At 69.0% G+C, this 57075-nt stretch carries 50 protein-coding genes, 1 other RNA gene and 1 riboswitch (2 of these 52 cut by a window edge); of the genes, 25 read left to right on the forward strand and 26 right to left on the reverse strand.

The window, feature by feature from the left end; all coding sequences use genetic code 11:
• Both KVT39_RS19980 and lgt read left to right on the forward strand, forming a co-directional pair.
• On the forward strand, positions 1-585 hold the 3' portion of the coding sequence (locus KVT39_RS19980; RefSeq protein ID WP_131948593.1) for a LysR substrate-binding domain-containing protein. The gene continues 330 nt to the left of window position 1, outside the view; the window shows 585 of its 915 coding nt (coding positions 331-915); the start codon falls outside the window, past its left edge; the stop codon is at positions 583-585.
• Positions 586-674: 89 nt separating this feature from the next.
• On the forward strand, positions 675-1565 hold the full coding sequence (gene lgt / locus KVT39_RS19985; RefSeq protein ID WP_105393084.1) for a prolipoprotein diacylglyceryl transferase: 891 nt from the start codon (positions 675-677) through the stop codon (positions 1563-1565).
• A 107-nt stretch (positions 1566-1672) separates the two neighbouring features.
• Here lgt and KVT39_RS19990 read toward each other — a convergent pair whose 3' ends face one another.
• From KVT39_RS19990 to KVT39_RS20010, 5 genes are all read right to left on the reverse strand, one after another.
• Positions 1673-2413, reverse strand: a complete 741-nt coding sequence (locus KVT39_RS19990) for an SIMPL domain-containing protein (protein WP_034178771.1) — start codon at positions 2411-2413, stop codon at positions 1673-1675.
• Between the two features lie 192 nt (positions 2414-2605).
• Positions 2606-3067 carry an EVE domain-containing protein gene (locus KVT39_RS19995; protein WP_034178770.1) on the reverse strand — a complete coding sequence of 154 codons (462 nt, stop codon included), beginning with the start codon at positions 3065-3067 and terminating at the stop codon, positions 2606-2608.
• A gap of 111 nt (positions 3068-3178) precedes the next feature.
• Positions 3179-3360, reverse strand: a non-coding RNA gene (ssrS, locus tag KVT39_RS20000) — 6S RNA.
• 81 nt (positions 3361-3441) lie between these two features.
• Positions 3442-3756 (reverse strand): cell division protein ZapA, encoded by a 315-nt coding sequence (locus tag KVT39_RS20005; RefSeq protein WP_011352906.1) that lies wholly within the window; start codon positions 3754-3756, stop codon positions 3442-3444.
• The gene (locus KVT39_RS20010; RefSeq protein WP_006478092.1) at positions 3753-4103 is read right to left on the reverse strand and encodes an ATPase; all 351 of its coding nucleotides are present in this window, start codon (positions 4101-4103) and stop codon (positions 3753-3755) included. Before KVT39_RS20010 ends, KVT39_RS20005 begins: the two co-directional genes overlap by 4 nt.
• 154 nt (positions 4104-4257) lie before the next feature.
• Positions 4258-4512, forward strand: a riboswitch (cobalamin riboswitch).
• Positions 4513-4575: 63 nt separating this feature from the next.
• On the opposite strand from KVT39_RS20010, the gene KVT39_RS20015 reads away from it, so the two are divergent.
• The 6 genes from KVT39_RS20015 to cobC are packed head-to-tail and all read left to right on the forward strand — an operon-like array spanning position 4576 to position 10791.
• Positions 4576-6492 (forward strand): TonB-dependent receptor, encoded by a 1917-nt coding sequence (locus tag KVT39_RS20015; protein WP_217590039.1) that lies wholly within the window; start codon positions 4576-4578, stop codon positions 6490-6492.
• Positions 6493-6531: 39 nt separating this feature from the next.
• On the forward strand, positions 6532-7530 hold the full coding sequence (locus KVT39_RS20020; protein ID WP_131948590.1) for an iron ABC transporter permease: 999 nt from the start codon (positions 6532-6534) through the stop codon (positions 7528-7530).
• Positions 7527-8348: an ABC transporter ATP-binding protein gene (locus KVT39_RS20025; RefSeq protein WP_217590040.1), complete on the forward strand. Its 822-nt coding sequence runs from the start codon at positions 7527-7529 to the stop codon at positions 8346-8348. The genes KVT39_RS20020 and KVT39_RS20025 overlap by 4 nt, the downstream gene beginning before the upstream one ends.
• 52 nt (positions 8349-8400) lie before the next feature.
• Positions 8401-9456, forward strand: coding sequence for a nicotinate-nucleotide--dimethylbenzimidazole phosphoribosyltransferase (gene cobT / locus KVT39_RS20030; protein ID WP_105393088.1), 1056 nt, complete (start codon positions 8401-8403; stop codon positions 9454-9456).
• Positions 9446-10222: an adenosylcobinamide-GDP ribazoletransferase gene (locus KVT39_RS20035; protein WP_217590041.1), complete on the forward strand. Its 777-nt coding sequence runs from the start codon at positions 9446-9448 to the stop codon at positions 10220-10222. The genes cobT and KVT39_RS20035 overlap by 11 nt, the downstream gene beginning before the upstream one ends.
• Positions 10207-10791 carry an alpha-ribazole phosphatase gene (cobC, locus tag KVT39_RS20040; protein WP_217590042.1) on the forward strand — a complete coding sequence of 195 codons (585 nt, stop codon included), beginning with the start codon at positions 10207-10209 and terminating at the stop codon, positions 10789-10791. Before KVT39_RS20035 ends, cobC begins: the two co-directional genes overlap by 16 nt.
• Positions 10792-10895: 104 nt before the next feature.
• Here the strand turns inward: cobC and KVT39_RS20045 are convergent, their stop codons facing one another.
• The 4 genes from KVT39_RS20045 to cobU are packed head-to-tail and all read right to left on the reverse strand — an operon-like array spanning position 10896 to position 14314.
• On the reverse strand, positions 10896-11813 hold the full coding sequence (locus KVT39_RS20045; protein ID WP_217590043.1) for a cobalamin-binding protein: 918 nt from the start codon (positions 11811-11813) through the stop codon (positions 10896-10898).
• A complete protein-coding gene (gene cobD, locus KVT39_RS20050) occupies positions 11810-12829 on the reverse strand; it encodes a threonine-phosphate decarboxylase CobD (protein WP_217590044.1) in 1020 nt (339 codons plus the stop codon). The genes KVT39_RS20045 and cobD overlap by 4 nt, the downstream gene beginning before the upstream one ends.
• Positions 12822-13766, reverse strand: coding sequence for an adenosylcobinamide-phosphate synthase CbiB (gene cbiB / locus KVT39_RS20055; protein WP_217590045.1), 945 nt, complete (start codon positions 13764-13766; stop codon positions 12822-12824). Before cbiB ends, cobD begins: the two co-directional genes overlap by 8 nt.
• Positions 13760-14314 (reverse strand): bifunctional adenosylcobinamide kinase/adenosylcobinamide-phosphate guanylyltransferase, encoded by a 555-nt coding sequence (cobU, locus tag KVT39_RS20060; protein WP_034179404.1) that lies wholly within the window; start codon positions 14312-14314, stop codon positions 13760-13762. The genes cbiB and cobU overlap by 7 nt, the downstream gene beginning before the upstream one ends.
• A gap of 75 nt (positions 14315-14389) precedes the next feature.
• On the opposite strand from cobU, the gene KVT39_RS20065 reads away from it, so the two are divergent.
• The 4 genes from KVT39_RS20065 to KVT39_RS20080 all read left to right on the forward strand — a co-directional run bounded on the left by KVT39_RS20065 (position 14390) and on the right by KVT39_RS20080 (position 17476).
• On the forward strand, positions 14390-15892 hold the full coding sequence (locus tag KVT39_RS20065; RefSeq protein WP_034178762.1) for a cobyric acid synthase: 1503 nt from the start codon (positions 14390-14392) through the stop codon (positions 15890-15892).
• Positions 15893-15975: 83 nt separating this feature from the next.
• Positions 15976-16116, forward strand: a complete 141-nt coding sequence (locus tag KVT39_RS20070) for a hypothetical protein (RefSeq protein ID WP_217590046.1) — start codon at positions 15976-15978, stop codon at positions 16114-16116.
• A 150-nt stretch (positions 16117-16266) separates the two neighbouring features.
• Positions 16267-16680: a DoxX family protein gene (locus tag KVT39_RS20075; protein ID WP_034178761.1), complete on the forward strand. Its 414-nt coding sequence runs from the start codon at positions 16267-16269 to the stop codon at positions 16678-16680.
• 136 nt (positions 16681-16816) lie between these two features.
• Positions 16817-17476: a ParA family protein gene (locus tag KVT39_RS20080; protein WP_034178760.1), complete on the forward strand. Its 660-nt coding sequence runs from the start codon at positions 16817-16819 to the stop codon at positions 17474-17476.
• Between the two features lie 140 nt (positions 17477-17616).
• Here the strand turns inward: KVT39_RS20080 and panD are convergent, their stop codons facing one another.
• From panD to KVT39_RS20100, 4 genes are all read right to left on the reverse strand, one after another.
• Entirely contained in the window at positions 17617-18003 is a 387-nt protein-coding gene (gene panD / locus KVT39_RS20085) for an aspartate 1-decarboxylase (protein ID WP_031398432.1), read from the reverse strand.
• A 44-nt stretch (positions 18004-18047) separates the two neighbouring features.
• Positions 18048-18887: a pantoate--beta-alanine ligase gene (panC, locus tag KVT39_RS20090; protein WP_034178759.1), complete on the reverse strand. Its 840-nt coding sequence runs from the start codon at positions 18885-18887 to the stop codon at positions 18048-18050.
• 270 nt (positions 18888-19157) lie between these two features.
• Entirely contained in the window at positions 19158-20030 is an 873-nt protein-coding gene (locus KVT39_RS20095) for a ScpA family protein (RefSeq protein WP_034178758.1), read from the reverse strand.
• Between the two features lie 4 nt (positions 20031-20034).
• A complete protein-coding gene (locus tag KVT39_RS20100) occupies positions 20035-20223 on the reverse strand; it encodes a DUF3460 family protein (RefSeq protein ID WP_034178757.1) in 189 nt (62 codons plus the stop codon).
• A 252-nt stretch (positions 20224-20475) separates the two neighbouring features.
• On the opposite strand from KVT39_RS20100, the gene KVT39_RS20105 reads away from it, so the two are divergent.
• Entirely contained in the window at positions 20476-22290 is a 1815-nt protein-coding gene (locus KVT39_RS20105) for an autotransporter assembly complex family protein (RefSeq protein WP_217590047.1), read from the forward strand.
• A gap of 28 nt (positions 22291-22318) precedes the next feature.
• Positions 22319-26365 (forward strand): translocation/assembly module TamB domain-containing protein, encoded by a 4047-nt coding sequence (locus tag KVT39_RS20110; RefSeq protein ID WP_217590048.1) that lies wholly within the window; start codon positions 22319-22321, stop codon positions 26363-26365.
• Positions 26366-26460: 95 nt separating this feature from the next.
• Here the strand turns inward: KVT39_RS20110 and metG are convergent, their stop codons facing one another.
• Both metG and KVT39_RS20120 read right to left on the reverse strand, forming a co-directional pair.
• Entirely contained in the window at positions 26461-28614 is a 2154-nt protein-coding gene (gene metG, locus KVT39_RS20115) for a methionine--tRNA ligase (protein WP_034178754.1), read from the reverse strand.
• 372 nt (positions 28615-28986) lie between these two features.
• Positions 28987-29631, reverse strand: coding sequence for an OmpA family protein (locus tag KVT39_RS20120; protein WP_034178753.1), 645 nt, complete (start codon positions 29629-29631; stop codon positions 28987-28989).
• Positions 29632-29980: 349 nt separating this feature from the next.
• Between KVT39_RS20120 and apbC the strand changes: the two genes are divergently transcribed.
• The 5 genes from apbC to KVT39_RS20145 all read left to right on the forward strand — a co-directional run bounded on the left by apbC (position 29981) and on the right by KVT39_RS20145 (position 35686).
• The gene (gene apbC / locus KVT39_RS20125) at positions 29981-31072 is read left to right on the forward strand and encodes an iron-sulfur cluster carrier protein ApbC (protein ID WP_034178752.1); all 1092 of its coding nucleotides are present in this window, start codon (positions 29981-29983) and stop codon (positions 31070-31072) included.
• A gap of 133 nt (positions 31073-31205) precedes the next feature.
• Entirely contained in the window at positions 31206-31742 is a 537-nt protein-coding gene (gene sodC, locus KVT39_RS20130) for a superoxide dismutase [Cu-Zn] (protein ID WP_034178751.1), read from the forward strand.
• Positions 31743-31937: 195 nt separating this feature from the next.
• Positions 31938-32507: a dCTP deaminase gene (gene dcd / locus KVT39_RS20135; RefSeq protein WP_006398615.1), complete on the forward strand. Its 570-nt coding sequence runs from the start codon at positions 31938-31940 to the stop codon at positions 32505-32507.
• Positions 32508-32588: 81 nt separating this feature from the next.
• The gene (locus KVT39_RS20140; RefSeq protein WP_034178750.1) at positions 32589-34868 is read left to right on the forward strand and encodes an arginine/lysine/ornithine decarboxylase; all 2280 of its coding nucleotides are present in this window, start codon (positions 32589-32591) and stop codon (positions 34866-34868) included.
• Positions 34868-35686 (forward strand): lysozyme inhibitor LprI family protein, encoded by an 819-nt coding sequence (locus tag KVT39_RS20145; RefSeq protein WP_175749809.1) that lies wholly within the window; start codon positions 34868-34870, stop codon positions 35684-35686. The genes KVT39_RS20140 and KVT39_RS20145 overlap by 1 nt, the downstream gene beginning before the upstream one ends.
• Positions 35687-35792: 106 nt before the next feature.
• Here KVT39_RS20145 and KVT39_RS20150 read toward each other — a convergent pair whose 3' ends face one another.
• The 5 genes from KVT39_RS20150 to KVT39_RS20170 all read right to left on the reverse strand — a co-directional run bounded on the left by KVT39_RS20150 (position 35793) and on the right by KVT39_RS20170 (position 41698).
• Entirely contained in the window at positions 35793-36476 is a 684-nt protein-coding gene (locus KVT39_RS20150; protein ID WP_217590049.1) for an HAD family phosphatase, read from the reverse strand.
• 94 nt (positions 36477-36570) lie between these two features.
• Positions 36571-37980: an argininosuccinate lyase gene (gene argH, locus KVT39_RS20155; RefSeq protein WP_034178748.1), complete on the reverse strand. Its 1410-nt coding sequence runs from the start codon at positions 37978-37980 to the stop codon at positions 36571-36573.
• Between the two features lie 88 nt (positions 37981-38068).
• Positions 38069-40420: a fimbria/pilus outer membrane usher protein gene (locus tag KVT39_RS20160; protein ID WP_217590050.1), complete on the reverse strand. Its 2352-nt coding sequence runs from the start codon at positions 40418-40420 to the stop codon at positions 38069-38071.
• A 27-nt stretch (positions 40421-40447) separates the two neighbouring features.
• Positions 40448-41158 (reverse strand): fimbria/pilus periplasmic chaperone, encoded by a 711-nt coding sequence (locus KVT39_RS20165; protein ID WP_217590051.1) that lies wholly within the window; start codon positions 41156-41158, stop codon positions 40448-40450.
• A gap of 6 nt (positions 41159-41164) precedes the next feature.
• On the reverse strand, positions 41165-41698 hold the full coding sequence (locus KVT39_RS20170) for a spore coat U domain-containing protein (RefSeq protein WP_034179402.1): 534 nt from the start codon (positions 41696-41698) through the stop codon (positions 41165-41167).
• A 252-nt stretch (positions 41699-41950) separates the two neighbouring features.
• Here KVT39_RS20170 and KVT39_RS20175 point away from each other — a divergent pair, with 252 nt between their 5' ends.
• Positions 41951-42949, forward strand: coding sequence for a spore coat U domain-containing protein (locus tag KVT39_RS20175; RefSeq protein ID WP_217590076.1), 999 nt, complete (start codon positions 41951-41953; stop codon positions 42947-42949).
• 6 nt (positions 42950-42955) lie between these two features.
• Here the strand turns inward: KVT39_RS20175 and KVT39_RS20180 are convergent, their stop codons facing one another.
• Complete coding sequence (locus tag KVT39_RS20180; RefSeq protein WP_105392939.1) at positions 42956-43765, reverse strand: helix-turn-helix transcriptional regulator; 810 nt, start codon at positions 43763-43765, stop codon at positions 42956-42958.
• Positions 43766-44025: 260 nt separating this feature from the next.
• On the opposite strand from KVT39_RS20180, the gene KVT39_RS20185 reads away from it, so the two are divergent.
• On the forward strand, positions 44026-44778 hold the full coding sequence (locus KVT39_RS20185; RefSeq protein ID WP_105392938.1) for a class I SAM-dependent methyltransferase: 753 nt from the start codon (positions 44026-44028) through the stop codon (positions 44776-44778).
• A 135-nt stretch (positions 44779-44913) separates the two neighbouring features.
• On the opposite strand, the gene ppc is transcribed toward KVT39_RS20185, so the two are convergent.
• Positions 44914-47928: a phosphoenolpyruvate carboxylase gene (gene ppc / locus KVT39_RS20190; protein WP_217590052.1), complete on the reverse strand. Its 3015-nt coding sequence runs from the start codon at positions 47926-47928 to the stop codon at positions 44914-44916.
• Between the two features lie 207 nt (positions 47929-48135).
• On the opposite strand from ppc, the gene hemC reads away from it, so the two are divergent.
• The 3 genes from hemC to KVT39_RS20205 are packed head-to-tail and all read left to right on the forward strand — an operon-like array spanning position 48136 to position 52297.
• Positions 48136-49137, forward strand: coding sequence for a hydroxymethylbilane synthase (gene hemC, locus KVT39_RS20195; RefSeq protein ID WP_034178741.1), 1002 nt, complete (start codon positions 48136-48138; stop codon positions 49135-49137).
• Positions 49137-51107 carry a fused uroporphyrinogen-III synthase HemD/membrane protein HemX gene (gene hemDX, locus KVT39_RS20200; protein ID WP_217590053.1) on the forward strand — a complete coding sequence of 657 codons (1971 nt, stop codon included), beginning with the start codon at positions 49137-49139 and terminating at the stop codon, positions 51105-51107. Before hemC ends, hemDX begins: the two co-directional genes overlap by 1 nt.
• A 2-nt stretch (positions 51108-51109) precedes the next feature.
• Positions 51110-52297, forward strand: a complete 1188-nt coding sequence (locus KVT39_RS20205; RefSeq protein WP_034178739.1) for a heme biosynthesis protein HemY — start codon at positions 51110-51112, stop codon at positions 52295-52297.
• A 124-nt stretch (positions 52298-52421) separates the two neighbouring features.
• Here KVT39_RS20205 and KVT39_RS20210 read toward each other — a convergent pair whose 3' ends face one another.
• The 4 genes from KVT39_RS20210 to KVT39_RS20225 all read right to left on the reverse strand — a co-directional run bounded on the left by KVT39_RS20210 (position 52422) and on the right by KVT39_RS20225 (position 56642).
• Complete coding sequence (locus KVT39_RS20210; protein ID WP_175749804.1) at positions 52422-52787, reverse strand: DUF4180 domain-containing protein; 366 nt, start codon at positions 52785-52787, stop codon at positions 52422-52424.
• Positions 52788-52827: 40 nt separating this feature from the next.
• Positions 52828-54132 carry an MFS transporter gene (locus tag KVT39_RS20215; protein WP_105392935.1) on the reverse strand — a complete coding sequence of 435 codons (1305 nt, stop codon included), beginning with the start codon at positions 54130-54132 and terminating at the stop codon, positions 52828-52830.
• Between the two features lie 226 nt (positions 54133-54358).
• Positions 54359-55117, reverse strand: a complete 759-nt coding sequence (locus KVT39_RS20220) for an SDR family oxidoreductase (RefSeq protein WP_131946340.1) — start codon at positions 55115-55117, stop codon at positions 54359-54361.
• An 85-nt stretch (positions 55118-55202) separates the two neighbouring features.
• A complete protein-coding gene (locus KVT39_RS20225) occupies positions 55203-56642 on the reverse strand; it encodes an aldehyde dehydrogenase family protein (protein WP_034178735.1) in 1440 nt (479 codons plus the stop codon).
• A gap of 274 nt (positions 56643-56916) precedes the next feature.
• Between KVT39_RS20225 and ppa the strand changes: the two genes are divergently transcribed.
• Positions 56917-57075: the beginning of an inorganic diphosphatase gene (gene ppa, locus KVT39_RS20230; RefSeq protein WP_034178734.1), read on the forward strand. 369 nt of this gene lie beyond the right edge of the window; 159 of the gene's 528 nt are visible here — the first part of the coding sequence; the start codon lies at positions 56917-56919; its stop codon lies off the right edge, out of view.

The following is a 57075-nucleotide window of genomic DNA, read 5'->3' on the forward strand; positions in this document are numbered from 1 at the left end:
CTGCCGTCGCTGCTGCGCGCGTTCGGCGCGCGCTATCCGCAGGTGCGCCTGCAGCTCGCGGAGGCGACGAGCGACGTGCAGATCGACGAACTCGTCGCCGGCCGCATCGACGCGGGGCTCGTCATTCCGCCCGTGCCGCCGCGTCACGCGGCCGGGCTGTCGTACCTGCCCGTCGTGCGCGAGCCGCTGGTGGTCGCGATGCCGACCGCAACGTCCGACGCACCAGAGGACGAACCCGTGCATCTCGCCGAGGTCGCCGCATTGCCGCTCGTGATCTTTCCGCGTCGTTTGGCGCCCGGCTTTTATGACATCATTACGGGCTGCTACGGCGCGGCGGGGGAAACTCCGCGCATCGGCCAGGAGGCGATCCAGATGCAGACGATCGTCAGCCTCGTGTCGGCCGGCATGGGCGTCGCACTGGTGCCGCAATCGATGCGTAACCTGCGGCGCACCGGCGTGGTCTACCGGCCGCTCGCCGGTCACGCACCGGTCGTCGAGACAGGCCTCGTGTGGCGCACGGGCGACGTGAGTCCCGTGCTCGCCGGCTTCATCGACGTCGTGCGTGCGCAGGGCCTCGCGGCATGACGTGAACGATGGAGCGCCGGTGCCGTCCAATGCGCGGTGCTGCGCGTTCGCGATGGCCGTACCGCATTCGAAAACTTCTTCGCTAACCCATGATCATTCACCCGAATTTCGACCCCGTTGCGATCCATCTCGGGCCGCTGGCCGTGCGCTGGTACGGCCTCATGTATCTCGTCGGCTTCATCGCGGCGATCGTCGTCGGCCGGGTCCGCCTGAAGCTGCCGCACGTCGCGGCGCAAGGCTGGACCGCGAAGGACATCGACGACATGATGTTCTACGGCGTGCTCGGCACCGTGCTCGGCGGCCGGCTCGGCTACGTGCTGTTCTACAAGGCCGATTTCTACTTTTCGCATCCGCTCGACGTGTTCAAGGTGTGGGAGGGCGGCATGTCGTTTCACGGCGGCTTCCTCGGCGTGACGCTCGCGATGGTGCTGTTCGCGTGGCAGCGCAAGCGCCACTGGCTGCAGGTCACCGATTTCGTCGCGCCGATGGTGCCGACGGGGCTCGCGGCCGGGCGGCTCGGCAACTTCATCAACGGCGAGCTGTGGGGCCGCGTGACCGACCCGACGGCGCCGTGGGCGATGCTGTTCCCGGGCGCGATGCGCGACGATGCGGCCTGGCTGCCGAAACATCCGGCGCTCGTCGAGAAGTGGCATCTCGCCGACGTGTTCATGCAGTATCAGATGCTGCCGCGCCATCCTTCGCAGCTCTATGAAATCGCGCTCGAAGGCATCGCGCTGTTTTTCGCGCTGTTCTTCTTCTCGCGCAAGTCGCGGCCGATGGGCGCCGTGTCCGCGCTGTTCCTGATCGGCTACGGCCTCGCGCGCTTCACGGTCGAGTTCGCGCGCGAGCCCGACGACTTCCTCGGCCTGCTTGCGCTCGGCCTGTCGATGGGGCAGTGGCTGTCGCTGCCGATGATCCTCGCGGGCATCGCGCTGATGGTCTGGGCGTATCGTCGCCGCGCGGCGAATGCGGCTGCGTGATGCGATATCGATGCGCGCGCAACTGGCGCGTGCATCGGCAACTCGCATGAAAAAAACGCCGGCCCTCGGGCCGGCGTTTTTCGTTTCTGACAGCTGCGCGTTGCGCGTTACTTCATCTGCACCGAGCCGTTGACGGTGACCGACACGGTGGCCTTGCCGCCTTCGACCGCGATCGGTGCGCTCATCTTCGCGCTGTCCATCGGCGCCGCGGCCATCGCCATCATGCGCGGGTACGGCTGCACGTTGCGGCCGCTGCCGACGTTGACGTCGCGGATCGTGTAGCTGCCGTAGCCGAACGCCTTCGCGGCTTCGTCCGCGCGGGCGCGGAACGACTTGATCGCTTCGGTCGTGAGCTTCTGCTCGGCCGTGCGCTGCGCTTCAGGCGACAGCGAGAACTCGACGTTCGCGACCTGCATCAGGTTCGACAACTGGCCTGCAAGCTTCGACGCCGCGGCGAAATCGCGCGATTCGAGCGCGACCTCGGTGCGGCCGCGCCATGCGGAGATCTTCCCGTCGCGATCGGTGCTCGGATACACGGAGAACGCGCCCGTGTGCGCGGTGACGCCCGATACACCCTTCGCCTGCGACAGCGCTGCATCGGCGCGCTGGTTCAGCGCGGACGTGAGGCTGCCCGGATCCTTGGCCTGCTGTTCGTAGAACAGCGTGATGTGGATGATGTCCTGCGGCACGTCGGCGCTGGCCTGCGACGAAAGCGACAGCACGCCCGCCGGTTCCGGGAAGTGCGGGTTCGCGGCCTGCGCGTGCGCGGCGGGCGACGCGAGCGTCAGCGCGACGGGAACGGCGGCGGCGAGGGCGAGCGACAGCGCGAGTGCGGATTTCTTGGTCATTGTTGGACTCCTTGTGCGAGGGCGCGCACGCGGATCACGCGTGCACGACGCGGGCGTACCGCGCAACGAAAAAACAGCCGGCCAGATTGACCGACAGCGGTTGCTTAGGCTGCGCGAAAGACCCGCGAGTTCCGTGGCGGCGGCGCGTGCTGACCAGATTTGACGTTTGGCGCGCGCGCCTACTGCGTGCGCCTACTTCATCAGCTTTTCGGTGATGAACCGCCATTCGGCGCGCGTGACCGGCGTGATCGACAGCCGGTTGCCGCGTGCGAGCACGCGCATGTCGGCGAGTTCGTCGTGTTCGCGCAGCGCGGCGAGCGGCACGAGCGGCGACTTTTTCACATAGCGCACGTCGACGAGCAGCCAGCGCGGCGCTTCCTGCGTCGACTTCGGGTCGTAATAGGGGCTTTTCGGATCGAACTGCGTGGGATCGGGGTAGGGCGTCGACGATACTTCGGCGAGGCCCGCGATGCCCGGCTCGGGGCAGCTCGAGTGATAGAACAGCACGCCGTCGCCGATCTTCATCGTGTCGCGCATGAAATTGCGCGCCTGATAGTTACGCACGCCGGTCCACGGCAGCGAGCGCTGCGGTGCGTTGGCGAGATCGTCGATGCTTGCTTCGTCCGGTTCGGACTTCATCAGCCAGTATTGCATGGATCGTAATCGACGCAGCTGAAGGCATGATGGTCTGTTTGCATGCGCATTCCGCGTGCAAACAGACCCTGAAAAAGAAAACGGCACCGGGACTCGCCCGATGCCGTTGGATAGGCCCCCGCCTTGGCCGCTAGGCCGGCATCCTGAACCTGAGGTTCAGAATTGGTCGCAGTTAGCAGCACTTCGGGTACATCAGACAGAGTGACGCGCGCGCCCGTGCTACAAATTTCCGCAACCGTGCACATGGCATTGGTTCAAGGAATATATGACCTTGGCGAACCAGGCAGGGAAGCTGACTGAACTGTGTTTCGATGCGCCAATTTGACCACCGTTGATCGCCGAGATCAAGGGGAATCGACGCATCGATTAAAACGTTACTGCGTCTCGTGCTGTGCGAGCACCGCGCCGAGCTGTTCGTTCATCTGGTGCATTGTACGACGGATTTCTTCCGCCGGAAATGCTTCACCGTGCCGCACGCTCGTTTGCAGCCGCAGCAATTCCGATGCGAGCGACAGTGCCGCCATCACCGCGATCCGATCGGTGCCGCGTACCGAGCTGTTCGAGCGGATTTTCGACATTTCGGCGTCGACACGCGCGACCGCCTCGAGCAGCGCCGCTTCGGTCTCGGCCGAACAGGCGAGACGATAGGCCTGACCGAGAATCGAGACTTCGATCTGCTTGGTGCTCATGCATGTTCTCCGTGGCTGGCCGCGTCATCGCCATCCGTACGCGCCTGCGCATCCAGCAGGTCGAGCTGGTTGTCGGCTTGCTCCGCGCTTTTCGAGCGCGGCAGCTTTTCGAGAATCGCGTTCAGTTTCACCTGTGCGTCGTCGATCTTTGCCGACAGCGTGTCGCGCTCGGCCGCGAGCGCATTGCGTTCATCGCGCAGCTGCGCGAGTTCCGCGCGGACCGTGTCCGCTTCCGCGCGCAATTGCGCGACCTGCTCCTCGAGCGCGAGCCGTTCCGAGTGATAGCGCTTGTTCAGCGAAATCAGACGGCCAATATTTTGAGATAGGGTTTCGAGTTCGTTGAGCATTTGCTGCGTCCTCTAAAGACCCAGCATTTTAGCGCGGAATAACGCGCAATCCGACATCTGTAACGTTTCCAGTCGTAACACCCCCGCTTCTTGCCGCGAATAGGCGCGTCCCGCGCGTGTCTGAACGCTTCCTTGACGCTCGCGCGAGCGGCTCCTAAACTGGCGCCGCCTCGGTGCTCGCGCGTGGAACGCGCGGTTAAACGGGAAGCAGGGAGCGGGCTCCGCCAGGAGGCCGCCAACCTGCGCTGCCCCCGCAACGGTAAGCGGCCGCGTCCGGTGACGCAGGCCGGCTCGGGCGCGTTCCGCGTGCAGGTTTCGCACGCGGGCGCGGGCCACTGCGCGTCATCGCGCGGGAAGGCGAGCCGGTACGCCGCCAGCCCGGATACCGGCCGAGGCGGGGAGCCCGTACGGGCTTCGTGACGCGCGGCCTGCGGGGAGGCGGGGCGCGCAGTGCTTCACGGGATTTATCTTCATGCTGACCCCAATCGTCCGCACGGCGCTCGGCGCGCTCTGCGGATTGCCGCTTGCCGCCGCCGCGCAGACCGCGGCGAATGCCGATGCCGCGGCACCCGCCGTACCCGCGGCAACGTCCGCCGTGCCCGCGGCCCGGCCTGCCGCTGCGACCATGCTCGAACCGGTCGTCGTCACCGCGCAGCGCGCGCCGCAGGCGCTGGCCGACACGATTCCGCAAACCACCGTATTCGACGCGCAAGATATCGCCGCGCATCCGGGCGCCGACCTGCCGACGCTGCTCGCGCTCGCGCCCGGCGCGCAGATCGTGCGCAACGGCGGCCCGGGCGCGAGCACGACGATGTTCCTGCGCGGCGCGGAGTCGACGCAGTCGCTCGTGCTGATCGACGGCGTGCGGGTCGATTCCGCGAGTCTCGGTGCCGCGCAACTGAGCCAGTTGCCGCTCGACCAGATCGAGCGCGTCGAGATCGTGAACGGCAATGTGTCGTCGCTGTACGGCTCGGGCGCGATCGGCGGCGTCGTGCAGGTGTTCACGAAGGACGGCGGCAATCATCCGCCGCGCTTCAACTTCGCGGTCGGCGTCGGCAGCTACGGTACGCAGACGCAGCAGGCGGGCGTATCGGGCCGGCTCGACGGCGACGGGAAGACGACGTTCAGCGTGTCGATCGCACGCGACAAGGACAATGGTTTTTCCGCGCTCGACCCGGCGAAGAAACCGAACGCGAACCCGAATGCGAACGGCTACCTGAACGAGAGCATCACCGCGGCGCTGCGCCACCGCTTCAACGATCGATGGGATGCGGGCGTCAGCTACTTCCAGTCGAACGGCAACAACAGCTACGACAACGCGTGGGGCGTGCCGACCGACCTGAACAACCTCTATTCGCGCGTGCAGCAGGTGCGTGCGTTCGCGAACGGCAAGCTGACCGACTGGTGGACCGCTCGCCTGAGCGTGTCGACCGGCAACGATCGCAGCCAGTCGGCGCTGAACGGCGTCTATACCGATCACTTCAATACCGACAACCGCCAGTACACGTGGCAGAACGATTTCCGCATCGCGCCGGATCACCTGATCCAGGCCGGCTACGAGCGGCTCGACCAGCAGTTCATGTCGAATGCGTATGCCGCGCCGCAGCGTCACGTGAATTCCGGCTGGATCGGTTATTCGGGGCGCTTCGGCCGCCAGCAGTTCCAGGCGAACCTGCGCCGCGACCAGTACTCGGACTTCGGCGGCGCCAACTCCTACTATCTCGGCTACGGCCTCGAACTGACCGATCGCTGGAAGGTGACCGCGAGCTATTCGGACGCGTTCCGCGCGCCGAGCTTCAACGACCTCTATTACCCGATGGCCGGCAATCCGTCGATCCAGCCGGAGCGCAGCCATTCGATCGAAGCCGCGCTGCAGTATGCGTCCGATGCAGTGGGCGTGATGCGGCTCACCGCGTTCCAGACGCGCTACGCGAACCTGATCAACTATCGGCCCGACGGGAGCGGTTTCTACTATATTGCGCAGAACGTCGGCCGCGCGAAGGTGCAGGGGCTCGAAGGGTCGTGGCAGGGGCATGTCGGCGCGACCGACGTACGGGTTGCCGCCACGTTGCAGAACCCGGTCGACGAAACGCAGAATCAGGATCTCGACCGCCGCGCGCGGCGTTTCGCGTCGATGGCCGTGAACCGCGCATTCGGCGCATGGCGCGTCGGCGGCGAATGGCTCGTGAGCGGCGCGCGCAACGATTCGGGCGGCGGGCGGCTCGGCGGCTACGGGATCGTCAACCTTTCCGCGCGCTACAACATCACGAAGTCGTGGTACGTCAGCGCGCGCATCGACAACCTGCTCGACAAGGACTACGAGCTTGCTTATGCCTACAACACGCCGAAGCGAGGCGCCTATGTCACGCTCGGCTGGCAGCAGCAGTAAGCGGATGCGCTGCGCGTCGTGCGCAGGGCCGTGCGCGGCATGAGCGCCGCGCGCGCCGCCGCGATCTGGGCCGCGCTGGCCGCCGTGGTCGCGTTGCTGTTCGTCGCATCGCTGTCGATCGGCAGCGTGCCGATGTCGCCGTGGCAGGCGCTCGCGTCGCTCGTGCCGCATGGCGGCGACGCGCTGTTCGCCGACATCGTCCGCACGCTGCGCCTGCCGCGCGCGCTCGCGGGTTTCGCGTGCGGTGCGCTGCTCGCGCTTGCCGGTGCGCTGCTGCAGGTGCTGCTGCGCAACCCGCTCGCGGAACCGTACGTGCTCGGCGTGTCCGGCGGCGCGGCCGGGTTCGCGCTCGTCGCGATGATCGCGGGCGGTGCGTGGTGGCTCGTCGATGCGTCGGCGTTCGCCGGCGCGCTCGTGTCGGTCGCGCTCGTGCTCGGCCTCGCGCGCCGCGAGCTGTGGCGCGGCGATTCGCGCGATGCGTCGCCGCGGCTGCTGCTCACCGGTGTCGTGATCGCGGCAGGGTGGGGCGCGCTCGTCACGCTGCTGCTGTCGCTCGCGCCCGATGCGCGATTGCGCGGGATCATCTTCTGGCTGACGGGCGACCTGAACGGCGTGACTGCGCCATGGTTCGCGTGGGGCGCACTGCTATTGGCCGCGTGCGTCGCGCTGCCGGCCGCGCCGCAATTGAACGTGCTGCTGCGCGGCGACGCGACCGCGCTCGCGCTCGGTGTCCCCGTCGCACGCCTGCGCGTGCGAATCTATCTCGTCGCGTCGCTGGCCGCGGCAGCGGCGGTAACGACGGCCGGCACGATCGGCTTCGTCGGCCTCGTCGTGCCGCATGCGCTGCGGCTCGCGTTCGGCAACGACCAGCGCATGCTGCTGCCGGCCGCGATGCTCGCGGGCGGCGGCGGCGTGATGGCGGCGGACCTGCTCGCGCGCACCGCGATCGCGCCCGCGCAACTGCCGGTCGGCGTGATGACCGCGTTGATCGGCGTGCCGGTGTTCCTGTGGATGTTGCTGAGGAGGCCGATGCGATGACAGGCACTGCGCAGCACGCTGCCGCCTCCGGCAACGACATGGCCTGCACGTGCATGGACCTGACGCTGAGGGCCGGCGCGCGCACGCTGCTCGACGGCTTCACGCAGGCCTTCCGTCCCGGCGAAATCTGGTGCGTCGCGGGGCCGAACGGCGCGGGCAAGACGACGCTGCTCGCGACGCTCGCGGGGCTGCACCCGCCGGCCGGCGGCCGGGTCGAGATCGACGGCCGGCCGCTCGCCGCATGGCCGCCCACGCAGCTCGCGCAGCGCCGCGCGCTGATGCCGCAGCAACTGCACGATGCATTCAGCGCGACCGTGTTCGACACGGTGCTGCTCAACCGTTTTCCGTATCTCGGCGGCTGGGGCTGGGAGCGCGACGGCGACCGCGCGGCCGCGCACGATGCGCTCGCGACCTTCGACCTGACCGCACTGGCGTCGCGCGACGTGCTGTCGCTGTCGGGCGGCGAGCGGCAGCGGGTCGCGCTGGCCGCGACGCTGTGCCAGGACGCGCCGCTGATGCTGCTCGACGAGCCGCTCGCGCATCTCGACCTGCATCACCAGATCGACTGCCTGACCGCGCTGGCCGCATGGCTCGACGCGGGCCCGCGCACGGTGCTGTTCTCGTGCCACGACCTGAATCTCGCGCGGCGTTTCGCGACGCATGCGCTGTTGCTCGACGGCCGCGGCCATGCATGGGCCGGCCCCGTGCACGACGTGCTGACGCCCGAGCGTGCGAGTGATGCGTTCGGCTATCCGCTCGTGCTGATCCGCGAGCATGGCCGCGACGCGCTGCTGCCTGCGTGGCCCGAGCGACAATGACCTTTTCCTTTCCGATGCGCGGCGCAGGCCGCGCCAACGACACGGCTTCCCGATGACGACTCCGACCCACTTCCCGCCCGCGATCGCGCCGCTCGACGACGCGCTGCGCAAGCGCCTGCAGCATGTGATCGACCACAAGACCAAGCCGCCCGGCAGCCTCGGCCAGCTCGAAGCGCTCGCGCTGCAGATCGGCCTGATCCAGCGCACCGAGCGTCCGACCGTGCAGCGCCCCGTGATGATCGTGTTCGCAGGCGATCACGGGATCGCGGCCGAGGGCGTGAGTCCTTACCCGCAAGCGGTGACCGCGCAGATGGTTGCGAACTTCCTGGCCGGCGGCGCGGCGATCAACGCGTTCTCGGGCGTCGCGCAGAGCACGCTCGAGATCGTCGATGCGGGCGTTGCGTCGCCGCTACCGCTGTCCGACCGGCTGGTGTCGCTGCCGGTCGCGCGCGGCACGCGCAACTTCGCGGCGGAGCCGGCGATGACGCGCGACGAGGCGATGACGGCGCTCGCGGCCGGCGCGGCGCGCGTGCGCCTGCACGCGTCGCTCGGCACGAACGTGATCGGCTTCGGCGAGATGGGAATCGCGAACACGTCGTCGGCCGCGTGCCTGATGAGCCGCCTGCTCGACGTGCCGATCGACGCGTGCGTCGGGCGCGGCACGGGCCTCGACGATCAGGGCCTCGCGCACAAGCGCGCGGTGCTCGGCCGCGCGCTCGTCAAGCACTCGCACGCGATCGCGCCGCTCGACGTGCTCGCGACGTTCGGCGGCTTCGAGATCGCGATGATGACGGGCGCGTATCTCGCGGCCGCGAGCGAGCGGATGACGATCCTCGTCGACGGCTTCATCGCGACGGCCGCGCTGCTCGTCGCCGAGCGCATCGCGCCCGGCGTGCGCGACTACTGCGTGTTCTCGCATACGTCGCACGAGGCCGGGCACCGGCGCATGCTCGAGCATTTCGGTGCGAAGCCGCTGCTCGCGCTCGACCTGCGGCTCGGCGAAGGCACGGGCGCGGCGCTCGCGCTGCCGCTCGTGCGTGCGGCGGCCGCGTTCCTCAGCGAGATGGCGAGCTTCGAGTCTGCCGGCGTCGACGATCGTGACGCCTGATCGCGGGCCCGGCGTGCGTGCCGAACTGCGCTACTTCTTCGTCGCGCTCGGCTACTTCACGCGCGTGCCCGTGCCGCGCGCGATCGGCTATGCGGCCGGCGATCTCGACCAGGCCGCGCGCTATTTCCCGCTCGTCGGCGCATGCGTCGGCGCGTGGGGTGCGCTCGTCTATCTCGCCGCGCTGCGCGTGCTGCCCGCGTCGATCGCGGTCGGGCTGTCGATGGCTGCGACGCTGCTCGCGACCGGCGCATTCCACGAGGACGGCCTCGCCGACAGTTGCGATGCGTTCGGCGGCGGCTATACGCGCGACGACGTGCTGCGCATCATGCACGACTCGCGGATCGGCACGTTCGGCGCGGTCGCGCTCGTGATCGCGCTCGGCCTGAAATGGCAGGCGCTCGCGGCGATGCCGCCGCTGCGCGCCGCGTGGACGATGATCGCCGCGCATGCGGCGAGCCGCGCGGCGGCCGTCAGCCTGCTGATGTCGCTCGACTATGTGCGGCCCGAAGGCAAGGCGAAGCCGGTCGCGCAACGGATGGGTGCACGCGCGGCGTGCGTCGCGGCGGTATTCGGGTTGCCGTGGCTGTTCTGGCCGGACTGGCGCATGGGTGTCGCCGCGAGCGCCGCGCTCGTGCTCGTGCGCGCGTGGGCGGCCCGCTACTTCGTGAAACGGATCGGCGGTTATACGGGCGACTGTCTCGGCTTCGCGCAGCAACTGAGCGAACTGGCGATCTATCTCGTGGTGCTCGGATGGACGTCGTCCTGATCCGTCATCCGGCCGTCGCCGTCGAGCCGGGCATGTGTTACGGACGCAGCGACGTGCCGCTCGCCGCGCCGGCCGACGCCGGCGCGCATGCCGTGCGTGCGCATCTGTCGGCTCTCGGCGCGCCGCCGCCCGAACAGCTCTGGACGAGCCCGCTGACGCGATGCGCGTCGATCGCCGAACGGCTCGCGCACGCATTCGAAGTGCCGCTGCAGCGCGATGCCGGCTGGCAGGAAATGGATTTCGGCGCGTGGGAAATGCGGCGCTGGGACGATATCGACCGTGCGGCGCTCGATGCGTGGGCGGCCGACCTGATGCATGCGTGCGCGCATGGCGGCGAAAGCGTCGCGCGGTTCGCCGCGCGGGTTGCACGGCGGGCCGATGCGGTGATGCAGGCCGATCGGCCGCAATGGGCGGTCACGCATGCGGGCGTGATCCGCGCGTTCGCATCGCATGTGTTGCGTGTGCCGCTCGATACGCTGCTGTCGCGGCCGGTGCCGACAGGCGGTGTCGTCTGGTTGCGTGCGGATGATGCGGCGCGAACATGGGAAGTCGTGCACTGGGATGAATAGGCTCGCTCGCGTCTGCATGTGAACGACACGACGCGCGGTCGAACCATCTCAAGCACCGGACGCAGCAGAGGCAGGTGCGCGGCCAACGCGCAAGTCAGTGGAAATCAGCGCGCCGGCCGGCGCGCACGCGCAGCATCGAGATCCTCGCACAGCGCGGCCGCACCCTGCGCGATCCGCGGCGACGGCCGCGTCAACAGATCGCCGTCGATCGCGAACAGGTTGTTGCGCGCCACGGCCGTCAGCGCGGGCCACGCGCGCCAGCGTGCAAGGCTCGGCAGCGGTTCGTTCGAGCGCGTCGCGCCGGCGCTCGTCGTCACGATCGCTTCCGGATTCGCGGCGAGCACGGCCTCGTCGGTGACGCTCGGCGCGAGCGGCTTGAGCGACGCGAACACGTTGCGGCCGCCGCATAGTGCGATCACGTCGTTGACCAGGTGCGCGCCGTTGAGCGTCGTCAGCGGGCGGTCCCAGACCTGGAAGAACATCGTGACGGGCGGCCGCGCGGCGTAGCGTGCACGCAGCGTCGCGATGTCGTGCGCAAAGGACGCCGCGGCCGCATCGGCTGCCGGCTGCGTGCCGAGCAGCGTGCCGAGCCGGCGCAGCGACGACGACACATCGTCGAGATGTTTAGGTTCACTGAAGAACAGCGGGATATGCAGCGCGCGCAGCGCGTCGGTCTGCCGTTCGGCGTTGCCGTGACGCCAGACGACGATCAGGTCCGGCTTCAGCGCTGCGATCCGCTCGAGGTCGAGCGCCTTGTTGTCGCCGACGCGCGGCACCGCTTGCGCGGCGGGCGGATAGTCGCTGTACGTGACGGTGCCGACGAGCTTCGCGCCGCCGCCGGCCGCGTAGACGAGCTCGGTCGCGTGCGGTGCGAGGCTGATCACGCGCTGCGCGGGCGCGGGCAGCGTAACCGTATTGCCGGCGTCGTCGCGTGTCGTGACATCGGCATGGACGAGCGGTGCATGAGCGAGCGCGGCCAGTGTCGCGACCGGCGTCAGCCGGCGGAACCTGCGTGGGCTCATGCGGATTCCTGTTGCAGCGTCGGCACGCAGTGCGCGAGCGCATCATCGAGGCGCTGCCACTCGGCTTCGCTGCCCGGCAGGCCGATGCGCACGCTCGACGGCTTCGCGAAGTATCGCGTCCAGATCCCGCGTGCCGCGAGCGCCGCATGCAGCGCCGCGGCGCGCGTGTCGTCGGTCCAGCTGAACAGCGGTGTCGCGCGAACCGCGAAGCCGTGCGCGCGCAGCAGTGCGGCCAGCCGCTCGCCGTCAGCCGCGAGCCGTTCGCGGGCGGCAGCCTGCCATGCGCGATCGGCGAACGCCGCCGCGACCGCGTGACGCGCGGGGCCGCCGACCGTCCATGCGCCGAGCATGTCGCGCAGCGCGACGATCCGTTCGGGGCATGCGAGCACGAAGCCCGCGCGGATACCGGCGAGACCGAAGAACTTGCCGACCGAGCGCAGCACGACGAGCCCGGGCCGATTAACCTGCGGCGCGAGCGATTGCGTCGCGCCCGTATCGGCGAACGCCTCGTCGACGGTCAGCGTGCCGCCGCGCGCCGCCAACTGCGCATGCCAGCCGAGCAGGCGCTCGGCCGGCACGAATTCGGCGGTCGGGTTGTTCGGATTCCCGACGATGACGTGGCGCAGCGTCACCGGCAGCGTATCCGTGCCGATGTCGAGCGGAACGACGCGATGGCCGTGACGCGCGAACGCGGGCGCGTATTCGCCGTACGCGAGCGACGCGACGCCGGCGTCGCCGGCCGGCAGCAACGCGGGCAATGCGCGGATCGCGGCCTGGCTGCCGGCGACCGGCAGCACGTGCGCGGAATCGGGTGCGTGGTAGTACTGCGCGGCGCACGCCGCGAGGCCGTCGCCGTCGTCGGGCAGCCGCCGCCACGCGTCGGCCGGGACGGGCGGCACCGGAAAGCCGACTGGATTGATGCCGGTCGACAGATCGAGCCACGCGTCGTACGGAATGTCGTGGCGGCGTGCGGCTTCATGCAGGTTGCCGCCGTGCGCGATGCGTGTATCAGACATGATGGGTAGCCATGACGAGAGCGCCGCTCGCGACCAGCAGCGCGAGCCACAGTGCGAGCGTGCGTGTGACGAGCGACAGCGCGGCGACGACGTGGACGGCGGTCGCCGGTGCGCCGGTGCCGAGCGCCGGACGATCCTCGATTTCACCGTGATAGACGGCCGGGCCGCCGAGCTGCACGTTCAGGCTGCCCGCGCCCGCGGCCATCACCGGGCCCGCGTTCGGGCTGTCCCAGTGGCGCGCCTGCGTGCGCCAGCAGCGCCATGCGGCGGCCGTGTCGCCGAGCAGCGCGTAGCTCGCGGCCGTGAGGCGCGCGGGAATCCAGTTCATCGCGTCGTCGAGGCGCGCGGCGGCCCAGCCGAAGGTCAGGAAGCGCGGCGTGCGGTAGCCCCACATCGCGTCGAGCGTGTTCGCGAGCCGGAACAGCAGCGCGCCGGGGCCGCCCGCGACGACGAACCAGAAGAGTGCGCCGAAGATCGCGTCGTTGCCGTTCTCGAGCGCCGATTCGACGGCCGCGCGCGACAATGCGCCTTCGTCGGCGTCGCTCGTGTCGCGCGACACGATGCGCGCGGTCAACTTACGCGCGGCGTCGAGGTCGCGCCGCAGCAGCGCCGCTGCGATCGGCGCGACGTGGTCGGCGAGGCTTTTCGCGCCGAGCGCGAACCACAGCAGCGTGACGTGCAGCGCGGCCGCGAGCGGCCACGGCAGCACGGCCACGAGCCATGCGGCGACGGCCACCGGCGGCACGACGGCCGCGGCCCACGCGGCGACACCGACCACGCGGCCGCGTCGGCCCCTATTCAGAGCGCCTTCGATGCGCGCGGCAAGCCGGCCGAACGCGACGAGCGGATGCCAGCCGGCGGGTTCGCCGATCGCGCGGTCGACGATCGCGGCCGCGACCGCAAGCATCGCGACGACGGGCAGCGACAGCATCAGCATGACGGCGCTCCCGTCTTGAGGTCGAGCGGCAGCCCGGCGACGAGCAGCGTCACGCGCGTCGCGAGCGCGGCGACGCGCTGGTTCAGGCGCCCGAGTTCGTCGACGTAGCGGCGCGTGACCGACCCGAGCGGCACGACGCCGAGCCCGATCTCGTTGCTGACGACGATCACCTTCGCGCGCGCGCCGCGCAATGCATGTTCGAGCCGCTCGACCTGCGCCGCGTACTGCGCATCGTCGAGCGGTTCGCCGTCGGCCGGGCACAGCAGGTTCGTGAGCCACAGCGTCAGGCAGTCGACCAGCAGGCATGCGTGCGGATCGTCGAGCCGCGCGAGCGTGCCGGCGAGGTCGACGGGCGCGTCGGCGAACCCCCATTCGGCCGGCCGGCGCGCGCGATGATGCGCGATGCGCTGCGCGAATTCGGCATCGGCGGCGGTCGCGGTCGCGATGTAGGTGACGGGGCGGCCGCTGTCGGCGGCGAGCCGCTCGGCATACGCGCTCTTGCCCGAGCGCGCGCCGCCGAGGACGAAGGTGAGGTCGTGCGGAATCATCGCGTGATTGTAACGGCGCACGCGTACCGGCGCGGGCGATAATGCGGTCTTTGCTTCGCGACGACCTTTAACACGATGAATGCACCCGAGCCGCGGCCGCGCGGTACGCTGATGATCCAGGGCACGACGTCCGACGCGGGCAAGAGCACGCTCGTCGCGGGCCTGTGCCGCCTGGCGCGCCGTGCCGGCGCGCGCGTTGCGCCGTTCAAGCCGCAGAACATGGCGCTCAACAGCGCGGTGACGGCCGACGGCGGCGAGATCGGCCGCGCGCAGGCGCTGCAGGCGCTGGCCGCGGGCGTCGCGCCGCATACGGATTTCAACCCCGTGCTGCTGAAGCCGACGAGCGATCGCGGCGCGCAGGTGATCATTCACGGCAAGGCGCGGTTGAACCTCGACGCGCGTGCATATCACGACTACAAGCCGGTCGCGTTCGACGCGGTGCTCGAGTCGTACGCGCGCTTGCGCGCCGGTTACGACACGGTGATCGTCGAAGGCGCCGGCAGCCCGGCCGAGATCAACCTGCGCGACGGCGACATCGCGAACATGGGCTTTGCCGAACGCGTCGACTGCCCGGTCGTGCTCGTCGCCGACATCGACCGCGGCGGCGTGTTCGCGCACCTGGTCGGCACGCTCGCGTGCCTGTCGGACAGCGAGCGTGCGCGCGTGCGCGGCTTCGTGATCAACCGTTTCCGCGGCGACGTCAAGCTGCTCGAACCGGGGCTCGACTGGCTGCGTGCGCAGACCGGCAAGCCGGTGTTCGGCGTGCTGCCGTACCTGCACGGGCTGCTGCTCGATGCGGAGGACATGCTGCCCGCGCAGGCGCGCAGCGCCGCCGTACGCGGCGACGCCGGCGTACTGCGCGTCGTCGTGCCCGCGCTGCCGCGCATCAGCAACCACACCGATTTCGATCCGCTGCGCGCGCATCCGCAGGTCGAGTTCACGTACTGGAAGAGCGGTCCGGTGCCGGATGCCGACCTGCTGATCCTGCCCGGTTCGAAGAGCGTGCAGCGCGATCTCGAATGGCTGCGCGACGCGGGCTGGGACGCGATGATCCGTCGTCACCTGCGCTACGGCGGCAAGGTGATCGGCATCTGCGGCGGGATGCAGATGCTCGGCCGCACGCTGGACGATCCGCTCGGCCTCGAAGGCGCGCCCGGCAGCGTGCCGGGGCTCGGGCTGCTCGATTTCGACACGACGCTGCAGCCCGACAAGACGCTGAAGAACGTGACCGGGCATCTCGCGCTGCCGGGCGGGGCCGCCGTGCGCGGCTACGAGATCCACATGGGCGACACGCGCGGGCCCGCGCTCTCCGCGCCCGCGCTGGCGCTGGCAGCCGACGCCGCGCAGGACGGCGCGCGCCCGGACGGCGCGGTTTCGGCCGACAACCAGATCCTCGCGACCTACGTGCACGGGCTGTTCGATGCGCCCGACGCGTGCGCGGCGCTGCTCGCGTGGGCCGGGCTCGACGGCGCGGAGCGCATCGACTATCCGGCGCTGCGCGAAGCATCGCTGGAGCGGCTGGCCGATACGTTCGCCGAACATCTCGACCTCGACGCGCTGTACGCCGAGTTTCGCTGAAGCGGCGCCGGGCCGCCCTCGCTTTTTCCGCCGGATCGCGTACAACACAAGGAGGGCGGAGGTCCGCCTGGAGGAGTGCGACGATGAAGGTTCGATGGTGGTGGAGCGTGCTGCTCGCGGCGCTGCTGGGCGCATCGGCGGTTGCACACGCGTGCGATTCGTACGCACCGGGCGGCAGCCAGTCCGGGTCCGGCGACGCCACACAAGGCAAAAGCGGGTACTGACGCAGGTATCGGGGCATGATCGATCATGCCCCTTTTTATGGCCTTATTCGTTCCTGTTGGGAATCAGTTAAAGCGAATTGGCGTGTTTATCGGCTGAATCTATTCGAATAGAGTGCGATCCATTCTGATCCACTCACGAAGGAATCCGCCATGAACCCCAATCGCCTGAACGATTTTGCCGCGACGCTGCTGCGCGTCGCGCTCGGCGTGCTGTACCTCGCGCACGTCGCGCAGAAGGTGTTCGTCTTCACGCTGCCCGGCACCGCGCAGTTCTTTGCGTCGATCGGCCTGCCGGGCTGGCTCGCATACCTGACGACGTTCGTCGAACTGGCCGGCGGCCTGGCGCTGCTCGCGGGTTTCCGCGTGCGGGTCGCCGCGCTCGCGCTGCTGCCGTTCATGCTCGGCGCGACGGCCGCGCATCTGCCGAACGGCTGGAGCTTCTCGTCGCCGCACGGCGGCTGGGAATATCCGGCGTTCTGGGCCGTCACGCTTGCCGTGCAGGCGCTGCTGGGCGGCGGCGCGTTCGCGATCGGCGTCCGGGAGGCCGCGGTTCAGCGCGTGTAAGGAAGTATCAGGGGCGCGCGGTTCGGCGCAACCCGTTCCGGTGATCCCCCGTTTGCCGATATCATCGCTCCCTGTATCCGCAATCGAGCGGCGCCAGCCATGCGGCCGGCGCCGCGTGGCTTTTTCGGGGGAATTCATGACGGTGATCGTGGTGGCGAATCCGAAGGGCGGCGTGGGGAAGAGCACGCTGTCCACCAATCTTGCCGGCTATTTCGCGGCGCAGGGCGCGTGGGTCGCGCTCGCCGACCTGGACCGGCAGCAGTCCGCGCATGCGTGGCTCGACCTCCGGCCGGCCGGCTTGCCGGCGATCGAGTCGTGGGATCTCGATCCGGACGCGCCGTCGAAGCCTCCGCGCGGCCTCGAATACGCGGTGATCGATACGCCGGCCGGCCTGCACGGCAACCGGCTCGGCGTCGCGCTGCAACTGGCCGACAAGGTGATCGTGCCGCTGCAGCCGTCGATGTTCGATATTCTCGCGACCCAGCAGTTTCTGGAGCGCCTCGCCGGCGAAAAGGCCGTGCGCAAGGGCGGCGTCGAGGTCGGGATCGTCGGGATGCGGGTCGATGCGCGCACGCGCTCGTCGGACCAGCTGCACCGCTTCGTCGAAGGGCTCGGCCTGCCGGTGCTCGGCTACGTGCGCGACACGCAGAACTACGTGCAGATCGCCGCGCACGGCCTCACGCTGTGGGACGTCGCGAAGAGCCGGGTCGAAAAGGATCTCGAACAGTGGCGGCCGATCGTCGAATGGGCCGAGCGCAGTGCGCCGAAGGCGGAGAAGGCCGCCAAGGCGTCCTGATCCGATCGCGCGGCCACGAGGCCGGCGCGCGCCGAAATGAGAAAGGGCCGGATTCCGTGTCGCACGGGATCCGGCCCTTCGACCGCAGGCGGCGCAGCCGCTCCCGCGCGCCACGGCACGCGGGCGGCCGGTCAGTCAGGTTACGTCCAGTTCTGCGTCGGCACGTGATCGCGGTGGCCCTTGATCTTGTTGCCGTCGTCGATGAACACGAGCTTCGGCTTCCAGCCGGCCTGCAGTTCGGCCTCGTCGACCATCGCGAACGCCGCGATGATCACGAGGTCGCCGAGCTGCGCACGGCGCGCGGCCGAGCCGTTCAGCGAGATCATCCCGCTGCCGCGCTCGCCCTTGATCGCGTACGTCGAGAAGCGCTCGCCGTTGTTGATGTTCCAGATGTCGATCCGTTCGTTTTCGACGATGTTCGACGCTTCGAGCAGGTCTTCGTCGATCGCGCACGAGCCTTCGTAGTGCAGCTCGCAGTGCGTGACTGCCGCGCGGTGGATCTTCGATTTGAGCATGTGGCGCTGCATGGTGTCTCCGTGATGCGTCGTGAGAGGCGCGGGCGGGCGGCCCGTCAGATTTCCAGGTTGTCGATGAGGCGCGTCGCGCCGAGCTTCGCGGCCGCGAGCACGACGAGCGGCTCGCCGGCTTCGAGTTCGGCGGCGCTCGGCGCGATCAGGTTCGCGCGGCGGCGGATCGACAGGTAGTCGGGCGCCCAGCCGCGCTCGGCCAGGTGCGTGCGAGCCTGCTGCTCGAGCTTGCCGAGGTCGCGCTCGCCGCCGAGCACGCTTTCGCGCATGCGCTGCAGCGTCTTCGCGAGTTCGGGCGCTTCCCGGCGCTCGTCGGCCGACAGGTAGCGGTTGCGCGACGACAGCGCGAGGCCGTCCTCGTCGCGCACGGTTTCGGCCGCGATGATGTCGACCGGCAGCGCGAGCTGCTGGCACATGCGGCGCACGATCATCAACTGCTGGTAGTCCTTCTTGCCGAACACGGCGACGCGCGGCTGCACGCAGGCCATCAGCTTCGACACGACCGTGCACACGCCGGTGAAGAAGCCGGGCCGGAATTCCCCTTCTAGGATCCCGCCGAGATCGTCCGGCGGCAGCACGCGGTATTCCTGCGGTTCCGGGTACATGTCGCGCTCGGTCGGCGCGAACAGCACGTAGACGTTTTCCTTCTGCAGCTTCTCGATATCGTCCTGCAGCGTGCGCGGGTATTTGTCGAAATCCTCGTTCGGGCCGAACTGCAGCCGGTTGACGAAGATGCTCGCCACGACCGGGTCGCCGTGCTGGCGCGCGAGGCGCATCAGCGACAGGTGCCCTTCGTGCAGGTTGCCCATCGTCGGCACGAACGCCGTGCGGTTCTGTCCGCGCAGCTGGTCGCGCAGTTCCTGGATCGAGCTGATGACTTTCATGATCGGGTAGCGGGTTCCTCGCGCATGCGCGCGTTGGCGCCGCGGCAGCGGCGTCGGGGTCGAAGCGGAGAACGCCGGCGCGCGGGCGGCGCATCGGGCGTCGGCGGATTGTAGAGGATTTGGCCGCCAAACGCATCGAAAAGAGAACGATCGTTCACTTTTTAATCGGGCGTGCCGGAAACGAGCCGCGGCTTGGGCTGCGGCCACCCGCCGCGGCGACGCGGCGAGCGTCGGGGTGAATCGGGAGAACGGGAAGGGCGGGCGCGGGCCTTAAGCAGGCAGGTACGCGAGGCGCACGTAGATCGGCGCGAAAGGCTCGGGCTGCGTGATCTCGACGAGCGATTCGCGCGCGAGTTCGAGCATCGCGATGAAGTTCACGACGACGACCGGCACGCCGCGCGACGTGTCGAACAGGTCGGCGAACTCCATGAAGCGCGCGTTCTGCAGCCGGCGCAGGATCAGGCTCATGTGTTCGCGCACCGACAGTTCCTCGCGGGAGATCTTGTGGTGCTGGACGAGCTTCGCGCGCTTGAGCACGTCGGCCCACGCGGCGCGCAGGTCGTCGGAGTTCACGTCGGGGAAGCGCGGCGTGATGCTTTGCTCGATGTAGACCTCGGCGCGCAGGAAGTCGCGGCCGAGCTGCGGCAATTGGTCGAGGCGCTGCGCGGCGAGCTTCATCTGCTCGTATTCGAGCAGGCGGCGCACGAGTTCGGCACGCGGATCTTCCGCTTCGTCGCCGGTGTCGGCCTTCTTGACCGGCAGCAGCATCCGCGACTTGATCTCGATCAGCATCGCGGCCATCAGCAGGTATTCGGCGGCCAGCTCGAGGTTCGACGTGCGGATCTGGTCGACATAACCCAGATATTGCGCGGTGACCTGCGCCATCGGGATGTCGAGCACGTTGAAGTTCTGCTTGCGGATCAGGTACAGCAGCAGGTCGAGCGGGCCTTCGAACGTCTCGAGGAAGATCTCGAGCGCGTCGGGCGGGATGTAGAGATCCTGCGGCAGCTTGAAGAGCGGCTCGCCGTACAGGCGAGCGAACGCCGCGACACCGTCGACCGTGTCGGGCGTCGAATCGGCGCCCGCGGGCGCGGCGATCGCGTCGTCCTGCCGGGCGGCGCTGGCCTCGTCGGCGGCGCTCACGTCGTCAGAAGTTCTGGTAGTAGACGTACGACGTTTGCTTCACGCGCGATTCCTGTTGGTCGGCGCGCTCTTCGAGGTCGATCGGCTGCTTGTCCCACAGCAGCGAACGGCCCTTGCGCTGCTCTTCCTCGAGCGTCGGCTTCTGCTGCTTGAGCTGGTTCAGGAACTGCGTGACGTCGGACTGGTACGGCATGGCTGGATTTTCCGTTTCGGGCGGCGCACGATGCGCCGGATTCGCGTTGGCGGGATTTTACCGCATCGCGGGAACGCCCGGCGCCAATCGCGCGTCGAATCCGCGGGCCCGCACCTGCGGCGACGCGGCCCGGGCCCGTGCGCGCGTCGTTGCGCGCAAGCGTCAAAGCCTCGCTCGTGCGGGCATGGCCGCTGCCCTGTGGTCAAATACAGGGTTTCCACGAAACCGTGACAACCGAGGGCGAGGTCATATTTGGCGGGGCAGTCGAACCAGCAAGCACACATGGCGCATGACCCGGGCCCGCGCGCGGCACGCAATCGCGCCGGCGCCGCGGCCCGCGCCGCACGGGCGGCCCTCGCGGGTTGCATGGCCGCGTTCTTCGCGTTGCCGGCCCATGCGAAGTACGACGTCGACATCGATGCGCCGCGCTCGGTCCGCAAGCTGCTCAAGTCGCATCTCGATATTGCGCGCTTCGCGAAGCGCGACGACATCAGCGAAGACCAGTTCGACTTCCTCGTGACCGCCACCCCGCAGCAGGTGCGCGACCTGACCGCGACGGCCGGTTATTTCTCGCCGGTCGTGCGCACCGACGTGCGTATGCGCGACGGCAAGCGCGACGTGCGCATCGCGGTCGATCCGGGGCCGCAGACCGTCGTGTCGACGGTCGACCTGACGTTCAAGGGCCCCGTCGACACCGAAGATCCGAAGCAGGAGGCCGCGACCCGCTTCGCGTTCTCGCTGAAGCCGGGCGACCCGTTCACGCAGTCCGACTGGGACGGCGCGAAGGGCGCGGCGCTCAGGCAACTGCAGTCGCGCCGCTATCTCGGCGCGAAGATCACGTCGTCCGAGGCGCGCGTCGATCCGCGCACGCAGCGCGCGACGCTCGCGGTCACGTTCGACAGCGGGCCGACGTTTACGATCGGCAAGGTCGATGTCGACGGCGTGCGCCGCTATCCGGAGAAGATCGTCACGAACGTCAATCCGCTGTCGGAAGGCGAGATCTACGACGTGCAGCGGATCACCGAATTGCAGCGGCAGTTGCAGAACACGCCGTACTACGCGAGCGTCGCGATCGACGTCGGCGACGATACGACGAAGCCCGAACGCACGCCCGTGCACGTGAAGGTCAGCGAGTTCCCGTACAACAACATCCGCGGCGGCGTCGGTTATGCAACCGACACGGGCCCGCACGTGCAGGGCTCCTATACGTATCTCGACACGTTCGGCGCCGCGTGGCCGCTGACCGTGTCGGGCCGGCTCGACCAGATCCAGCAGTACGGGCAGGTTCAGCTGTCGATGCCGCCGGGCGAGAAAGGGTGGACCAACAGCGTGCTCGCGTCGTATACGAACACCAACGTGTCGGACACGCGCATCTACAGCGCGCGGGTCGGCGTGCAGCGCACGCGCACGGGCCAGTTCATCGACTATGCGTATTCGCTGATGTTCTACCAGGACCGGCTCGACCAGAACGGCGCGGGGCCGACCACGAGCCGCGCGCTCGTGCCGCAATGGGCCTGGACGCGCCGCAACGTCGACGATCCGCTGTTTCCGCGCTCGGGCAACCTGATCCACGCGGAGGCCGGCTTCGCGATCAAGGGCGTGGCGACCGACCAGACTTTCATCCGCGGCTACGCGCGCGGCCAGCAGTATTTGCCGATCGGCAAGCGCGACCTGTTCGTGTTCCGCGCGGAGCTCGGCGGCGTGTTCACGAGCGGCAGCTCGACCGGCGTGCCGGCGTCGCTGCTGTTCCGCGCGGGCGGCTCGAACTCGGTGCGCGGTTACGGTTACCAGAGCATCGGCAACAGCGTCGCCGGCTCCGTGTTGCCGACCAAGTACCTGATGACGGGCACCGCCGAATACCAGCACTGGTTCAACCGCGACTGGGGCGCCGCGACGTTCTTCGACATCGGCACCGCGACCGATGCGTGGGGCGAGAAAGTGTTTTATCCGGGCGTCGGCATCGGCGCGCGCTGGCGCAGCCCGGTCGGCCCGATCAACGTCGACGTCGCGTACGGGTTGCGCAACCACAGCGTGCGCCCGTACCTGACGCTCGGCATCGCTTTCTGAACGTACCGCTTCATCCACGACGAACCGCATGACGAAGGACCCGAACGACACGCCGCCGCCTCACGATCCGGACTCGCCCGACGGCGCGCCCGACGCACCGCCGCGCGCGCCGCGCCGCGGCCGCGCGATGCGCGTCGTCGCGTGGACGCTCGCGACGGCCGTGCTGCTCGTCGTGCTGGCTGCCGGGCTCGTGCTGGCCGCGGCGACGACCGAGCGCGGCACGCGGCTCGCATGGCAGGTGGCCGGGCGCGTGCTCGGCGCACGGCTCGCGGGCACGCTCGAAGGCGGCTCGCTTGCGACCGGCGTGCGGTTGCGAGGCTTCGCGTGGACCAGCCCCGACGGCACCGGCACCGAGGTCCGCATCGACCGGCTCGACGGCCGCTGGGAATTGACCCGCGCGCCGTGGCGGCTGTCCATCGCCTATCTTCGCGCGGGCACGATCGACGTGCGGATCGCGCCGGGGCCGTCGACGCCGAGCACGACGCCGCAGGATCTGAGCCTGCCGCTGCAGTTGCGGATCGACGATCTGCGCGTCGATCACCTCGCGATTCACGAAGGCGGTTCGACGACGCAGCTCGACCATCTCGCGCTGAACGGCCGCAGCGACGGCCGTCATCATGAACTCGTGCTCGGCGGCGTCGATACGCCGTACGGCGCGCTGACCGCGCACGCGAAGCTCGACGGCGCGAAGCCGTTCGCGCTGACGGGCGAAGCTACCTACTCGGGCAAGCTATCCGACGAGCCGGTCGACGCGCGGGCCCGCGTGTCCGGTTCGCTCGAGGCGCTCGTCGCCGACGTCGACGCGAGCGGGATGAAGCTGAGCGGGCGCGCGCACGTCGAGGCCGCGCCGTTCGGTGCGGTGCCGCTCACGCGCGCGTCGCTCGCGTTCGATCACGTGAACCCGCAGGCGCTCGCACCCGGCGCGCCGGCCGCCGATCTCGCGGTGCGCGCGGAACTCGCGCCCGTGACCGCACCGGCCGGCGCCGCGCCGGCGAAGGGTTTCGCGGTGACGGGCCCCGTGTCGATCGTCAACGCGAAGCCCGGTACGCTCGGCGACCACCTGCTGCCGGTGATCGATGCGCACGCGAACGTGCATCTCGACGCGCACGCACAGCGGATCGACGATCTCGCGCTGAAACTGATCCGCGACGGCAGCGTGACGGGCAACGGCACGCTGACGGGCGGCAAGGGCCGCTTCGACCTGAAGGTCGCGAACCTCGACCTGAACGCATTCGTCGCCGAGTTGCGGCCGATGCGCCTGGGCGGCCCGGTCGGCGTGACGCTCGCGGGCGACGTGACGACCGTCGATTTCGACCTGACCGACCCGAAGCTCGCGCTCGGCGCGCGCGCGAAGGTCGCGCTGACGCCGCAGCAGACCGTGCTGACCGACGCGCGCGTGACGGCGGCCAAGGGCCGTATCGACCTGACGGGCGTGTTCCGCCACGACGCGCATTCGAGCTACGACGCGAAGGCGACGCTGACGGCGTTCGATCCGCTGCTGCTCGCCGCGATGAGGGCGCCGAAGGCTGGTGGCGGCAAGGCGACCGCCACGGCAAAGGCGAAGGCGCCGGCCACGCGCGGCGAGACGCGCGTGTCGGGCACGCTGACCGCGTCGGGCGCGTTTGCGCCGCAGGTGTCGACGAAGGCGGCCTTCAAGCTCGGCGACAGCCTGTACGACGGCGTGCCGCTGACCGGTGCCGGCGTCGTGCAGCTCGCCGGCTCGCGGATCCTGCCGAGCAATGCGAACCTGTCGATCGCGGGCAACCACGTCGATTTGCGCGGCAGCTTCGGCGCGCCCGGCGACCGGCTGCGCTTCGTCGTCGACGCGCCGCAGCTCGACCGGCTCGGCTTCGGCGTGGAAGGGCTCGTGCAGGCGCAGGGCGACCTGACCGGCAGCTTCGCGCATCCGAACGTGACGGCCACTTACAAGGCCGAGCGCGTCGTCGTCGGATCGAACCGGATCGGCGCCGCGCAGGGCCGCGCGGACATCCGCGACGGCGCGCACGGCGCACTCGTGTTCACGGCCGATGCGGCCGACATCGCGCTCGGCTCGCTGAAGCTGAAATCGCTGCGCGCGAATCTGAACGGCACGCGCGCGAAGCACACGCTCGACGCATCGGCGGTCGGGACGACCGGCGGCCGCGTGATCGACGTGACGCTCGCGGCGAACGGCGGCGTGGTCGAGAACCGCGACGGAATGCGCTGGGACGGCACCGTCACGCGCCTTGCGAACCGCGGCACGCCGGCCGTCGCGCTGCAGGCGCCGCTCACCGTGTCGGCCGGCGCCGGCCGCGTGACGCTCGGCGCGACGCGGCTCACGCTCGAAGGCGCGGCGATCGACCTGAAGTCGTTCGTGTTCGATCACGGCCAGATGCGCTCGGCGGGCTCGGTGAGAGGCGCATCGGTCGCACGCTTCTTCGAGGTCCGCCAGGAGCTGACGGGCCAGCGGCCGCCGGTGCGTACCGACGTCGTGCTCGATGCCGACTGGGATTTCTCGCTCGGCGCGAACGCGACGGGCTACGTGCAGGTGAAGCGCCGCGGCGGCGACGTGACGATCGAGAGCGGGCGCGGCATCGCGTCGCTCGGGCTGACCGACCTGTCCGCGCGCGCGAGCTTCGCGCCCGGCAACCGGCTCAACGTGACGGCGCTTGCGAAGGCGAACCGGATCGGCACGCTCGATGCGAACGTCACGGTGCCGTTCGCGCTGCGCGACGGCATGTTCGGGGTCGTCGACGACGGCCCGCTGTCGGGCCGCATCGACGCCGACATTCCGTCGCTGAAAGCGACCGGCAACCTGTTCGGGCCGAGCTACCTGCTCGGCGGGCGCGCGGCGCTGAAGCTGACGGTCGCCGGCACGCCGGTGAAGCCGAACCTGTCGGGGATGCTGACGGGCGACGACCTGTCCGCGACGCTCGTCGACCAGGGCGTGCAGTTGAAGGACGGCATCGTGCGCGTGAAGCTCTCGGAAAACCTCGTCGAATTCCAGCAGGTCGAGTTCCACGGCGGCGACGGCACGCTGCGCGCGCTCGGCCGCGTGCGCCTCGACGGCGAGGCGCCCGACCTGACCGCGAGCATCGTCGCGGACAAGCTCGAACTGTTCGCGGCGCCGGACCGCAAGCTGTCGCTGTCGGGCAAGGCGACGGTCGCGAACGACGGGCCGCGCGGCGCGCTGTCGATCGACGGCAAGTTCGTCGTCGACCGCGCGCTGTTCGACCTGCCCGAGGAATCGGCGCCGCACCTGTCCGACGACGTCGTGATCGTGCAGCCGGACGGCACGGTGCGCGGCGAGACGCCGACCGGCACCGCGGTCGCGAAGCCGCCGCCGGCCACGGACAAGCCGGCGCCGTCGCTCGCGCCGCGCGCGAACATCGACATCGGCCTCGGCAACAACTTCCGCTTCAAGGGCCACGGCGCGGATCTCGGGCTGCGCGGCACGATCACCGTGATGAGCGCGCCCGGCGTGCCGCTGCGCGCGGTCGGCAACGTGCGCGTGACCGAAGGGTCGACTTACACGTCGTTCGGCCGCAAGCTCGCGGTCGAGAACGGCTTCTTCACGTTCAACGGGCCCGTGTCGAACCCGGGCGTCAACATCCTCGCGATGCGGCGCAACCAGGAGGTCGAGGCCGGCGTGCAGGTGACGGGCACGATCCAGTCGCCGACGGTCAAGCTCGTGTCGGAGCCGAACGTCACCGACAACGAGAAGCTGTCGTGGCTGCTGTTCGGGCACGGCACCGACCAGGGCAACAACGTCGGCCAGCAGGGCGCGATGACGGCCGCGCTCGCGCTGCTCGGCAGCGCGACTGGCAAGCGCGTCGCGCAGACCATCGGCCTCGACGAATTCTCGATCGGCCGCAGCGACGTCGGCCTGACCGATCCGCAAGTCGTGCAGGTGTCGAAGGCGATCAACGAGCGCTTCGTGCTCGGCTACGAGCAGGGGCTGCAGTCGGCCAGCAACGCGTTCAAGGCGACGATCAACCTGACGCGCTTCTGGTCGGTGTCCGCGTACGGCGGCACGTTCCAGGGCGTCGACCTGAACTACACGCGGCGCTTCGATCGCTGGTTCGGGCAGCGGTGACGGCGGGCGCGTGTCGCGCCGCGCACATGTAAAAAAGGCCCCGCACGCATCGTGCGGGGCCTTTTTCGTGCAAGCGGCGGCGCGCTCGGCGCGGCTTACTTCACGCGCATGCCGGGCTTCGCGCCGCTGTGCGGCTCGAGGATGTAGAGGCCCGGCTCGGCCTTCTCGTCGGTTGCCGACGCCGCGAGCACCATCCCTTCGGACAGGCCGAACTTCATCTTGCGCGGCGCGAGGTTCGCGACCATCACCGTCAGCTTGCCGACGAGCTGCTCGGGCTGGTACGCGGACTTGATGCCCGAGAACACGTTGCGGGTCTTTTCCTCGCCGATGTCGAGCGTGAGCTGCAGCAGCTTGTCCGAGCCTTCGACGGCCTGGCACGCGACGATCTTCGCGATGCGCAGGTCGATCTTCGCGAAATCGTCGATCGAGATGGGGGCGTCGTCGGCGCCGTTTACGACGGCCGGCTTCGCGTTCGCCTTGGCGTTCTTCGCATCCTTCGAGTCCTTCGCGGCGTTCGCGCTTGCAGCGGCCGCGTCGGCCTGCAGCGAATCGCGGTTCGCGGCGAGCAGCGCGTCGATCTGCTTCGCATCGACGCGCGTCATCAGGTGCTGGTACGCCTTGATCGGCTGTTCCGACGACAGCGGCTTCGCGGCATCGGCCCACGTGAGCGGCGCGATTCCGAAGAACGACTCGACGGATTCGGCGACGCGCGGCATCACCGGCTTCAGCGCGAGCGACAGCAGGCGGAACGCCTCGAGGCTCACGCTGCAGGTTTCATGCAGCGCGACCGCGTTGGCCGGATCCTTTGCGAGCTCCCACGGTTTCGCGCCGTCGACGTACGCGTTCACGTCGTCCGCGAGCTCCATCGTGTGGCGCAGCGCGCGGCTGTATTCGCGTGCTTCGTAGTTCGCGGCGATCGCGGGAATCGCATCTCGCAGCTTCGCGACGAGCGGATGGTTCATCGCGCTGTCCTGCACACGGCCGTCGAAGCGCTTGAGCAGGAAGCCGGCCGCGCGGCTCGCGATGTTCACGTACTTGCCGACGAGGTCGCTGTTCACGCGTGCCTGGAAGTCGTCGAGGTTCAGGTCGATGTCTTCCATCGTCGCGTTCAGCTTCGCGGCGAAGTAGTAGCGCAGCCATTCCGGGTTCAGGCCCGTGTCGATGTAGCTCTGCGCGGTGATGAACGTGCCGCGCGACTTCGACATCTTCGCGCCGTCGACCGTCAGGAAGCCGTGCGCGAACACGTTGGTCGGCGTGCGGTGGCCCGAGAACTCGAGCATCGCGGGCCAGAACAGCGTGTGGAAGTACAGGATGTCCTTGCCGATGAAGTGGTATTGCTCGGCCTTCGAGCCCGCGCGGATCCATGCGTCGAAATCTATGCCGTTGCGGTCGCACAGGTTCTTGAAGCTCGCGTAGTAGCCGACCGGCGCGTCGAGCCACACGTAGAAATACTTGCCGGGCGCGCCCGGGATCTCGAAGCCGAAGTACGGCGCGTCACGCGAGATGTCCCAGTCGGCGAGCTTGGCCTCGCCGGCGTCGCCGAGCCATTCGCGCATCTTGTTGGTCGCTTCGGGCTGCGCGAGGCCGCTCACCCATTCGCGCAGGAACGTCTCGCAGCGCGGGTCGGACAGGCGGAAGAAGTAGTGCTTCGACGTCTTGCGCACCGGCGTCGCGCCCGACACGACCGAATACGGGTTCAGCAGTTCGGTCGGCAGGTAGGTCGAGCCGCACACCTCGCAGTTGTCGCCGTACTGGTCCTTCGCGTGGCACTTCGGGCACTCGCCCTTGATGAAACGGTCCGGCAGGAACATTTCCTTGACGGGGTCGTACGCCTGCTCGATCTCGCGCTCGGCGATCAGCCCGGCTTCCCGCAGCGCGAGATAGATCTGCTCGCTCAGCACGCGGTTCTCGTCCGAGTCGGTCGTGTAGAAGTTGTCGAACGACACGCCGAAGCTGTCGAAGTCGCGCTTGTGCTCGGTCCAGACGCGGTCGATCAGCTGCTTCGGGCTCAGGCCTTCCTTCTCCGCGCGCAGCATGACCGGCGTGCCGTGCGTGTCGTCGGCGCCGATGTAGTAGACCTCGTGACCGTGCATTCGCAGCGTCCGCACCCAGATGTCGGTCTGGATGTACTCGACCAGGTGGCCGATGTGGATCTGCCCGTTGGCGTAGGGCAGTGCGGACGTAACGAGGATCTGGCGCGCGCCTTGCGGCGCCGCAGCCTGCACGGAAGTGAGGTCGGTTGCGGACATAAGGTCTGTAGAGGAACGGCGGAAATACGACGGGAAACTGCGATTCTAGCAGGGGCGCGGGCCGGGGAGGCACGGCGCCGCGTGGCGGGCGCTGGAACGGGCGGAGTCGGGCAAACGGCGTGCCCGGCGGTGCTGCTGCGTTGCAGCACGAATTCTGCAGGCAAAAAAAACCGGGGCGGATACGGCCCCGGAGCAACAACGACAAGAGGAGAATGGTGACGCGCCGGCAACTACCAGCCGCGTACCGTAAATACTGACCACGGCCCGCGACGGAAGTTCGAAAATTTTTTCGATTTGTTACCGGCCCCGACGGACGCCTTGTCCGGCGGGGCTGCGCGGGCGGCGTGCCCGCGCCTTCTCCTCGTCGTGCGCTTACTGCGCCTGCGCTGCGCGCAGGTAGATTTCGACGCGGCGGTTCTGTGCGCGGCCGGCTTCGGTCGCGTTGTCCGCGATCGGGTTCGACGGGCCCATGCCCTGCGCCGACAGGCGGCCGGCGTTGACGCCGCGCTGCGCGAGCGCGTTCACGACGCTTTGCGCGCGGTTCTGCGACAGCGTCTGGTTCAGCTGCGCCGAGCCCGTGCTGTCCGTGTAGCCGACGACCGATGCCGTCACTTGCGGGTTCTGGTTCAGCGTCGTCGCCAGGTCGTTCAGCAGCGGCGTGAATGCCGGCGTGATCGCGTACTGGTTCGTCGCGAACGTCACCGAGCTCGGTACGTTCAGCTTCAGCGAGCCGTCCGGCTGCTCGGTCACCTGCGTGCCCGTCTTCGCTGCCGACGGCGCGAGCTTGTTCCTGATCGCCTGCCAGTTGTAACCCGTCACGCCGCCGACCAGCGCGCCGACGCCCGCGCCGATCGCCGCGCCCTTGCCGCCGCCAGCCAGAGCGCCGATGCCTGCACCCAGCGCCGCACCCGTGCCGGTACCGACGGCCGTGTTGGTGCCTTGCGGCGATGCGCAGCCGGCCAGCACTGCACCGGCCAGGGCGAAGACGGACAGGCGAGTCGCGATTTTCATGTTCATCTTGGATTCCTCTCTTGGTTGAACGAGTCGACAACGACAACTACAGTTACGGCTCCCCGCACAGGCCGCCCGAAAAAGGAGGGCGGGCCTGGCGCTAGCGGCAGCCGCCGAGGCGGTTGCATGCCCTGTCCGTCAACATGGCTGTTCGGACAGCGCGACGCGTCAGCCTCTACAATATAGGCGGTTAGTGGCCGATTTGGCCCCATAGCGTGCCGCACGCGAAGAGTGCGCCGGGTCGCGCGTTCGCGCAATGGCATGCAACAGATTCTTTCACTTTTCCCGATTTTCGCAGCGTAATTTGATATTTTTTGACGTTTGCGCGCGAGAAAAACGTTTTCACGGAGTTTCGATGAGCATTGACCGGGCACAAGTCGACGCCGCACTGGCGGCTGTCGTCGACCCCAATACCGGCCGGCCGTATGCGGCGAACAAGGGCGTGCGCAACGTCGCGATCGACGGCGATGTCGTGGCGCTCGACGTGGTGCTCGGTTATCCCGCGCGCAGCCAGCACGACGACGTGCGCGCACGCGTCGCGGCAGCGCTCCAGGCCGTGCCGGGCGTGCGCGACGCGCGCGTCGCCGTGTCGCAGGAGATCGTCGCGCACACGGTGCAGCGCGGCGTGAAGCTGCTGCCGAACGTGAAGAACATCGTCGCGGTGGCGTCGGGCAAGGGCGGCGTCGGCAAGAGCACGACGGCCGTGAACCTCGCGCTCGCGCTCGCCGCGGAAGGCGCATCGGTCGGCATTCTCGACGCCGACATCTATGGCCCGTCGCTGCCGACGATGCTCGGCATCCACGGCCAGCGCCCCGAGTCGCCCGACAACCAGTCGATGAACCCGCTCGTCGGCCACGGGCTGCAGGCGAACTCGATCGGCTTCCTGATCGAGGAAGACAACCCGATGGTGTGGCGCGGCCCGATGGCGACCTCCGCGCTCGAGCAGTTGCTGCGCCAGACCAACTGGCGCGAGCTCGACTACCTGATCGTCGACATGCCGCCCGGCACCGGCGACATCCAGCTGACGCTCGCGCAGCGCGTGCCGGTCACGGGCGCGGTGATCGTCACGACGCCGCAGGACATCGCGCTGCTCGACGCGAAGAAGGGCCTGAAGATGTTCGAGAAGGTCGGAATTCCGATCCTCGGCATCGTCGAGAATATGAGCATCCACATCTGCTCGAACTGCGGCCACGAGGAGCACATCTTCGGCGCCGGCGGGGCCGAGCGGATGGCGAAGGACTACGATGTGAACGTGCTCGGCAGCCTGCCGCTCGACATCGCGATCCGCGAGCGGGCCGACAGCGGCACGCCGACGGTCGCGGCCGATCCGGACGGTGCGCTGGCGCGGCGCTACCGCGACATCGCGCGTGGGGTCGCGCTGGCGATTGCCGAGCGCGCGCGCGACATGACGTCGAAGTTCCCGACCATCGTTGTTCAAAATACGTAAAACCCTTGCGGGGCGGGGCCTCACGCTGTTTACGGCGCCGCGAGGCGCGGTATCATGGCGACTTTTCCCGGGTCCCTTTACCCGCCCGGCACGGCCGCCGTGTCAAACGGCCGTCGGCCGGCATGAGGATCGAATGAAACAACGACATCACGGGGTGCGCGCCGGCCGCGCGCGGCACGCGCTGCTGGCCGTCGCCGCGCTGGGCCTGCTGGCCGGCTGCACCTCCTTTTCCTCGTCGCACGAAAAACGGGCCGACGCACAGCTGCAGCCGACGGTCGGCTCGCAGGCGCGCGGCGCGGTGACGTTCGTCGAGCGTCCCGACGGCGTCCAGGTCACCTACAACCTGGTCGGCCTGCCGCCGAACAGCGATCACGCGCTGCAGGTGCACGAGCGCGGCGACTGCAACGCGGGCGACGGCTCGAGCGCCGGCCAGGTGTTCGCGCCGGCCGCCGACCGCCTGCGCGCGGGCGCCCGCGTCGCCGGCGATCTCGGCAACATCCATGCGGATGCGAACGGCGTCGCGGCCGGCTTCATCGTCGCTCCAGATCTGGCCCTCGATGGCGTGCGCTCGGCGATGAGCCGCGCGGCGCTGGTGCACCGCGAGCCGAGCGATCCCGCGTTTCCGCAGCATGGCGCGGGGCCCGCGCTCGCCTGCGGCGTGATCCGCTGACGGCTGCCGCGTGCGCGGGCCGATGATCGCGTAAAATGTCCGCCTTTCCCCGCCGCCGCCTCGTATCGGCGGCTTTCGTTTTCCGTCACGCAGCGTTTCCTGGCGCCCCGATATGACACGACCCCCACGCTCACTTTGTTCGCTGCCCCCCGAGGGGGCGGTCAGCCTCCTTGGGACGGCCCGGCGGAGGCTGACATGAGCATCAAGTCCGACAAGTGGATTCGGCGCATGGCCGAAGAGCACAAGATGATCGAGCCGTTCGTGCCCGATCAGGTTCGCGCGTCCGAGGATGGCCGCCGGATCGTCAGCTACGGCACGTCGAGCTACGGCTACGACATCCGCTGCGCAGACGAATTCAAGATCTTCACGAACATCAACTCGACGATCGTCGATCCGAAGAACTTCGACGAGGGTTCGTTTGTCGATTTCAAGGGCGACGTGTGCATCATCCCGCCGAACTCGTTCGCGCTGGCCCGCACCGTCGAATATTTCCGCATCCCGCGCACCGTGCTGACGGTCTGCCTCGGCAAGTCGACCTATGCGCGCTGCGGGATCATCGTCAACGTGACGCCGTTCGAGCCCGAGTGGGAAGGCTACGTCACGTTGGAATTCTCGAACACCACGCCGCTGCCCGCGAAGATCTACGCGAACGAAGGCGTCGCGCAGGTGCTCTTCTTCGAGAGCGACGAAGTGTGCGACGTGTCGTACGCCGATCGCGGCGGCAAGTATCAGGGGCAGCGCGGTGTCACGCTGCCGAAAACCTGATCTGGTTGCATATCGTCTCACCAGTTTCCGGGTGACCGCTGCGCGTGACGCGCCGCGGTCGTTCTTTTTGGAGAATCGCCCATGAAGTTTCGTTTCCCCGTCGTCATCATCGACGAAGATTTCCGCTCCGAGAACATCTCGGGCTCCGGCATCCGGGCGTTGGCCGAAGCGATCGAGAAAGAGGGCGTCGAAGTCCTCGGCCTCACGAGCTACGGCGATCTGACGTCGTTCGCGCAGCAGTCGAGCCGCGCGTCGTGCTTCATCCTGTCGATCGACGACGACGAACTCATGCTCGGCGAAACCGGCCCGGACGGCGAGCTGCCCGAGCTCGCGACCGCGATCATCGAGCTGCGCGCGTTCGTCACCGAAGTGCGCCGCCGCAACGCGGACATCCCGATCTTCCTGTACGGCGAGACGCGCACGTCGCGGCATCTGCCGAACGACATCCTGCGCGAGCTGCACGGCTTCATCCACATGTTCGAGGACACGCCGGAGTTCGTCGCGCGCCACATCATCCGCGAGGCGAAGGTCTATCTCGACTCGCTCGCGCCGCCGTTCTTCAAGGAACTCGTCAAGTACGCGGACGAAGGCTCGTACTCGTGGCACTGCCCGGGCCACTCGGGCGGCGTCGCGTTCCTGAAGAACCCGCTCGGCCAGATGTTCCACCAGTTCTTCGGCGAGAACATGCTGCGCGCGGACGTCTGCAACGCGGTGGACGAACTCGGCCAGCTGCTCGATCACACGGGCCCGGTCGCGGCGTCCGAGCGCAACGCGGCGCGCATCTTCAGCGCCGATCACCTGTTCTTCGTGACCAACGGCACGTCGACGTCGAACAAGATCGTCTGGCACGCGACGGTCGCGCCGGGCGACATCGTGCTGGTCGACCGCAACTGCCACAAGTCGATCCTGCACGCGATCACGATGACGGGCGCGATTCCGGTGTTCCTGACGCCGACGCGCAACCATTTCGGCATCATCGGGCCGATCCCGCGCGACGAATTCAAGCCGGAGAACATCCGCAAGAAGATCGAGGCGAACCCGTTCGCGCGCGAGGCGCTGCGCGAGAACCCGGACATGAAGCCGCGGATCCTGACGATCACGCAAAGCACGTACGACGGTGTCGTCTACAACGTCGAGATGATCAAGGACCTGCTCGGCGACCTGCTCGACACGCTGCACTTCGATGAAGCGTGGCTGCCGCACGCGACGTTCCACGATTTCTACCGCGACATGCACGCGATCGGCGACGGCCGCCCGCGCACGGGCGCGCTGGTGTTCGCGACGCACTCGACGCACAAGCTGCTCGCCGGCATCTCGCAGGCGTCGCAGATCGTCGTGCAGGATTCGGAGAACCGCACGTTCGACAAGCACCGCTTCAACGAGGCGTACCTGATGCATACGTCGACGAGCCCGCAGTACGCGATCATCGCGTCGTGCGACGTCGCGGCCGCGATGATGGAGCCGCCGGGCGGCACCGCGCTCGTCGAGGAATCGATCGCCGAGGCGATCGACTTCCGCCGCGCGATGCGCAAGGTCGACGCCGAATACGGCGACGACTGGTTCTTCAGCGTGTGGGGCCCGGACAACCTGTCGGAAGAAGGCATCGGTTCGCGCGACGACTGGATGCTGAAGCCGAACGACCACTGGCACGGCTTCGGCCCGCTCGCGGAAGGCTTCAACATGCTCGACCCGATCAAGGCGACGATCATCACGCCGGGGCTCGACGTCGACGGCGAGTTCGGCGAGACGGGCATTCCGGCCGCGATCGTCACGAAGTACCTGGCCGAGCACGGGATCATCGTCGAGAAGACCGGCCTGTACTCGTTCTTCATCATGTTCACGATCGGCATCACGAAGGGCCGCTGGAACTCGATGGTGACCGAGCTGCAGCAGTTCAAGGACGACTACGACAACAATCAGCCGCTGTGGCGCGTGCTGCCGGAATTCGTCGCGCAGCATCCGCGCTACGAGCGCGTCGGCCTGCGCGACCTGTGCACGCAGATCCACGACGTGTACCGCGCGAACGACATCGCACGCCTGACGACCGAGATGTACCTGTCGGACATGGAACCGGCGATGAAGCCGTCGGACGCGTTCGCGAAGCTCGCGCACCGCAAGATTGACCGCGTGCCGCTCGACGAGCTCGAAGGCCGCGTGACGAGCATCCTGCTGACGCCGTACCCGCCGGGCATTCCGCTGCTGATCCCGGGCGAGCGCTTCAACAAGACGATCGTGAACTACCTGCGGTTCGCGCGCGACTTCAACGAGCGTTTCCCGGGCTTCCACACCGACATCCACGGCCTCGTCGCGGAAGAGGTGAACGGCCGCGTCGAGTACTACGTCGACTGCGTGCGCGACTGATGGCGACGCACGGACGATTCCGGGCGATGCGCGCGGCGGTGGCCGCGCTCGTCGTCTGGGCGGCAGGGGCGGCGGGGCTGGCGGGGTCGGGCGTCGCGCACGCGGAAGTCGCGGCGGCCGACCCGATCGACGTCGCGATGCGGCAATGCCTCGCGCGGCGCGACCGGTCGTCGACGGCCGGCCAGATCCAGTGCATGGGCGAAGCGCAGCAGCAGTGGCAGACGGTGATGGACGGCGCGTACCAGCGCCTGTTGAAGGATGCGCCGGCCGACGCGAAGCGCGGCTGGCAGGACAGTCAGCGCCGCTGGGTCACGTGGCGCAAGGATGAAATCCTTCTGCTGAAAGCCGTGTACGACACGACGCGCGGCACCGCGTACACGATGTCGAGCGCCGACATGCAGCTGCAGCCCGTGCGCGATCGCGCGCTGGCGCTGCGCGGCGCGGCCGATCGTTTTGCGCCGCCGCCCGCTGCCGTACCGGTCGCGGCTACGAGCGGCACGAGCGTGGCCGAGGGCGCGGCCGCGTCGAACGGCAAGCCGGCGGCGAACGCGTCGCGCGATCCGGCCGTGCGGCGCGTGCGGCCGTGCGAACAGGATGCCGCGTGCGAGCACGCGCTGTTCGACCTGAACCGCTATTACCAGAAGCTGCGCCGCAAGATGCCGGCGCATTCGGCCGCGACGCTGGTGCGCGCGCAGCGCGCGTGGGTCGCGTTCCGCGATGCGACGGCGCCGCTCGTCGGCGAGGACGGTCGCGTCGACCTGATCGGCGCGCGCATCGCGACGATGAAGCGGCTGTCGGAGACGGCCGGCAACAAGTAGAAGCCGTCGCGACGCCGGTCGTTCGGCGGCACAACAAAACGGGCACCCTTGGGTGCCCGTTTGCATTTGGCGGTGCGCAGCGCACCGTGTTTCGCGCTCGCGTGTCCTACGCCGGCTTCTGCGTGTCGTACCGGCCGAACCACGACGGCACGAGTGCGACCGCATCGTCGAGCGACGCGAGCACGTGCAGGCTCAGCGCGACGATTTCGGGCGTCGGCGCCTTCAAGTCGGGCACGGTGACGACCGACGCGCCCGCGCCGGCGGCCGACTGCGCGCCGAAGTCGCTGTCCTCGAACGCGACGCACGTATGTGCCGGCACGCCGAGGCGTTCGGCCGCGAGCCGGTAGACGGCCGGATCGGGCTTGCCGCGCGCGACTTCGTCGCCGCCCGCGATCGCGCGGAAGAACGGCAGCACGCCGACCGCGTCGAGCCGCGCGCGGATCACGTCGCACGCGGACGACGACGCGACCGCGCACGGGATGCCGGCCTGTGCGAGCGTGTCGAGCAGCGCGAACGCGCCGGGCTTCAACGGGAACTTCGGATGGGGTTCGGGCGCCGCGAGTTGTTCGCATACGCGGATGCGCACGGCGTCGAACGTATCGGGATTGCCGATCAGCCGCGCCAGGATGACCTGGCCCTCGGCGAACGAGCGGCCGACGATCTGCAGGTAGTCGGTGGCCGTCAGCGTGACACCGTGTGCGTTCGACACGTCGATCCACGTGTTCATGATGGTCCGCTCGGAATCGACGAGCAGGCCGTCCATGTCGAAGAGTGCGGCGGAAAAGGTCATCGGCGACATCCGGGAAGCAGGGCAGGCAATGGGCGGCGCAACGGCCGCCCGAATGAAAAACGGACGCCGAAGGCGTCCGTCCGGAACAGCGGGCTTACCGGCCGAGCGCGGCGCGGGCAGCCTTGACCGCCGCACGCACCTGGTCGGGTGCGGTGCCGCCCGGATGGTTGCGGCTGGCGACCGAACCCTCGAGCGTCAGGTAGCCGAACACGTCGTCGCCGATCAGGTGCGCGACGTTCGGCAGTTCCTGCTTCATCTCGTCGAGCGTCAGGTCGGCGAGATCGATGCCGCGGTCGTCGCAGATCCGCACCGCGTGCGCGACGGCTTCGTGCGCGTCGCGGAACGGCAGGCCGCGCTTCACGAGGTAGTCGGCGAGGTCGGTGGCGGTCGAGAAGCCCTGCAGCGCGGCAGCGCGCATCGCGTCCGGCTTCACGGTGATGCCCGCGACCATTTCGGCGAAGATCCGCAGCGTGTCGGCGACGGTGTCGACCGTGTCGAACAGCGGTTCCTTGTCTTCCTGGTTGTCCTTGTTGTACGCGAGCGGCTGGCCCTTCATCAGCGTCAGCAGCGCCATCAGGTGGCCGTTCACGCGGCCCGTCTTGCCGCGCGCGAGCTCGGGCACGTCCGGGTTCTTCTTCTGCGGCATGATCGAGCTGCCGGTGCAGAAGCGGTCGGCGATGTCGATGAAGCCGACGCGCGGGCTCATCCACAGCACGAGTTCTTCGGAGAAGCGCGACACGTGCGTCATCACGAGCGCGGAGGCGGCCGTGAATTCGATCGCGAAGTCGCGATCCGACACCGCGTCGAGCGAGTTCGCGCAGATGCCGTCGAAGCCGAGCGTCTTCGCGACCGCGTGGCGATCGATCGGGTAGCTCGTGCCCGCGAGTGCGGCCGCGCCGAGCGGCAGGCGGTTCACGCGCGTGCGGCAGTCGCGCATGCGCTCCGCGTCGCGCGAGAACATCTCGACGTACGCGAGCAGGTGGTGGCCGAACGTGACGGGCTGCGCGACCTGCAGGTGCGTGAAGCCCGGCATGATCGTGGCGGCGTTCTGTTCCGCGAGGTCGAGCAGCGCGCCGCGCAGGTCGTTCAGCAGGCCGCCGATGCGGTCGATCTCGCCGCGCAGCCACAGGCGGATGTCGGTCGCGACCTGGTCGTTGCGCGAGCGGCCCGTGTGCAGGCGCTTGCCGGCGTCGCCGATCAGCGCGGTCAGGCGCGCCTCGATGTTCAGGTGGACGTCCTCGAGGTCGAGCTGCCATTCGAATTCGCCGCGCTCGATCTCGCCCTTGATCTGCGCCATCCCGCGTTCGATCGCGGCCAGGTCGTCGGCGCTGATGATCTTCTGCGCGGCGAGCATGTTCGCGTGCGCGAGCGAGCCGGCGATGTCGACGAGCGCGAGGCGCTTGTCGAAAAACACCGACGACGTGTAGCGCTTGACCAGCTCCGACATCGGTTCCGAGAAGCGGGCCGACCAGGCCTCGCCCTTTTTGTGCAGTTGGGACGTCATGGCGATTCTTCGAAGGGGAGTTGGGCGGCGTGCGCCGCCGAGGGAATCCCGCAATTCTAACATTCGCGGGCCTGGCGGCCGGCGCGGGCTAGCGGGGCGTGCAGGTCAGCGGGCCGATCCGCGGCAGCGTGCCGTCGTCCGGCCGCCGGTACGCAAACGCGACGACGCAGTCGTGGCCGCCGCCGGAGATTTCCAGGCGGTTGTTCGCGACGAGGCCGTCGACGAACGTGAGGCCGTCGTAGCCGACGATCGTGCGCTGGCCGCTTTCGACGTGCACGACGTCGAGGCCGGGCGGCAGCGGCGCGCCGTCCGGCGTGCGCAGCGCGATCGACGCCGCGCGGTAGCGCGTGACCGGGAAGCGCGCGAGCACGCCCGAGCGGGCCTGCGGCACGACGTCGAGCGTCGTATCCGCGATGCGCGCATCGGCCGGCAGCGTCGTGCCGTCGATCTCGACGCGATTGTGCTGGTACGCGCTCAGATCGGGCACCAGCAGGTAGCCGGTGCGGTCGGTCTCGCCGATCGGCCGGTTCTGGTGCAGCACCGGCACGCGCCCGGCATCGGTCGACACGAGCGCGAAGCCGTCGTCGATGCGGCGCGACGTCAGCAATTGGCCGTTCATCAGCACGAGCGCGCCGGTCACGTCGACCGACGCGTCGTGCTGCCCGCCGAACGACTGTCCGAGCAGCGTGACCTGGCCCGCACGGCCCAGGTATTGCAGCTGCCCCTGGCCGTAGCGCAGCGGGCCGTTCTCGCCGGCCTGCACGTTCCAGCCGAAGCCGCCGTCGTAGTCGGGCGCGCGCGACGCGCTGACCGCGCGGGTCGACTCGCCGTTCTGCCGGCCGACGCTCGCCGCGACCGACGTGTTGTCGCCGAGGCCGACGCTCAGGCTGACGAAGAAGCCGCGCGCGTTGTGCTGCCGGAAATCCTGGAATGCGCTGACGGTCATCGACGCGAGCATCCCGACGTTGACCGACCACGCCGCCGAGCCGATCCGCGATGCAGGCGCGCCCGGGTATTTGAGGCCGAGATAGCTGAACGACAGCGTCTGCGCACGGAGGAACGGGAACGACACCGTCACGCGGTCGCTGACGGTCGCGACCGGCGTGCCTTCGCGCGCGCCGAGGTCGCCGTAGCCGCCGAACGCGCGCAGCGTCTGCGCGTCGACCGAGAAGCGCGGCGTCACGTACTGGTAGCCGAGGCCGGCCTGCGCGCCGGAGAAGCGCCCGGCGCCGACGGCCAGCGACGCGTTCGCGACGCCCCCGCCGCCGATGCGCGCGAGCACGCCCGCGCCGACGTTGTAGACGCCGCTCGTCGCCTCGGCGTGTGCCTCGGCGGTCAGCCGCTCGGTGACGCCGTAGCGCACCGATCCGCTCGCGGCCGGCGTGCGCGCATAGTCGAACGCGTCCTGGCCGTATGCGCGGCGCAGGAAGCCCGCCTCCACCGAATAGCTGGCGAGGCCGGGCGCGAGCAGGCGCGTGTCGACGTAGAGCGGGATCGACGTGGCGATCGTGCGGCCGAGCGCGTCGCGCGTGATCACCGTTGCGTTGCCGGCGCCGGTGATGCCCGGCACGCTGTTGATCACGAACGGGCCGCCCGGCACGTTGCCGCTGAACTGGCGCACGTTGTTCACGTACAGGTCGACCGCCGACGGCACGACCGCGCTGCCCGACAGCGCCGGCACCGGGAAGGTCACGAGATCGGGGCGCAGGCCGAAGTTGCTGCGCCACTGCACGCCGCCGATGCGCAGCGAGCGGGTCCACGACAGCGACGACGAGATGGTGTCGCCGAATTGGGTCGTCGTGAGCGTGCGCGGGTCGGACACCGTCCACGACGTGTCGTAGCGCATGTAGCGCTGCCCGTCGCGACGGAAGTAGCCGATGCCGGTGTTGCTGAACACGCCGGCCGGATCGAAGTAGCGCGCCTCGGTCCACACCGCGAGCGGCGCATGCGCGGCGGTCTGCGCGTATGCGTCGTAGTTCAGCACGATGCCCCGGCCGGACGTCGCGGGCGGTGTGGCGGCGAGCCCGCGCGCGTCGAACGTGTGCGGAATGCGCAGCGCGTCGGGCACGTGCAGGTCGATCGTCTGGCGGCCCGGATCGTAGTCGTAGCGCAGGCCCGCGAGCGCGTCGAGCGCGACCGGCGTGTTCGACAGCGGCTGCGCGCGGTCGCCACTGGCGATGCCGAGGTCGTTCAGGTCGGCCGACGCCGCGAACAGGTGGCCGTCGGCCTGCCGGAAGCGCGCGATTCGGCGGGTCGGCTCGCCGTTGATCGACACGTCGAGGTACAGCACGCCGGGCTCCGGGGCGGCGGAAGGGGGCAGCTCGGGGGCCGGCTGTGCGCCTGCGGTGCCCGCGCGCAGCGCCAGCGTGAGGGCGGCGAGCCACGCGTAGCGCCTGGCAGGCGTCGTTCGATGGGCATGTCGCGTCGTCGGCACGCGCAACGGGGCGGGAGGGCGCCAGCGCCGGATTCAGCGCGGCGTCAGCCGGGCCTCGATGGGTTGCGTGTTTACCGTCGCGCGGACTTTCACGAACGGCGACGGGCGCGCGTCGAGCTTGAGCGGCCAGTGCCGCACGCTGCCGGCCAGTGCGTAGCCGAGCAGCCCGCGCGCGACTTCATGCGCGTTGCCGTGCGCATCGACGAGCTGCACCGCGGACAGCTGCGCGCGCCGGCCGCCGAGATTCGCGACCGACAGCCGCAGGCCCTGCGAATCGGCCTCGATGCGCCAGTCAAGCTGCGGCGGGGTGGGCGGTGCGGCGGGTTCGACGAACACCGGCACCGAGTAGCGCACGCGGATCGTGATGCCGTTCTGCGCCGGTGTGCCGGGCGCGGGCAGCTCGTCGATCAGCACGCGATAGCTTTCCTCCATGACCGGGCTCGCGCGCGTGGTGCGCACGAGGCGGATCAGCTGCTCGGCGTTCGCGCTGATCTGCAGCAACGGCGGCGACGCGGCGAGCGAATCGGTCGGCGTCAGCACGTCCTCGCCGTTCTCCTGCGTCCAGCGGAACGTGCGCACCTGGCCGTAGATCGGCTGCACGCCCGAATTGCTGAGCGTGACGCCCGCCGCCGTGACCGACGGCGACAGCTCGAGCGTTACCGGCGAAATCTGCAGCGTCGCGGCCGACGCGGTTGCAGCCGACGCGGCGCACAGTGCGGCGACAAAACAGGGGCCGATCGCCACGGCGGGTCAGAAGTAGACGGTCGCGGTGACGGTGGCCTGGTAGGTGTCCGGTTTCGGGGTGGCTTGCGTCTGCACCTGGCCGTATACGTTGAGCGTCTGGGCGGAGCCGTTGCCGGTGCCGCCGACGGTGTCGGTGCCCTGCGTGTTCCCCCAGATCGTCGTGTGGCCGCTGTCCTGGAACAGCTGGAAACCGACCGTCGTGCCCGTGTTGCCGCTCGTCGTGCCGGCCATCAGCCGCGCGCTGACCGTCGAGCCGGAGACGCCGCCCGCGTCGAGCCCGACGTTGTACGGCGTCGTGTTGCTGCAGGTGATGGAGAGCGTGGTCTGCTGGTTGATCGCGGCCGTCAGTACGCCCGAGGTGCCGAATGCGAGCGGGTTCACGTTGACCGAGCAGTTCGCCTGGATGGTCAGCGTGACGTTGAATTGCGCGGTGGCGGTGCCGTTGGAATAGACGGCGGCGGCGGCAGGGCGCCAGGCCGGGGTGAGTGCGATGGTCGCCGCGATGGCGGTGGACAGCGCGTGACGCGTGATGGCGTTCATTGTGATGGTCTCCAGCCGTTCCGGGCGTATCGCCCCGGCCTGCAGTGCCCGAACCGCGTGATTCGCCGTGTCGACCGAACCGCACATTCGTCTGACTAGATTACTCTACGCATTTGGTTGCATGCAATGGTAGAAATACGGACTAGTTTGCATTGTCTGAATATTGTGCGGGCGGCCGGTTTGATCTGGATCAACGGTTGGGGCGGCAGCCGGGCAGCGACCGGAACGAATGCTTTTCTATTGGGGGAAACCATGGCGGAGCGGCGGGTCGCGCGGGCGTACCGGTATCTGCGTCGGGTGGCGTGCTGGCTGCTGGCCGCGCTGCTGTGCGGGCCGTGGCTGTCCGCGCAGGCGGACAGCTGCACGGTGAGCGCGCAGACGACGAGCTTCGGTTCGGTCAGCCCGATCACGCAGGCGGCGTACACGACGACCAGCACGGTGGGCGTGACGTGCACGTGGGATACGTTGAGTCTCAACACGACCGTGCTGGTCTGCCTGAATCTCGGCGCCACGAGCCCGCGCGTGATGACGAACGGGGCCAACCAGATGCAGTACGACCTGTACCAGGACAACGGCTATACGCAGGTCTGGGGCGCGGTCGCCAGCGGCACGACGCCGATGTCGGTCACGCTGGCGAAGCCGGGGATCGGCACGAGCGCGAACGCGACCCTGACCGTTTACGGCCGCATCGCGCCGAACCAGCCGACCGTGCCGAGCGTGAACAACAGCAGCACGCTCTACTCGCAGACGTTCGCCGGGAACCAGGCGTCGTACAGCTACAACTTCGCACTGCTCGGCATCCAGCTGGTGCCATGCACGTCGCAGGCGTCGGCGGGCACGTTCGCGTATTCGACGAACGCGACCATCGTGAACAATTGCTTCATCAGTGCGACGAATGTTGCGTTTCCCGCAACGGGCGTGCTCGCGTCGGCGCTGACGGCGAGCGGCTCGATCAGCGCGCAATGCACGAACGGCGATGCGTTCCAGATCGCGCTGAACGGCGGCAGCAGCGGCAACGTCGCGGCCCGCACGATGCAGCGCTCGGGCGGCGGCGGCTCGGTAGGCTATCAGCTCTACCAGGACAGCGGCTTGACGACGCCATGGGGCGACGGCACCGGCGGCACCTCGATGGCGACCGGCACCGGCAGCGGGTTCGCGCAGGCGCTCACCGTCTACGGTCGCGTGCCCGCGCAGGCGACGCCCGCGCCGGGCAACTACAGCGACACGATCACCGCGACGATCAGTTTTTGAGCCGGCTCAGTCGCGCACCAGTACGACCAGCTTCAGGTCCTCGCGGTGCGCGGGCTTCAGTGTGATCTGCTGGTACACGAGGCGGCCATCGGCCGGATGGTCGAATTCGCGCAGGCCGCCTTCGCGCTCGAACACGTCCTGCGACGCCCAGTACTGCGCGAACGCGTCGCTGCCGGCAGTCAGCGCGTCGATCAGCGCGCGGGTCGGCGCGTCGGCCAGGTGGCGGATCGAATCGGCGCGGAATTCGGCCGCGAGCCGCCGCGCGCGGGTTTCCCAGTCGACGATCAGCGTGCGCGCGGCCGGCGACATGAACGTGAAGCGCAGCAGGTTGCGGTCGTGCTCGCCGTCGAGCCAGCCGGAAAACAGCGAGGCGGCCGGCGCGTTCCACGCGAGCGCGTTCCATTGCCGGTCGAGCACGTACGCGGGTGTCGCGATCGCCGCGACGGTCGCGGCGAGCGTCGGCGGCAGGTCGCCGCCCGCGACGTCGGGCTCGGCGGGATCGCGCTGCGCGGCCAGTTCGAACAGGTACGCGCGCTCGGCCTTCGACAATTGCAGCGCGACGGCGATTCGTGCGAGCGCGTCGGCCGACGCCGACACCGGGCGACCCTGTTCGATCCACGTGTACCAGGTCGGGCTGACGCCGCACAGTTGCGCAACTTCCTCGCGCCGCAGCCCCGGCGTGCGGCGGCGCGGGCCGGGCGGCAGGCCGACGGCCTGCGGCGACAGCCGCTCGCGGTGGGCGCGAATGAATTCGCCGAGCGCGCGGGCGGGCGTGGCGTCGAGCGGCGGGACAGGGGCGGAGGACGGCTGGTTCATGCGGAAACGGCGAAGTGGAAGCGAGGATGCGGCAACGATCAGACAGGTGTATCGAATACCAGAATAACTGCTTAACTTGTACTGGTACAAACGCAAGCCTATTGTAGCGGCTCGCGCGCTGGCAGGCAGCGGGCGTCCCACAAAACGCGTTGCAGGGGCCGGATGCGAAGCATGGGGCTGGAGTAAGTGCTGAAGCACATACTCCAGCCGACACAAGTGCCGAAGCGCCCACTCCGGTCGACAGCACAAAGGAGCGAACGATGAAACACCACGACCAGGTCGCCGACGCATTCGGCACGACGGCCGCCGCCTATCTGACCAGCACGGTCCACGCGACGGGCGCCGATCTGCAGACGCTCGCCGACGCGGTGCGCGCGACGCCCGATGCCGCCGTGCTCGATCTCGGCTGCGGTGCCGGCCACGCGAGCTTCGCGGTCGCGCCGCACGTGCGCGACGTGGTCGCATACGATCTCGCCGCGCCGATGCTCGCGACCGTCGATGCGGCCGCGCGCGAGCGCGGGCTCGCGAACATCCGCACGCAGCAGGGCCCGGCGGAACGGCTGCCGTTCGACACGGCGACGTTCGACTGGGTCGTGAGCCGGATGAGCGCGCACCACTGGCACGACATGCGCGCGGCGCTCGCCGAGGTGCGCCGCGTGCTGAAACCGGGCGGCCGCGTGCTGATGATCGACATCGCGGGCAACGACCATCCGCTGCTCGACACGTACCTGCAGGCCGCCGAAGTGCTGCGCGACGCGTCGCATGTGCGCGACTACCGCGCGGACGAATGGCTCGCGATGTTCCGCGATGCCGGTTTCGACGCGCACGTGCATAGCCGCTGGCGGCTGCCGATCGATTTCGACACGTGGGTCGCGCGCATCCGTACGCCGGCCGACAGCGTCGCCGGCATTCGCGCGCTGTGGGCACATGCACCCGACGAGGTGCGCGGCTATTACGCGGTGCGGCCCGACGGTTCGTTCGAACACGACGCGCTGCTGATCGACGCGCATTGACCGGGCCGGCCGGCGCGGCACGACGGTGCCGTGCGGCCTCCCGATGAAAAAAGCCGCGCTACGCACCGTGGGTACGGTGGCGTAGCGCGGCTTTTGCGATCGGCCGGCGCGGAACGGGCCCGCGCCGCATGCGGATCAGCCCGTGTTGCGCAGGCCGGCCGCGATCCCGTTGATCGTCAGGTGAATCCCGCGGCGCAGCCGCGCGTTCGTGTCGCCCGCGCGGTGACGCTTGATCAGCTCGACCTGCAGGTGGTTCAGCGGATCGAGATACGGGAAGCGGTTCTTGATCGAGCGCGCGAGCAGCGGGTTGGTCGCGAGGCGGCCTTCTTGCCCGGTGATTTCCGCCAGCGCGTTCGACGTGCGTTCCCATTCCGCGACGATCCGCTCGAACACGTGCTTGCGCAGCTTGCGGTCGGAGACGAGCTGCGCGTAGCGCGACGCGACCGCGAGGTCGGTCTTCGCCAGCACCATGTCCATGTTCGACATCAGGTTCGAGAAGAACGGCCAGGTCTTGTTCATCTTCTTCAGCAGCGCGACGCGCTTCGTGCGCTCGGCTTCATCCTGCGCGCCGTCGAGATACGCGCTCACCGCGCTTCCGAAGCCGTACCAGCCCGTCAGCAGCAGCCGGCACTGGCCCCACGAGAAGCCCCACGGAATCGCGCGCAGATCCTCGATCTTGCGCTGCTTCGGATCCTGCAGCTTGCGCGAAGCCGGGCGGCTGCCGATGTTCAGCTCGGCGATCTCGGTGATCGGCGTCGACGAGAAGAAGTAGTCGGTGAAGCCCGGCGTTTCATAGACGAGCGCGCGGTACGCGGCCATCGCCGAGTCGGACAGCGTTTGCATCGCAGCCTCGAACGCGGGCAGTTGCGCAGGGGCGTTCGACTGCGGCAGCAGCGACGCCTCGAGCGTCGCGGCGACGACCGTCTCGAGGTTGCGCCGGCCGATCTCGGGGTTCGCGAACTTGCTCGCGATCACCTCGCCCTGTTCGGTCAGGCGGATCTGGCCGTTCACGGTGCCCGGCGGCTGCGACAGGATCGCCTGGTAGGTCGGGCCGCCGCCGCGGCCAACCGTGCCGCCGCGGCCGTGGAACAGCCGCAGCGTGATCTTGCGGTCGCGGAACAGGTCGACGAGCGCGAGTTCCGCGCGATACAGCTCCCAGTTCGACGTGAGGAAGCCGCCGTCCTTGTTGCTGTCCGAGTAGCCGAGCATCACTTCCTGCTCGGCGCCCTGGTGCGCGATCAGCGCGTCGACGCCCGGCAGTGCGAAGTATTCGCGCATGATGCGCGACGCGTCGCGCAGGTCGGGGATCGTCTCGAACAGCGGAATCACCATCAGGCTGTTCCTCGCATGGCCGCCGGGCACGCCGAGCGCGCCTTCGAGCAGCCCCGTCTCCTTCTGCAGCAGCAGCACCTCGACGAGGTCGCTGACGGTTTCCGTATGCGAAATGATGTAGTTGCGCACCGCGCGCGCGCCGAATTGCGCGCGCACCTCGCGCGCTTTCTCGAACACGCCGAGCTCGCTCTGCGCGAGCGCCGAGTATTCGAGGTACGGCGAGCGCAGCGGGCGCGGATCGGCGAGCGCGGCGAGCAGCACGCGGAGTTTGTCTTCCTCGGCGAGCGCCGCGTAGTCGGCCTCGACGCCCGCGCGCGCGAACAGCTCGGCGACCACCGCTTCATGGATGTCGGAGCTCTGGCGCAGGTCGATGCTCGCGAGATGGAAGCCGAACACTTCGGCCGCGCGCACGAGCGGCGCGAGGCGCGGCGCGGCGAGCGACGTGCCGTGGTGTTCGTCGAGCGACGCGGTCAGCACCTTCAGGTCGGCGACGAACGCTTCGGAATCCTCATACGGGATCGCGCGCACGGGCGGCGCGCCGCGGCCCGCGCTGCGCACGGGCACCGTGCCTTCGCCCAGGCGCACGCGTGCGCTCGCGGCAAGGCGCGTGTAGATGCCGATCAGCGCGCGGCGATACGGTTCGTCGACGCGGTGCGGCGACTGATCGGGCGAGGCGGCCGCGAGCGCCTTCACGCCATCGCTCGCGCCGACCAGCAGGTTCGACACCGACAGCTCGGCGCCGAGCTTGTGCACCTGTTCCAGATAGTGCTCGAGGATCACCGCGGCCTGGCGGTTGATCGCCTCGTCGAGTGTCGGCGCCGTCACGTTCGGGTTGCCGTCGCGATCGCCGCCGATCCAGCTGCCCATCTGGAAGAACGCGGGCACGCGCGCGGACAGGCCGTGCTCGGCGAGCGCGGCCTCGATGTCGCCGTACAGCGCGGGCAGCTCGTCGAGGAAGGTCGCGCGGTAGTACGACAGCGCGTTCTCGATCTCGTCGCCGACCGTCAGGCGCGCGTCGCGCAGCATGCGCGTCTGCCACAGCGCGGTCACGCGCGCACGCAGCATCGATTCGTTGTGCTGGCGCTCGCGCGCGGTCAGCTCCTGGTCGCGCTCGGCGAGCAGGCGCGCGATGTCGTGCTGCGCGTCGAGGATGCTCTTGCGCTGCACCTCGGTCGGGTGCGCGGTCAGCACCGGCACGATCAGCGCATCGTCGAAGAAGCGCTGCAGCAGGCGCTTCGACGCGTTGCCGGTCGTCTTCAGCTGATCGAGCGCGTACGCGACCGTGCCGGGCTGCGGCGCGGAGCCGGCCAGCGCGTGGATGCGGCGGCGGCGGTTGTGATGGCGGTCTTCCGCGATGTTCGCGAGATGCGAGAAATAGCTGAACGCGCGCACGACGCTCACCGTCTGCTCCGGCGTCAGCTTGCGCAGCTTCTTCTCGAGCGTCTGCGCGGCTTCGCTGTCGTCCTCGCGGCGGAACTTGACCGCGGTCTGGCGGATCGTCTCGACGACGTCGAACACGGTGTCGCCTTCCTGCTCGCGCACGACGTCGCCGAGCAGGCGGCCGAGGAAGCGGATGTCCTCGAACAGCGGGCCGTCCTTGTCCTCGCGCGTGCGCGTGCCGGACTTCGGCGCGCCGGCCTTGCGGGCAGCGGGGCCGGCGGCTTTCGTCGTGCGTTTTGTCTGACGTATCGGGTCTTTCGGTTTCGTTGCCGTTTTCGCACGGCCGTTCGCGGCGGTGGCGACGGTGTCCGTCGGGGCGTCGGAGGAGGACAGGGCAGCATTGCGGCGCGCCGTACGCGCCGATCCGGAAGACTTCACGATGGGTTTCCTTGGGAAAGCTCGAGTCAAAAGGAACTGCGAAACTGCGGGAACTGCGGTCAAGCAACCAGCTACGTGCGGCACATCCGCGCATCGGCGCCGCGACCCGCTCGGCGGCCGGCCGGGCGCAGGCTCCGGGCCCGGGCGGGCCGGGGCGTGCGTGCTACCATTGTTCGGTCTTCAATCCCGTCCTTCGATGTTCCAGCAATGAATTCCGAGACCCTTGCGGCCGGGCCGCAACAGGCACAGCCGCCCGCGACGTTGACGATTGCTTCGCGCGAGAGCCGCCTGGCGATGTGGCAAGCCGAACATGTGCGTGATGCGCTGCGCAAATTATATCCAGCTTGTGACGTGAAAATCCTCGGGATGACGACTCGCGGCGACCAGATTCTCGATCGCACGCTGTCGAAGGTCGGCGGCAAGGGCCTGTTCGTGAAGGAACTGGAGAGCGCGCTGGCCGACGGCCGCGCCGATCTCGCCGTGCATTCGCTGAAGGACGTGCCGATGGCGCTGCCCGACGGCTTCTCGCTTGCCGCGATCATGGAGCGCGAGGACCCGCGCGACGCGTTCGTGTCGAACGACTACGCGTCGCTCGACGCGCTGCCGGCCGGCGCGGTCGTCGGCACGTCGAGCCTGCGCCGCGAAGCGATGCTGCGCGCGCGCTATCCGCACCTCGACGTGCTGCCGCTGCGCGGCAATCTCGATACGCGCCTCGCGAAGCTCGACCGCGGCGACTACGCGGCGATCATTCTCGCGGCCGCCGGCCTGAAGCGCCTCGGCCTCGAAGCGCGGATCCGCACACTGCTCGACGTCGAGACCAGCCCGCCCGCGGCCGGGCAGGGTGCGCTCGGCATCGAGATCGCCGCGCACCGCGACGACGTCGCCGCATGGCTCGCGCCGCTGCACGATCCGCGGACCGCGCTCGCGGTCGAAGCCGAGCGGATGGTGTCGCGCGCGCTCGGCGGCAGCTGCGAGGTGCCGCTTGCCGCGCACGCGGTGTGGCGCGCGGGCGAACTGTATCTGACGGGCCGCGTGTCGACGACCGACGGCAAGCGTGTGCTGACGGCCGAGGAGTGCGGAGCCGTCATGACCGTCGCCGATGCGCTCGCGCTCGGCCGCGCGGTGTCCGACGAGCTCGAGGCGCAAGGCGCGCTCGACATCGTCAAGGCGCTGCTCGCCGGCTCGCAGGCCGGCAAGGGCGACGCCTGATGGCGGGCGGCGCGCGCGCGTTCACCGCTGTCCTGACGCGCCCGGACGGCCAGTCGGACGCGCTTGCGTCGCAACTGGCCGATGCCGGCTGCGACGTGCTCGAATTCCCGCTGATCGACATCGCGCCGGTCGACGATCCGGCGCCGCTCGACGCCGCGTTCGCGGCGCTTGCCGACTACGCGCTCGTGATTTTCGTGTCGCCGAACGCGATCGACCGCGCGCTCGCGCAGTACGGCGCGATCTGGCCGAACGCGCTGCCGGTCGGCGTGGTCGGGCCCGGCAGCGTCGCGGCGCTGGAGCGGCACGGCATCGCCGCACCCGCGCATCGCGTGATCGCGCCGCAGGCGCCGGCCGACGGCGGCGTGCCCCGTTACGATTCGGAAAGCCTGTTCGCGTGCATCGAGGCCGCGTTCGGCGGCGCGCAGGCGCTGGCGGGCAAGCGCGTGCTGATCGTGCGCGGCGACGGCGGGCGCGAATGGCTTGCAGACCGGCTGCGCGAGGCCGGCGCGGACGTCACGCTCGTCGCCGCGTACCGGCGCGTCGTGCCCGAGCCGCGCGTCGGCGCATGGGAGCGCGTGCATGCGCTGCTCGACGGCGCACCGCATGCGTGGCTCGTCACGAGCTCGGAAGGCGTGCGCAACCTGCACGAACTCGCGCGGGCGCACCTGAACGATGCCGAAATCGACGCGCTGAAGCATGCGCCGCTCGTGACGCCGCACCCGCGGATCGAGCAGACCGCGCGCGCATTGGGTTTTGATAGGATTACGCTGACCGGCGCGGGCGATGAGCGCATCGTCCGCGCGTTTCGAACGATGGCCGACGAGGCCGTCCAACCGGCGACAGCCGCACCGGTGACTAAACGCATGACAGATACCAACGATTCCAAAAGCGTCGCTTCCCAGCCGGCCGCTGCATCCGCACCGCCGTCCAGTCCTCCTTATCTTGCGCCCGAGCCGCGCGCGCGCCGCGGCGGCAGTGCGCTGCTGTGGTTCGTCGTCGTCGTGGTCGGCTGCGCGGCGGGCGTCGGCGGCTATGCGCTGAACCGCAAGATCGACCGGCTCGACGGCACGTTCGTCGCGCGCCAGAAGGCGCTCGACGCGCAGACGGCCGAGACGCGCATGAAGACCGAGCAGGCGCTCGCGAGCACGCACCAGGTGGACACGCAGCTCGCGCAGCTCGACGGCAAGCTCGCCGACGCGCAGAGCGCGCAGCAGGCATTGCAGCAGCAATATCAGGACCTGTCGCGCAACCGCGATGCGTGGATGCTCGAGGAAGTCGACCAGATGCTGTCGAGCGCGAGCCAGCAGCTTCAGCTGACGGGCAACACGCAGCTCGCGCTGATCGCGCTGCAGAACGCCGACGCGCGTCTTGCGACGTCGCAGAGCGCGCAGGCCGTCACGGTGCGCAAGGCGCTCGCGCTGGACATCGAGAAGCTGAAGGCCGCGCCGGCGGCCGATCTCACGGGCCTCGCGATCAAGCTCGACGACGCGATCGCCAAGATCGACGCGCTGCCGCTGTCCGGCGAGGCGATCGTGCCGCATGCGGCGCCGAAGGCCGCGCCGGCCGACGCCGCATCGACGGCCGTGGCCGGCGCGCCGCGCTGGAAGGTCTGGTGGCACGACTTCTCGGCCGGCCTCGGTCAGCAGTTGAAGGGCCTCGTGCAGGTGCGCCGGATCGACAACGCGGACGCGATGCTCGCGTCGCCCGACCAGGGCTACTTCGTGCGCGAGAACGTGAAGCTGCGCCTGCTCACCGCACGGCTGTCGCTGCTCGCGCGCAACGACAGCGCGATGAAGGCCGACCTGCACGCCGCGCAGGCGTCGCTCGGGAAGTATTTCGATCAGGCGTCGAAGGACACGCAGACCGTCGAGGATCTGCTCAAGCAGGTTGACGGCGCATCGCTGACGGTCGCGGTGCCGAACCTGAACACCAGCCTGAACGCCGTTCAGCAGTTCAAGAGCCGGGGGTAACGATGACGCTTCGAGGAATCGTCTGGCTCGCGGTCCTGTTCGCGATCGCCGCGGCGCTCGCCACCTTCGGCCGTTTCGACGCGGGGCAGGTGCTGCTCGTCTATCCGCCGTACCGGATCGACGTGTCGCTGAACCTGTTCGTGATCGCCATCGTCGTGCTGTTCATCGTCGTGTATGCGCTGCTGCGCATCGTGCGCAACATCTGGCGCATGCCGCAGCGGGTCGCCGCGTATCGTGCGCGTTCGCGCAACGAGAAGGCACAGGCGTCGCTGCGCGATGCCATCTCGAACCTGTACGCGGGCCGGTTCTCGCGCGCGGAGAAGGCCGCGCGTGACGCGCTGTCGGTCGACGCGAACCTGGGTGCCGCGAGTCTCGTCGCGGCCACTGCCGCGCACCGGATGCACGAGTACACGCGCCGCGACGACTGGCTGTCGAAGGTCGACGCGCCCGAATGGCAGGACGCACGGCTGCTCGCCGCGGCCGACATGCGCGCGGACGCGCGCGATGCCGACGGCGCGCTTGCCGCGCTGGCCGACATGCAGGCGGGCGGCAAGCGCATCCATGCGCAGCAGGTTGCGCTGCGCGCGCAGCAGCAGTTGAAGAACTGGGCCGAGGTGCTGAAGCTCGCGAAGGCGCTCGAGAAGCGCGAGGCGCTGCATCCGGCCGCGGCCGTGCGGCTGCGCCAGCAGGCCGCGGAAAACCTGCTGCGCGAACGCCGGCACGATCCGGACGCGCTGCTCGAGGTGTGGCAGTCGCTGTCGCCGGTCGAGCGCCAGTCGCCGCGTCTTGCCGATCTCGCGGCCGACCTGCTCGTGCCGCTCGAGCGTCGCAACGAAGCGCGCCGCATCGTCGAGGAAGCGCTCGCGCACAACTGGGATGCACGTCTGCTGCGCCGTTACCCGGACACGGCCGGCGCCGATGCGCTGCCGCTGATCCAGAAGGCGGAAGGGTGGAAGAAGGATCACCCGGAGGATGCCGACCTGCTGTTCGCGCTCGGCCGTCTCTGCCAGCAGCAGCAACTGTGGGGCAAGGCGCAAGCGTTCCTCGAAGCGGCGCTGAAGCTGGCCGACAACGAGGCACTGAAGGTGCGTGCGCATCGCGCGCTCGCGCGTCTGTTCGAGCAGCTCGGCGAAACCGACAAGGCCGCGAAGCACTACCGCGAAAGCGCGCTCGCGATTACCGTGGTCTGACGCAAGCCGCGGCCGCCTGCTGCCGGCGGCCCGCTGCGCTGCGCTGCGCAACATGCCCCGAACGCCGGATGGCCTTCGGGGCATTTTCTTGTCCGCTGCGCGCCGGCGCCGGACGCGTTATCCGCTACGCGCCGAACCTGCGCAGCAGGTCGTCCTCGTTCGCGACGAACCACACCGATTTCCCGCGATTGGACTCGCGAACGAGCGCGCGTAGCGCTTCGCTGCGCGCGAGCCAGCGGTCGATGTCGCCGACCGCGCCGAGCCGCACGCCGTAGTTGACGAGTTTCTGCAGCACCGCGCCGGCCAGTCCGCTGTCGAGCCGGTAGAAGTCGTCGTGCAGCACGTCGGCGGGGACCGCGACCCAGTCGGCTTCATGTTCGTGCGCGAGCGCGACGAGGTCGAGCGCATCGCTTTCCCGCTGCACGCGGCCGGCGGCAGGATCCAGGACCAGTACGCGGCTGCCGGCCGCCTGAACGATGCGGTGGGGCATGAGGGTTGGCTCCGTCGACATGATCGTCATGCCCTGCGCATCACTTGTCGACCAGCCGCTTCGGCACCGACAGTGCGAGCAGCCCGCCGAGCACGAGGAACCCCGCGAGCATGTACATGCCCGCGTCGTTGGCGCCCGTCGCCTGCTTGAGCCAGCCCATCAGGTAGGGGCTCAGGAAGCCTGCGAGATTGCCGATCGAGTTGATCATCGCGATGCCGGCCGCGGCGGCCGCACCGCCGAGGAACGCGGTCGGCAGGCTCCAGAACAGCGGCAGCGTCGTCAGGATGCCGATCGTCGCGAGCGTGAGGCCGAGCATCGCGAGCGCGGTCTGGTGCGCCCAGATCACCGACAGCACGAGCCCCAGCGCGCCGATCGCGGCCGGAATCGCGAGGTGCCAGCGGCGTTCGCGGCGCTTGTCCGCGCTGCGCGCGATCAGGATCATCGCGACCACCGCGGCCGCATACGGAATCGCCGACAGCAGGCCGATCGCGAACGTGTCGGTGACGCCCGTCGCCTTGATGATCGTCGGCAGCCAGAAGCCGACGCCGTAGAGCCCCATCACGAACGAGAAGTAGATGAGTGCCATCAGCAACACGCGCGGGCTTGCCAGCACGGCGCCGAGCGGTGGATCTTCCTTGGTCGCTTCCTCCGCGTCGACGTTGCGCGTGAGCAGCGCCTTTTCGTCGTCGGTCAGCCAGTTCGCCTTCGCGATCCGGTCGTCGAGCTTGAAGAACACGAGCACGCCGACCAGCACCGACGGGATGCCTTCGAGCAGGAACAGCCATTGCCAGCCGTGCCACCCGCTGATGCCGTCGAACGCCTTCAGGATGAAGCCCGAGAGCGGTCCGCCGATCACGCCGGACAAGGCGACTGCCGTCATGAAGAACGTCGTCATCCGGCCGCGCCGGTGCGCGGGATACCAGTAGGTGAGGTAGAGGATCACGCCGGGGAAGAAGCCCGCTTCGGCGACGCCGAGCAGGAAGCGCATCACGTAGAACATCGCGGGCGTCGTGACGAACATCGTCAGGATCGAGATCACGCCCCAGGTCGCCATGATGCGTGCGATCCACACGCGCGCGCCGACCTTGTGCAGGATGATGTTGCTCGGCACCTCGAACAGGAAATAGCCGAAGAAGAAGATCCCGGCGCCGAGCCCGTAGACGGTGTCGCTCAGGTTCAGGTCGCTCGCCATCTGCAGCTTCGCGAACCCGACGTTCACGCGGTCGAGATACGCGACCACGTAGCACAGCAGCAGGAGCGGCGTGAGCCGCCACGACACCTTGCGGTAGGTTGCTTCCTCGAATGCGCCGGACGAACCCGGCAGCGACTGCGTCGATGTTGCCATTTTGTCTCCTGTCGACCCAAGTTGGCGCTTTAGCGCTTACTTGGGTCCCATGCTATGCGGTCGACCCAAGTCGGCGCTTCAGCGCCTGCCTGGATCCCATGCTTTGCGGTTTTTATGGTTGACCGGAGCCGACACATCGGCACCCGATCCGGTTTCGTGCGAAGCAATACATGAATGCCGTGCCGGCCGGTGAATCCCGACGCGGCACGCGAACAGCCAGGTGCGGCTAGATGCAGCGTCCGCCGTCGACTTCGAGACAGACGCCCGTGATGAATTCGGCCTCGTCGGACGCGAGGTAAAGCGCCGCGTTCGCGATGTCCTGCGGTGTCGAGAAGCGGCCGAGCGGGATCGTCGCGAGGAAGCGGCTGCGGTTGTCGGGCGTGTCCTCGCAGCCCATGAACTCGGTCATCAGGGCCGTCTCGCCGAGCACGGGATTGATGCAGTTCACGCGGATGCGGTCGGCGCCGAGTTCGGCCGCGAGCGACTTGCTCGCGGTGATCATCGCGCCCTTCGTGCTGTTGTACCAGACGAGGCCCGGGCGCGGCCGCACGCCGGCCGTCGACGCGACGTTCACGAACACGCCGCCGCCCCGTTCGCGGAAGTACGGAACGAAGGTCTGCACGCACCAGAACAGGCTCTTCATGTTGACCGCGTACACGCGGTCGAACTCGGCTTCCGTCACGTCGAGCACCGGCTTGTTGCGGTGCGTGGTGCCTGCGTTGTTCACGACGATCTGCACCGAATGGAAATCGTCGAGCGCGGCCTGCAGCAGCGTGTGCCAGTCGTCCTGCTTCGACACGTCGCCCGCCACCGCGATCGCCTTGCCGCCCGCGAGCGCGATCTCGCTCGCGACGCGCTCGGCCGCCGCGCCGTTCAGGTCGTTGACGACGACGTTCGCGCCTTCGCGCGCATACGTCTTCGCGATGCCTTCGCCGAACCCCGAGCCGCCGCCCGTGACGATGGCCGTCTTGCCGCTCAACCGCATGGTGTGTCTCCTGTGCTGGTTATGAGAGTCGTCGTGTTGCGCGATGCAGCCGGCCACTGCCGGCCGCGTTTCGCGTGCCGCGCGTTCAGCCGTGCCGGATCGCGATCGTCTTCAGTGCGGTAAAGCCGTACAGCGCCTCGAAGCCTTTTTCGCGGCCGTGACCCGAGTGGCCGACGCCGCCGAACGGCAGTTCGACGCCGCCGCCCGCGCCATAGTTGTTGATGAACACCTGGCCCGCACGCAGGCGCCGCGCGACGCGCATCTGGCGCGCGCCGTCGCGCGTCCAGATGCCCGCGACGAGGCCGTACGGCGTGCCGTTCGCGAGCGCGACGGCTTCGTCTTCGTCGACGAAGCGCATCGCGGCGAGCACGGGGCCGAACACTTCCTCCTGCGCAAGCCGGTGCGACGGCGGCACGTCGCGCAACAGCGCGGGTGCCTGGTAGAAGCCGCTTTCGGGCGCGTCGGCGACGACCTGCCCGTGCGCGGCCATCGGAATGCCGTCGTGCTGCGCGTCGGACAGGAAATCCCACACGCGCTGCTGCTGCTTCGCGTTGATCAGCGGGCCGCAGTCGAGGTCGGCGCGGCTCGGGCCGACGCGCAGCCCGTTGAACGCGGTGGCGAGGCGCTCGAGGAGCGGCTCGTAGACCGCGCGCTCGATCAGCACGCGGCTGCCGGCCGAGCAGGTCTGGCCGCCGTTCTGCACGATCGCCGACACGAGCACGGGCAGCGCCGCTTCGAGATCGGCATCGGCGAACACGATCTGCGGCGACTTGCCGCCGAGTTCGAGCGTGACCGGCACGTGGTTCTCGGCCGCCATCTGCGTGACCAGCTTGCCGGTGGCCGGCGAACCCGTAAACGAGATGTGGTCGATGCCCGGATGGCGCGCGAGCGCGGCGCCGGCTTCATGGCCGTAGCCGGTGACGATGTTGAGCGCACCGGCCGGCAGCCCGGCCTCGGCGGCCAGTTCGGCGACGCGCAGCACCGACAGGCACGCATCCTCGGCCGGCTTGACGACGCACGCGTTGCCGGCCGCGAGCGCCGCGCCGACGCTGCGCCCGAAGATCTGCATCGGGTAGTTCCACGGCACGATGTGGCCCGTGACGCCGTGCGGCTCGCGCACCGTCAGCACCGTATAGCCGGCCTGATAGGGGAGGGTTTCGCCGTGCAGCTTGTCGGCGGCGCCTGCATAGAACTCGAAGTAGCGCGCGAGCGCGGCCGCATCGGCGCGCGCCTGCTTCAGCGGCTTGCCGGTGTCGCGCGCCTCGATCGCCGCGAGTTCCTCGATGGAATCGGCCACGCGCGCCGACAGCCGCATCAGCACGCGGCCGCGCTCGGCGGCGCTCGCGGCGCCCCATGCGCCCACGAATGCGTCGCGGGCTGCGGCGACCGCGCGCTCGATGTCGGGCGCGGTGCCGCGCGCGATCGTCGCGAACGGCTGGCCGTCGGATGGGTCGACGACCGCGATCGTTTCCAGTTGCGCGGGCAACGTCCATTCACCCGCGATGAAGTGCTTCGCCTCTTCCATGCCTGCTCCTGTCGAACAGCGTTAGCGCTTCAGCGCTTACTCTGGTCCCATGCTTCGCGGTCGACCGGCGCCGGCGCTTCAGCGCCGACGCCGATCCCGTCCAACGCCGCTTGTGGTTCGACGGCCGGACATCCGGAACGATTATCGCGCCGATCGTCATCCGGACGCCACCGGTCGATTGGCTATAATGGCGCATTCCGTTGAGGGACGCCTGCGGCGGTGCATCGGCCGCGGCGCCCTGTCCCGAATTCCCATCGACCTACAGAGAGCGCTCATGAGCTTCAATCATGTTCCGGCCGGCAAGGACCTGCCGCAAGATTTCAACGTGATCATCGAGATTCCCGCGCAAAGCGATCCGGTGAAGTACGAGGCGGACAAGGAGCTGGGCCTCCTCGTCGTCGACCGCTTCATCGGCACGGGCATGCGCTATCCG

This window comes from Burkholderia sp. GbtcB21 (assembly GCF_019091065.1).
GTDB classification, from domain to species: domain Bacteria; phylum Pseudomonadota; class Gammaproteobacteria; order Burkholderiales; family Burkholderiaceae; genus Burkholderia; species Burkholderia pyrrocinia_C.

Excerpts from the sequence above, each read along its gene's own strand:
- KVT39_RS20010 (WP_006478092.1), bottom strand. The coding sequence starts at position 4,103 with ATGCTCAACGAACTCGAAACCCTATCTCAAAATATTGGCCGTCTGATT.
- KVT39_RS20205 (WP_034178739.1), top strand. The coding sequence starts at position 51,110 with ATGACGCTTCGAGGAATCGTCTGGCTCGCGGTCCTGTTCGCGATCGCC.
- cobC (WP_217590042.1), top strand. The coding sequence starts at position 10,207 with ATGGACGTCGTCCTGATCCGTCATCCGGCCGTCGCCGTCGAGCCGGGC.
- KVT39_RS20210 (WP_175749804.1), bottom strand. The coding sequence starts at position 52,787 with ATGCCCCACCGCATCGTTCAGGCGGCCGGCAGCCGCGTACTGGTCCTG.
- KVT39_RS20110 (WP_217590048.1), top strand. The coding sequence starts at position 22,319 with ATGACGAAGGACCCGAACGACACGCCGCCGCCTCACGATCCGGACTCG.
- KVT39_RS20025 (WP_217590040.1), top strand. The coding sequence starts at position 7,527 with ATGACAGGCACTGCGCAGCACGCTGCCGCCTCCGGCAACGACATGGCC.
- KVT39_RS20020 (WP_131948590.1), top strand. The coding sequence starts at position 6,532 with ATGAGCGCCGCGCGCGCCGCCGCGATCTGGGCCGCGCTGGCCGCCGTG.
- KVT39_RS20185 (WP_105392938.1), top strand. The coding sequence starts at position 44,026 with ATGAAACACCACGACCAGGTCGCCGACGCATTCGGCACGACGGCCGCC.
- cbiB (WP_217590045.1), bottom strand. The coding sequence starts at position 13,766 with ATGCTGATGCTGTCGCTGCCCGTCGTCGCGATGCTTGCGGTCGCGGCC.
- KVT39_RS20100 (WP_034178757.1), bottom strand. The coding sequence starts at position 20,223 with ATGCCGTACCAGTCCGACGTCACGCAGTTCCTGAACCAGCTCAAGCAG.
- KVT39_RS20215 (WP_105392935.1), bottom strand. The coding sequence starts at position 54,132 with ATGGCAACATCGACGCAGTCGCTGCCGGGTTCGTCCGGCGCATTCGAG.
- KVT39_RS19995 (WP_034178770.1), bottom strand. The coding sequence starts at position 3,067 with ATGCAATACTGGCTGATGAAGTCCGAACCGGACGAAGCAAGCATCGAC.
- KVT39_RS20170 (WP_034179402.1), bottom strand. The coding sequence starts at position 41,698 with ATGAACGCCATCACGCGTCACGCGCTGTCCACCGCCATCGCGGCGACC.
- metG (WP_034178754.1), bottom strand. The coding sequence starts at position 28,614 with ATGTCCGCAACCGACCTCACTTCCGTGCAGGCTGCGGCGCCGCAAGGC.
- hemDX (WP_217590053.1), top strand. The coding sequence starts at position 49,137 with ATGGCGGGCGGCGCGCGCGCGTTCACCGCTGTCCTGACGCGCCCGGAC.
- KVT39_RS20075 (WP_034178761.1), top strand. The coding sequence starts at position 16,267 with ATGAACCCCAATCGCCTGAACGATTTTGCCGCGACGCTGCTGCGCGTC.
- KVT39_RS20065 (WP_034178762.1), top strand. The coding sequence starts at position 14,390 with ATGAATGCACCCGAGCCGCGGCCGCGCGGTACGCTGATGATCCAGGGC.
- sodC (WP_034178751.1), top strand. The coding sequence starts at position 31,206 with ATGAAACAACGACATCACGGGGTGCGCGCCGGCCGCGCGCGGCACGCG.
- KVT39_RS20180 (WP_105392939.1), bottom strand. The coding sequence starts at position 43,765 with ATGAACCAGCCGTCCTCCGCCCCTGTCCCGCCGCTCGACGCCACGCCC.
- KVT39_RS20175 (WP_217590076.1), top strand. The coding sequence starts at position 41,951 with ATGGCGGAGCGGCGGGTCGCGCGGGCGTACCGGTATCTGCGTCGGGTG.
- cobU (WP_034179404.1), bottom strand. The coding sequence starts at position 14,314 with ATGATTCCGCACGACCTCACCTTCGTCCTCGGCGGCGCGCGCTCGGGC.
- KVT39_RS20080 (WP_034178760.1), top strand. The coding sequence starts at position 16,817 with ATGACGGTGATCGTGGTGGCGAATCCGAAGGGCGGCGTGGGGAAGAGC.
- cobT (WP_105393088.1), top strand. The coding sequence starts at position 8,401 with ATGACGACTCCGACCCACTTCCCGCCCGCGATCGCGCCGCTCGACGAC.
- KVT39_RS20015 (WP_217590039.1), top strand. The coding sequence starts at position 4,576 with ATGCTGACCCCAATCGTCCGCACGGCGCTCGGCGCGCTCTGCGGATTG.
- KVT39_RS20120 (WP_034178753.1), bottom strand. The coding sequence starts at position 29,631 with ATGAACATGAAAATCGCGACTCGCCTGTCCGTCTTCGCCCTGGCCGGT.
- KVT39_RS20225 (WP_034178735.1), bottom strand. The coding sequence starts at position 56,642 with ATGGAAGAGGCGAAGCACTTCATCGCGGGTGAATGGACGTTGCCCGCG.
- KVT39_RS19990 (WP_034178771.1), bottom strand. The coding sequence starts at position 2,413 with ATGACCAAGAAATCCGCACTCGCGCTGTCGCTCGCCCTCGCCGCCGCC.
- KVT39_RS20045 (WP_217590043.1), bottom strand. The coding sequence starts at position 11,813 with ATGAGCCCACGCAGGTTCCGCCGGCTGACGCCGGTCGCGACACTGGCC.
- cobD (WP_217590044.1), bottom strand. The coding sequence starts at position 12,829 with ATGTCTGATACACGCATCGCGCACGGCGGCAACCTGCATGAAGCCGCA.
- KVT39_RS20150 (WP_217590049.1), bottom strand. The coding sequence starts at position 36,476 with ATGACCTTTTCCGCCGCACTCTTCGACATGGACGGCCTGCTCGTCGAT.
- hemC (WP_034178741.1), top strand. The coding sequence starts at position 48,136 with ATGAATTCCGAGACCCTTGCGGCCGGGCCGCAACAGGCACAGCCGCCC.
- apbC (WP_034178752.1), top strand. The coding sequence starts at position 29,981 with ATGAGCATTGACCGGGCACAAGTCGACGCCGCACTGGCGGCTGTCGTC.
- KVT39_RS20005 (WP_011352906.1), bottom strand. The coding sequence starts at position 3,756 with ATGAGCACCAAGCAGATCGAAGTCTCGATTCTCGGTCAGGCCTATCGT.
- KVT39_RS20070 (WP_217590046.1), top strand. The coding sequence starts at position 15,976 with ATGAAGGTTCGATGGTGGTGGAGCGTGCTGCTCGCGGCGCTGCTGGGC.
- KVT39_RS20145 (WP_175749809.1), top strand. The coding sequence starts at position 34,868 with ATGGCGACGCACGGACGATTCCGGGCGATGCGCGCGGCGGTGGCCGCG.
- panD (WP_031398432.1), bottom strand. The coding sequence starts at position 18,003 with ATGCAGCGCCACATGCTCAAATCGAAGATCCACCGCGCGGCAGTCACG.
- lgt (WP_105393084.1), top strand. The coding sequence starts at position 675 with ATGATCATTCACCCGAATTTCGACCCCGTTGCGATCCATCTCGGGCCG.
- argH (WP_034178748.1), bottom strand. The coding sequence starts at position 37,980 with ATGACGTCCCAACTGCACAAAAAGGGCGAGGCCTGGTCGGCCCGCTTC.
- KVT39_RS20220 (WP_131946340.1), bottom strand. The coding sequence starts at position 55,117 with ATGCGGTTGAGCGGCAAGACGGCCATCGTCACGGGCGGCGGCTCGGGG.
- dcd (WP_006398615.1), top strand. The coding sequence starts at position 31,938 with ATGAGCATCAAGTCCGACAAGTGGATTCGGCGCATGGCCGAAGAGCAC.
- KVT39_RS20140 (WP_034178750.1), top strand. The coding sequence starts at position 32,589 with ATGAAGTTTCGTTTCCCCGTCGTCATCATCGACGAAGATTTCCGCTCC.
- panC (WP_034178759.1), bottom strand. The coding sequence starts at position 18,887 with ATGAAAGTCATCAGCTCGATCCAGGAACTGCGCGACCAGCTGCGCGGA.